The organism is Mesorhizobium sp. B2-4-15 (assembly GCF_006658505.1).
In the GTDB taxonomy this organism is placed as follows: Bacteria; Pseudomonadota; Alphaproteobacteria; order Rhizobiales; family Rhizobiaceae; genus Mesorhizobium.
Genome location: NZ_VFUZ01000028.1, coordinates 1 through 56,702 on the forward strand (window position 1 = coordinate 1; position 56,702 = coordinate 56,702).

The window sequence follows — 56,702 nt, forward strand, 5'->3', positions numbered from 1 at the left end:
CCAGACGTCGAAGCCCGGGTCGCCATGCACCATCCAGTTCGACAGAGCGAGGCCGACGCCGCCACCCTGGCTGAAGCGGTGAGCAGGTACATGTGCTCCATCGCAAGCACCGGGAGTTCGACGCCGACCATGCGGCCGATCTCGCGCGCCCACAGGCCGCCGCAATTGACGACATGCTCGGCATGGACCGTGCCCTGTTCGGTGACGACGTTCCAGGTGCCGTCCGGCTGCTGCGTCAGGTCGACAACGCGGTTGCGCAGCACGATCTCGGCGCCGAGTTTCTTGGCCGCCTTGGAGTAGGCGATGGTGGTGCCCGAGGGATCGAGATGGCCTTCGACCGGATCCCACATGGCGCCGACGAAATTCGTCTCGTCCATCAGCGGGAACATCGCCTTGGCTTCGGAGGGGGTGATCAGTTCGGTGTCCATGCCGAGATAGCGGCCCTTGGCGTGGGCGAGCCGCAGGAAATCCATGCGCTCGGGCGTATCGGCCATCATCACGCCGCCGGTCAGGTGCAGCGAGCAGGACTGGCCGGATATTTCCTCGATCTCCTTGTAGAGCTGGACCGTATAGGCCTGCAGCTTGGCGACGTTGGGATCGCCGTTCAGCGTATGGAAGCCGCCCGCCGCGTGCCAGGACGAGCCGGAGGTCAGCTCCGAACGCTCGATCAGCATGATGTCGGTCCAGCCGGCCTTGGCCAGATGATAGAGAACCGAGCAGCCGACGACGCCGCCGCCAATAACAACCGCTTTTACATGGGATTTCATGAAGATAGGTCCGTTTTCGTGTAAACTGAATCAGATATTTTGCAGGCCCGCGAATCGCATTGCAGCGAAATCGAACAACCCAAGAAGGTGGTCCGTCTAGAAGTCCGTAGGCGCGCCGCCTTCGGCCGTGCGCTTCGCGACAAAGGCGTTGAGCTCCTCGCGGATGGCTGGATCCATGTAGGGCTCGTCGTAAGAGGCCAGACGTTCCTTCCACACCTTGTTGGCTTTTTCCATCGCTGTCGGCGATCCGGCTTCCGCCCAGGTCTCGAAATTGCGCCAGTCCGACAGGATCGGCGAATAGAAGGCGGTCTTATAGCGGTCCTGCGTGTGCTGGGTGCCAAAGAAGTGGCCGCCGGGGCCAACCGACTGGATGGCGTCGAAGCCGAGCGCTTCGTCGGAAAGGTCGAGTGGGGTCAGGAATTCGGCCACCATTTGCAGCAGGTCGATATCCAGAATGGTCTTCTCGTAGGAGCAACGCAGGCCGCCTTCCAGCCAGCCGGCCGCGTGCATCATCAGATTGCCGCCGCCTTGCACCGCGCCCCACAGCGAGAACACGCTCTCATAGGCCGCCTGTGCATCGACCGTGTTGGCGGCGCAGGTGTTGGAGGTGCGGTAGGGGATCTTGTAGCGGCGGGCAAGCTGGCCACCGACGAGCTGCGCCTTCATGTATTCCGGCGTGCCGAAGGCCGGCGCGCCGGATTTCATGTCGACATTGGAGGTGAAGCCGCCATAGCCGACCGGTGCGCCCTTCTTGACCATCTGCGCAAAGGCGATGCCGGACAGCGCCTCCGCATTCTGCTGCACCAGCGCGCCGGCGATGGTGACCGGGGCCATGGCGCCCGACAGGGTGAACGGCGTGACGATGACGACCTGGCCCATGCTCGACATCTGGATGATGCCTTCCATCATCGGCACGTCGAGCTTGAGCGGCGAATTGGTGTTGATGATGGTGAAGACCGAAGGCTCCGCCATCAGCTGCTCCCGGCTGATGCCGCGCGCGATGCGGGTGATCTCGATGCCGTCGACATTGCGCTCCTTGCCCAGCGAATAGATGTGGAACACCTTGTCGGTGAGCGTGGCGAGGTCGCGGACGCATTCCAGATGGCGAACCGATGGATGGATATCGATCGGCTCGACCGGATAGCCACCGGTGCAGTTGAGGATGTTGTGCATCTGCGCCAGACGCAGGAAGTTGCGGTAGTCCGCCTGGTTGCCGGGCCGGCGGCCGCGATCGATGTCGGAGCAGTTGGGCGCCGACGCCATCATCGAGATGATCAGATTGTCGCCGCCGAAGCGCACATTGTGCGCGGGATTGCGGGCATGGATGGTGAATTCGGACGGGCAGTGCGAAACAAGCTCGAGGATCATGTCGCTGTCGAAGCGAACCCGCTCGCTGCCTTCGCGCACGTCGGCGCCATGCGCCTTCATGATGCGGCGGGCTTCGTCGTGCAGCACGTCGACGCCGATTTCCCTGAGCACGCGCAAGGAGGCGAGATGGATCGATTCCAGCTCGTCCTCTGATACCAGCCTGGTCGGCTGCAACGGGTTTTTCAGCTGGCGGAAGGCCGGCTGCTCGAACGCGGCCGAGCCACCGGCGCGCTTTCCGGCGCGGCCGCCCCGACGGGCGCGATCGGTTGCCGGAGCCGGTTCGGCGGGTTGAAGGGCGGCGGTCATGAGGAGCCTCGTAGGATGCGAAAGTGGGCGGCATAATGGACCGGCGGCTGTCCGGCCATTGCGGAGGCGGCGACCACTAGAGCGAGGGAAGCGACATGCCGGAACGGCAGTTGCATGGCGGGGACCTCGCCTTGTCACCGTGACGCGCCAGCAAGTGCTGAGCGCGGCCGGGCGAATGGATACCGACGGGGCGCGCGTTACAGTACCGTCTTTTACTTTTGATATACTTTCTGGCTGAACGTCCTTGGAGGGACAGCCAATGCCTGATGTCGTCAAAGTGCGTGCCGCGACAAACAATGAAGTCGCATTCCTTTCCTGGGACATAGACGGGATGATCCCGGACTGCCTGGGTTTCGAGATCGTGCGCCTCTATCCCGATACAGGCGAAGAGCGTTGCCTGGCGTCCTGGGTGCCCTTCAAGGGCCAGAGCAACAAGGACTGGATTCCCCAGGATACCGGCGTCTGGCCGGTGCAGAAGACGTTCTGGCGCGATCTCACCGTGCGGCGGCGCCGCGACAGCATCGACGTCAGACCGGACGGTGAATTGATTGCCTATCGGGTGCGCCCGGTAGGCGACATGAAGCCCGGTCTCGATCCAGTGCCGGTGCGACCCGAGCAGGTCGTCGACGGCAAGCCCGCTTACACCGGGCCGGCGCGGCCGCTGGGCTATCTCGGCCAGGGCGCAGTCAGCCCACCGATCTTCCTTGGGCAGATGTTCGGAAAGGCGCGTGTGGCCTTCACCAATGGCGTGCTGTCGACGCAATGGATGTCGCATGCGCTGGCGGAAGCCGGCATCAAGGTCGGGCAGCGCGACAAGATCAGGGCGGTGCTGCAGGATCCGACCAGCAAGATACGCGCCTATCTGCATGGCGATGTGCCCGACGTGCTGACCAGTCTGCTGAAACGGGCCAAGACGGACGGCGGCACCGTCCGGCTTGCGCTTTACGAGCTTGGCGACGACGAGCTGTGCGACGCCATCATCGCCGCGAAGGATGTCGTGGAGGTCATTCTCTCCAATTCGGGCAAGGACGATCAGACCAAAGCCTGGGACGCCGGCAACGCGCCCTACAGGAAGCGCCTGCACGACGCGGGCGTCGTGGTGACGGATCGCCTCTTCAACAACAACCATATCGGCCACAACAAGTTTGCCGTCTACCGCGACGCCCAGGGGAAGCAGCAAGCGGTGATGACCGGCAGCACCAACTGGACGTCGACGGGCATTTGCGGGCAGTCCAACAACGCCTTCATCCGCGACGATCCTGCAATGGCCGAAATCTTCGACGCCTACTGGGATCGCATGAAGGCCGACGTCTTTCCGCCGCCGGCCTCGGAAAGCGCTGCCGGCCGCGTGGCGCATACGCAAGGCGTGCCGTTTCGCAAGGAAAACCACGTGCCAAACCCGCTGAACGGCGCCACGGCGGCGCTGGACGGCATGACGATCTGGTTTTCACCGAACGATCCCGACCGCAACAAGAAGGACATCTCGGTGCGGCCGGTGGATCTCGAGGATGTCTTCGCCCGCATCAGGGCGGCGAAGCGGGCGGTGCTGTTTCTTGTGTTCAATCCCTCGCTGCTCGGCGAAAACTCGATCGTCGACCAGGCCGTCGCGGCGGCGAAGGCCGATCCGAAGCTGATCGTGCAGGGCGCGATAAGCGACGAAACCGCCATGCCCAACTATGTCGCGCCGACCAAGGATCCGGTCACCCATAAGTCGAACAAGGACGGCAAGGCGCCCTTCGTCTATCCAGAAAAAGTCTGGGAGGCGCCGAACGTCTCCATCGTGCGGGCGGCGAACCTGACCGGCGCCACCATCGCCCGCGACTTCCAGGCTGAGGTGCTGACCGTCGGCCATGCGATCGTGCACGACAAGATCGTCATCATCGATCCGATGGAGGAGAACGCCACGGTCATCACGGGCAGCCACAATCTCGGTTACAAGGCCTCTTACGAAAATGACGAGAACCTTGTGATCGTCGAAGGCGACAAGACCTTCGCGGCCGCCTACGCGGTGCACATGCTCGACGTGTTCGACCATTACAAGTTCCGCGCCTGGCGCAGGACGATCGGCAAGGGGCCCTCCGACAATGACGGGCTTTCCACCGACGACCAGTGGCTGAAGCCTTACGCCGACGGCAAGAAGGGCGCGATTGCCCGCTATTTTCCGTAGCGCTGGGTACTTGCCATTCATTCCGTTCTGCCATCGCGGCCGAGCGGGCGGATCCATTGGCGTAAGCGGATTTGGCTTGCCGGCCCTTTCTTTCCTCCGATCGAACCAATAGCTAATGACCTTGCCGGCCGGGAGGTCAGCCGGCACTTCACATGGATTGACGGAATGGTCGCAACCGGCTCGAGCGAAGGCGAAGCGGGAACGCAGTGGGCAGCGCTGGCCGGCGTCACCGCGGCACTTGCCATGTTCGGCGCCGCGCAGGGGTTGAGCTCGCCGCTGTTCACGCTCCTGATGCAGAAGCAAGGCATGTCGCCGGGATTGATCGGCCTGTCGGCGGCGATGATGCCGCTCGGTCTGATCCTGTCGGCGTCGTTCGTGCCGGCGGCCGTACGGCTGGTTGGTGCGCGCACGCTGGCGGTCAGTTGCTCGCTGATCGGAGCGCTCTGCTTCCTGGGCATCGGTTATCTGCAGAACTGGGTGGCCTGGTACGTCATCCGCTTTCTGATCGGCGTGGTCATCAATCCGCTCTACATTCTCGGTGAGGTGTGGGCGCTGTCGCTGGCGCCGCCCTCGCGGCGCGGTCGCGTGATGGGCGTGTTCAACACGCTGATGGGCGCCGGCTACGCGGCAGGTCCCTTCACCCTGACCATGGTTGGGACGGAAGGCTGGGCTCCCTTCAGCGTCGGCATTGGCGGCTTCGTGCTTTGCGCTGTCATCCTGCGCCTTGTCTCTTCAAGGCTCACCGGTTTCGAGGACGACGGGCAACCGGCCGGCAGCTTTGTCGGTTTTGCCCGGCTGGCGCCGGCGCTGCTGCTGGCGGTGCTGGTGTCGGCCGCCGTCCAGCAAAGCACTTATGCGCTGGTTCCGGTCTTCGGCGCCGGCTATGGCCTGCCGGAAGCCGTGCTCGCAGCGCTGGTGATGGCGCTGTCCCTGGGCAACATCCTGCTGCAGATCCCGCTTGGCCTGCTCGCCGAACGCTTCGGCGGCCGCCCCATGATCCTGGCCTGTGCCGTGGCGACCGCAATTTGCGCGGCCCTGCTGCCGCTGCTGATCATGACGCCGCTGATCTGGATGGTGCTGCTGGTGATGGGCGCGGTCGGCTACGGCGTCTACACGATGGCGCTGGTCGAGCTCGGCAGCCGCTTCAAGGGCACGCTGCTCGTCACCGGCAATGCGGCTTTCGCCTTGCTGTGGGGCGTTGGCGGCATTGTCGGCCCGCCCGGCGCCGGCCTGCTGATGCAGGGCATCGGCCCGGTGGGCCTGCCCGTGGTGATCGCGGGCCTTGACGCCTTGCTGGTGATCTTCGCGCTCTATCGCTCGTCCGCGCGCCAGAGCGGCAAGGCTTGATGGTGGCGGGTTCGGACAAGGGCGAGGAAGCCCTGCAGTGGGCCGCCATCACCGGCGTGATCGCGACCGTCTCCGTGTTCGCCCTCGCGCAAGGGCTGTCCTACCCGCTGCTGAGCTTCATCCTGCAGCGGCAGGGTGTCTCGCCGGCGATGATCGGCCTGTCGGCTGCCATGACGCCGATTGGCTTCATCCTGTCATCGCCTTTGATACCAGGGCTGGCGCGGCGGTTCGGGGCGGGGCGCACGGCGCTCACTTGTGCTGCACTTTCGGCTGTCATGCTGGCGCTGATCGGCTGGACGCAGAATGTCTATCTCTGGTTTCTGCTGCGCTTCCTGATTGGCGTGGTGACCAACCCGCTCTATGTGCTGAGCGAAATCTGGGTGATCGCATTGGCGCCGCCGGCGCGGCGCGGCCGCATCATGGGCGTCTATTCGACGATCATTTCGGCCGGCTTCGCCGCTGGCCCGCTCTGCCTGCTTGCCGTCGGCACGGAAGGCTGGCCGCCATTCCTCGTCGGCATTTGCGCCTTCATGCTGTGCGGCATCTGCCTGGCTTCGGTGCTGCCGCGCCTGCCGAAGGTGGACGAAGCCGGTCACCAGGTTTCGGTCCTCGGCTTCGTGCCGCTGGCCTGGCTGCTCTTGTTTGCGGTGATCGTCGCGGCAGGCTTCGAGCAGGCGTCCCTGGCGCTGCTGCCGGTCTATGGCACGCATTATGGCATCGCCGAAACCCGCATGTCGGCGCTGCTGTCGGTGATGATTGCCGGCAACATCGCCATGCAGGTGCCACTTGGCCTGCTGGCGGAGAGGCTGACCGCACGGCTCGTGCGGCTCTTCTGCACCGTTGTCACGACGCTCGGATGCATGCTGTTGCCGCTTCTCATCGAGACGCCGCTGATATGGCCGACGATCTTCATCTGGGGCGCTGTTTCCTATGGCATCTACACCATGTCGATCATCGAACTCGGCGAGCGCTTTAGCGGCTCGACACTGGTGGCCGGCAATGCCGCATTCTCGCTGATGTGGGGCGTTGGCGGCATTTCCGTGCCGCCGGTGGCGGGAAGCGCCATGGATGTGCTCGGCGTCACAGGCCTGCCGATCACGCTTGGCTTGCTTTGCCTTGCACTGGCGCTCGCCACTGTCATCGGTCGTGGGAAGGCCTGAATCCTCTTCCGATATGCGGCAGCTATTGAATATCGGACATGGCATGTCGATGTTGCATGCCGAAGCAATCGGAGATTCCATGACCAAGCCCATCGCCAAGCCAGAATTCGCTCATGAAGACCCCTTCCTCTGGCTGGAGGACAGGACGAGCAAGCAGTCGCTTGACTGGGTGCACCGCCAGAACGAGATCACCGTTGGCGAACTGCAGGGCGATCCATCCTATCAGGCGTCGTTCCAGACGGCGCTCGACCTGATGACGGCCGAGGACAACATCGCTGTCGGTGCGGCCATCGCCGGCCATGTCTATAATTTCTGGCAGGACAAGACCAATGCGCTCGGCCTGTGGCGCCGCACGACGGTCGCCTCCTACAAGACCGACAAGCCTGAGTGGGAGACAATCATCGACTTCGACCAGCTCGCGGCGAAGGAAGGGATAAAATGGGTGTTCAGCGGCGCCAGCCGGCTCTATCCGGACTTCAGCCGCTGCCTGCTCTCGATGTCGCCGGATGGCGGCGACGCCAGCGAGATGCGCGAATTCGACATCGACACCAAATCGTTTATCGAAGGTGGGTTTCACGCACCGGCCTCCAAGTCGGGTTTCGGCTGGCTAGACAAGGACACGGTCATCGTCTCGGCGGCCTTCGAGGACGCGGACAAGACCGAATCCGGTTATCCGCGCGTGGTCAAACTCTGGAAGCGCGGCACGAAACTCGAAGACGCGACGCCGATCTTCGAGGGAAAGACCGAGGATCTCGCGGTTGGCGCCGGCGTCGAGTTCGACGGCGACAAGCGTCATCTTTTTTTGGCGCGGACGCTCAATTTCTTCGCATCGCACAGTTTCCTGCATCTCCCATCAGGTGAAAACAGGCGCATCCCGCTGCCGGACGACGTCACTGACACGGCACTTTTCAAGGATCAGCTGGTGTTCGGGGTGCGCACGCCCTGGACGGCGCCGGACGGCACGGCGTGCCAGCCCGACGGGCTCTATTCGCTCGACTTCGCGCGCTGGATCGAAACCGGCGGTTTTGGCGCCATCGAAACCTTGTTGGCGCCGACACATCGCGTGTCGATTGCCGGGCTCGCCAGAACGCAGGACCGGCTGTTCATCAGCCTGATGGACAATGTGCGGGGTAAGGTGCTCGTCTGCCAGCGCAACGACAGCGCTTGGTCGCTGAAGCCCGTCCCACTGCCCGAAAACGGCACCGTCGGCATCAGCCATGCCGAGCATTTCGGCTCCAGCGTGTCCTTCTCCTTCACCGATTTCCTGACGCCGAGTTCGATCATCTGGTCCGATGACGATGGCAAGACGCTTGCGACGGTGAAGTCGCAGCCGGCGCGTTTCGATGCCTCGCCGCTGATCTCGGAGCAGTTCGAGGCGCGCTCGAAGGATGGTACGATGATCCCATACTTCGTCGTCAGGCGTCGCGATCAGAAGGGGCCGGTGCCGACGCTGCTCTATGGCTATGGCGGCTTCGAAGTGCCGCTGCTGCCCGGCTATGCCGGTGTGCGTGGCAGGCTGTGGCTGGAGAAGGGCAATGCCTATGTGCAGGCCTGCATTCGTGGCGGCGGCGAGTTCGGGCCGGCCTGGCATCAGGCGGCGCTGAAAGGCAAGCGCCAGAACGGCTTCGATGACTTTGCCGCGGTGGCTGAGGATGTCGTCAGGCGCGGCATCGCCACGGCTGCCTCGCTCGGCATCCAGGGCGGCTCGAATGGCGGCCTGCTGACCGGCGTTTCCCTGACGCAGCACCCCGAGCTTTTCGGCGCGGTCATCGTCGAGGTGCCGCTACTCGACATGCTGCGCTACACCGAATTGCCGCCGGGTGCTTCGTGGATGGCCGAATATGGCGATCCGTCGAAGCCGGAAGACGCGAAATGGCTTTCCGCCTATTCGCCCTACCAGCATGTCACGGCGGATGCCGCTTATCCGCCGGTGCTCTTGACCACCTCGACCGCCGATGATCGCGTCCATCCCGGCCATGCGCGCAAAATGGCGGCGCGGATGCAAGAAGCCGGTCATGCAAAGGCGCTGTTCTTCGAGGAGACCGAAGGCGGCCATGGCGGGCGCGGTGACCGCCGGCCCCAGGCGGCGCAGGCGGCGATGAAATACGTGTTCCTGCAGAGGGCGCTGAGCGCCAAGGCGTAGACACATTCCCTCATGGGCCAAGCGAAGGGTGGTTCACCTCGACCAGCCTTTGCTCTAAGGTGCCGGCCATGGCTCTCGTCAGGATATTGGTCAGCGCAGTTGGGGCTCGCGCATTCCGGGTCGCGGTGACACCGTCACCGCGCACGCTGCGCGCCGAGCTTTTGCGGCTGTGCGCCCGCATCGGCTATTCGCCGCCTGCCTGCCTCTGATGCATTCGCCCCGGCGCCAGCCGGATTGAATCCAGAGGAAAGATCCAGACATGACCTATCAAAATTATTCGCTGAAGCAGCTTCAGCAGATCGACGCCGCGCATCACCTGCATCCCTTCACCGACCACAAGGAATTGCGCGATGCCGGCTCGCGCGTCATCACCCACGCCAATGGCCCGTTCATCTACGATTCCGAAGGGGCGGAACTGCTCGACGGCATGGCCGGCCTGTGGTGCGTCAACATCGGCTATGGCCGCGACGAACTGGCCGAGGCCGCCTATGCCCAGATGAAGGAATTGCCTTACTACAATTCCTTTTTCAAATGCTCGACGCCGACGCCGGTGCTGTTGTCGAAGAAGCTGGCCGAAATCGCGCCACGCAACGTCAACCAGGTGTTCTATGGGTCATCCGGTTCGGAGGCCAACGACACCGCGTTGCGTCTTGTGCGCCATTACTGGGCGCTGGAGGGCAAGCCGGAGAAGAACCGCGTCATCTCGCGCAAGATGGCCTATCACGGCTCGACCATCGCCGGCACTTCGCTCGGCGGCATGGATGCCATGCACAAGCAGCTCAACGGGGCCGTGCCCAACATCGTCCATGTGATGATGCCCTATGCCTACGAACTGGCGCTGCCGGGCGAGAGCGATCATGATTTCGGCCTGCGCGCGGCCAAATCGGTCGAGGATGCGATCATCGAGGCCGGCGCCGACAAGGTCGCGGCATTCATCGGCGAGCCGGTAATGGGCGCGGGCGGCGTCAAGATCCCGCCGGCCAGTTACTGGCCCGAAGTGCAGCGCATCTGCCGCAAATACGATGTGCTGTTGATGCTGGACGAGGTCATCACCGGCTACGGCCGCACGGGCGAGTGGTTTGCCGCGCAGACCTTCGGCATCGAAGCGGACACCATCACCACGGCCAAGGCGCTGACCTCGGGCTACCAGCCGCTGTCGGCACTGCTGGTGGGCGACCGCATTGCCTCGACGCTGGTCGAGAAGGGCGGCGAGTTCAATCACGGCTACACCTATTCCGGCCATCCCGTGGCTTGCGCGGTGGCGTTGAAGAACCTGGAGATCATCGAACGGGAAGGCCTGGTCGACCGCGTCAGGAACGACACCGGGCCCTATTTCGCCAAGGCTCTGCAAGAGCGTATTGCCGGGCATGATCTGGTTGGCGAAGTGCGCTCGATCGGACTGATGGGCGCGATCGAAATCGTCAAGGATAAGGCAACCAAGGAACGGTTCCTGCCGTCGGGAAGTGCCGCGGTGACGGTGCGCGACCATGCGATCGCCAACGGCATGATGCTGCGCGCTACAGGCGACACCATGATCCTGTCGCCGCCGCTGATCTGGACCCGCGACACCATCGACATGGCCTGCGAGCGTATCGGCAAAGCGCTGGATTTGGCACGGGCGGATCTGCGCAAGCGGTAGACGAAGCTCGACCGGGCGTTTCTCCAAGGAGACGTCCGGTATCGAGAAGATACCATCCTGGCCAGGGAACGATCTCACTTTTGGCGCGTAGTGTGAGCGGCGGTCGATCCGGCCGCGAAGGGGGCTTCCATGAGAAAGACCAGACGTCGACGCGTGCAGGAAGCGAACAGCATCGGCGCGGGCCTGATGCTGGCGCCGATGGTGGCGATGATGCGCTTGCCACTGATGGCCATGGAGGCCCGGAGCGGCGAGCCCTGGAGCGCGGAGACGGCAAGGGCGGTCACCGAGAAGACCGTCGCAATGGCCGAGGGCGCGGTTGCGGCGCAAATGTCTTTTCTGCAGTCGGCGTCCCGTTTCTGGCCGGAGGTTCTTTCCGGCCACACACCGTCGCTGCTCAACGGCGTCGCGGCTGAACGGTCGATCAGCGCCGCGCTGAAGCCGGCCAGCCGGGCGGTGAAGGCGAATTTTCGCCGGCTTTCGTCAAAGGCTTGAAACGGGGCGGCGTACCTTGATTTTTGCGTTGGCACGATTCCGGGCGGAAAACCGTTTCACACTTTTCCTGGAGTTGCTTTAAAACCGGTCGGTATACACACCGACGGGAGACAGCATGGCAGCACAACCGCTCAATCAGCCAGCCGAAATCCCGGCCGAGCTCGATCGCTGGAATTGGGGCGCCTTCTTCCTCAACTGGATCTGGGGCATCGGCAACAACACTTTCATCGCGCTGCTGGCGCTGATCCCGGTCGTCAACCTCATCATGATCTTCGTGCTTGGGGCACGCGGCAGCCGCTGGGCCTGGCGGAACAGGACCTGGCGCGATGCGGAACAATTCCGCAGGACGCAGCGCAACTGGGCAATCGCGGGCCTTGCCGTCTGGGTGGTCAGTATAGGCGGCTGCGCGACGATGGTCGGCAGCGTCCCGTTTATGCTCAAAGGTAATGGTGCCTATCACATGACCATGGATGCCATTCGCGCCGACAGCCGCGTGAAGGCCGCCATTGGTGACGATGTGACCGACAATTTCTGGGTCGGCGGCCATCTCAACGTCAATGCGAATGGGGCGGGCGATGCCCAGTTCAGCATTCCCGTTCACGGCGCCAAGGGCAAGGGGACAGTGTTCTCCCACCTGGTTCGCAATGCAGGCATATGGAGCATGCGCCTGCTCGTGATCAGGGTGGACGGTTTCGATGCGCCGATCGTGTTGACCAATGAAGATCACGTGCCGATCCCGAACGCCGCGATCGGAATATAGGCTCCAGCCCGGATCAGGCGCGGCGGAAAGCAAAAACCGCGCTCCGTCGGGAACGCGGCTTTGCCAGATACGCATGGCGTTTCGCTACTCAACACTTGGCGAAACCTACGGGCTCCGGTACGCGAGACCTGATCCGGAGCGCCGGGCGGATGCGATATGTCCGCCTCGCAATCCGTTTTATAGGGACATCGTTACCGCGGAGTTATCGAGAGCTTAAGCAAATCTAAATTTACGGCCGTCCCGCCGGATGGATCAGGAAAAAGCCCATCAAATCCGTTAGTTACGCAGGGGTGCCGCGCAGAAAATTAATTATACCGGAGAAATCGGCGCCGCCATGCCCCTGGGCGTTGAACAGGGCATAGAGTTGTGCCGCTTCAGCACCAAGTGGCGTCACCGCGCCCGCGCCAAGTGCTGCTTCCTGCGACAGTTTCAGGTCTTTCAGCATAAGGGCGGCGGCAAAGCCCGGTTTGTAATCCTTGTTGGCGGGCGAGGTGGGCACCGGGCCGGGCACCGGGCAATAGGTGGTCAGCGACCAGCACTGGCCTGAAGATGTCGAGGCAACGTCGAACAACGCCTGATGCGACAGGCCCAGTTTCTCCGCCAGCACGAAGGCCTCGGCGACGCCGATCATCGAAATGCCGAGGATCATGTTGTTGCAGATCTTCGCCGCCTGGCCGGCGCCGTCGCCGCCGCAATGGACGATGCGGCCGGCCATTGGCTTGAGGATTGGTTCGGCCGTGGCGAATGCATCGTCGGAGCCCCCGGCCATGAAGGTCAGCGTGCCGGCCGTGGCGCCGCCGGTGCCGCCGGAAACAGGGGCGTCGATCGACAGCAGGCCGTGTTTCGCCGCGATGGCATGCGCCTTGCGTGCCGAATCGACGTCAATCGTCGAGGAGTCGATGAACAGCGCGCCTTTCCTGGCCTTCGGCGCGATGTCTTCATGGACCGACAGCACGTGCTTGCCGGCCGGCAGCATCGTGATGACCACGTCGGCGTCCTTCACTGCGGCCGGCGCGTTGGCCATGACGACGACGCCGTGCTCCCTCGCGACGGTCAGGTTCTCCGGAACCAGGTCGAAGCCATGCACCGTATGTCCGGCCTTGACCAGATTGGCGGCCATTGGATTGCCCATATTGCCGAGGCCGATGAAGGCGATGGTGGTCATATGGGCGCTCCGTGATTTGGGGTGAGGCCTTTAGGCAGTAGGCGACTATTCGGGTGCAAGTTTGATGATAAGTTGGCGAAGCATTTTCCCGATGCCCGCGGTCGCTAACAGCATCTGATTTGTTTGATCATGCGTGGCTAAGCCGACGCGTTCAGTGATCTGGAGGTGTGTTTCGAACTCCTTCAGCGAGCCTTGGGCAATCCTAAGAAATTGCTGATAAGAGCCTCTATTGTCTCGGCCATACCCTTCCGCGATGTTCGCAGGAATGGAGTTTGCTGAACGACGGATCTGGCTGGTCAGCCCATACAGTTCTTCTTTTGGCCACGTCCTGGTCAACGAGTAGGTAGCGACGGCCAGATCCATCGCCTGCTGCCACACGAAAAGATCCCTGTACGAATTGATCTTGCCGGTCATCTTTTGCCTACTGCCTACTGCCTACTGCCTACTTATTTTACCGGCCAATCAGGGCGCGCGCGATGATGACGCGCATGATCTCGTTGGTGCCTTCGAGGATCTGGTGGACGCGCAGGTCACGCACCAGCTTCTCGATGCCGTAGTCATGCAGGTAGCCGTAGCCGCCAAGCAGCTGCAGCGCGCTGTCGGCGACGTTGAAGCCGGTGTCGGTGACGAAGCGCTTGGCCATCGCGGACCATTTGCCGGCATCCGGCGCCTTGCGGTCGAGTTTGGAGGCGGCGGCATAGAGGAAGATGCGCGCGGCCTGCAGTTCTGTCTCCATGTCGGCCAGCTTGAACTGCAAAGCCTGGAACTGGTTGATTTTCGAGCCGAAGGCCTTGCGCTCGGCCGTGTAGGACAGCGCCTTGTCGAGCGCCGACTGCGCGCCGCCCAGCGAACAGGCGGCGATGTTCAGCCGGCCGCCGTCGAGGCCGGCCATGGCGATGCCGAAGCCGGCGCCTTCACCCGACAGAAGGTTTTCGGCCGGCACCTTGCAATCCTCGAAGATGACCTGGCGCGTCGACTGCATGTGCCAGCCCATCTTGTGCTCGTTGGCGCCGAAGGAGAGGCCGGGCGCGTCTTTCGGCACGATGACGGTGGAAATGCCTTTCGGCCCGTCGGCACCGGTGCGCACCATGACGGCATAGAGGTCGCTGTCGCCGGCGCCGGAGATGAATTGCTTGGCGCCGTTGAGGATGTAGTCGCCGCCGCTCTTCACCGCGCGTGTCTTCAGGGCAGCCGCATCCGATCCCGAGCCCGGCTCGGTCAGGCAGTAGCTCGCCAGCCATTCCATCGAGGTCAGCTTGGGCAGGAAGCGCTGGCGCTGCTCCTCATTGCCGAAGCGGTCGATCATCGAGGCCACCATGTTGTGGATCGAGATGAAGGACGAAAAGGCCGGGTCGGCGTGCGACAGCGCCTCGAAGATCAGCACGGCATCGAGTCGGCCGAGCGCGGAGCCGCCGACATCATCCCTTATATAGATGCCGCCGAGGCCGAGCGGCCCGGTTTCGCGGATTACGTCGGCGGGGAAATGTTTCCTGCGGTCCCAGTCGAGCGCGTTCGGCGCGACGCGGTCGGCCGCGAAGGCCTGGGCCATCTCCTGGATGGCGCGCTGTTCCTCGTTGAGTTCGAACTGGCTGGTGCTCGCATCGACCGCGGCGTCCATGGCGTGCTCCCTATATGCTGGCCAGCTAGCCCGCTGGCCTGTCGTTTTTGGCTTTGCGCGCGCACCAATCTAGACCAATGATGCCGCCGCGCAACCCAACCGATCGCGGAGCGGCTGTGCATCAATGCATGTTCGGAGCCAGATGTGACGACAAAATTCGACGAACTGCTCGAACAGTTCCGCGCCTATCTCGCTTCGGTGGACGATGCCCTGGTGCGAGACGCCGTGGCCCGCATTGGCTGGGACATGCCGGCCCGCGCACCAGAGCCACATACGCTCGGCTGCCTGCGCCATCTCGATCGCGCCGCCGAACTGACGCCGCCGGATGCGAAGCCATTGGTGCAATTGCTGGCGCGGCAGCGTAACGATTTGCATTGGGGGCAGACCTACACGGAGGCTGATTTCGGCAAGGCCTTCATCGACAATTATGGCTGGCTGGAAATGTTCGGTACGCGTGGCTATTTCGCCAATGACGAAGTGGCCGCCGGCCTGCTGATCCTCGGACCCGATATCGTCTACCCCGACCACCATCATGTCGCCGAGGAGATTTATATTCCGCTGACCGGTGGCACAGAGTGGCGCATGGGCGAGGGCGGCTTTCGCAAGCGGGAGGCCGGCGAGGTCGTCCACCACGCTTCCAACGTCAACCACGCCATGCGGACGGGCAAGGAGCCGCTGCTGGCGCTCTACATCTGGCGCGGCGGGCCGCTGGCGCAGAAATCCACGATCACCGGAACCGCGACGCAGGGCCGGAACTGATGGCCAGGGCGATCATGCTGCAGGGCACGGGTTCGGATGTCGGTAAGACGGTGCTGGTTGCCGGCCTCTGTCGCGCCGCAAAAAAACGCGGCCTGAAGGTGCGGCCGTTCAAACCGCAGAACATGTCGAACAACGCCGCGGTCGCCGACATTCCCGGCGACAACAGGCATGGCGGCGGCGAGATCGGCCGTGCGCAATGGCTGCAAGCAATCGCTTGCGGCGTCGCGCCGTCCGTCCATATGAACCCGGTGCTGCTCAAGCCTCAGACCGATGTCGGCGCGCAAATCATCGTGCAGGGCAAGGTGTTCGGCGAGGCGAAGGCGCGCGACTACCAGGCGCTGAAGGGCCGACTGATGGACGCGGTGCTCGATTCCTGGGCGAAGGTCGGCGAGGACGCGGACCTTGTCATCGTCGAGGGTGCCGGCTCGCCGGCCGAAATCAATCTGAGGAGCCGCGACATCGCCAATATGGGCTTTGCCACGCGTGCCAATGTGCCGGTTGTGCTGGTCGGCGATATCGATCGCGGCGGTGTCATCGCCTCGGTCGCCGGTACCCATCTGATCCTGCCGGAAGAGGACCGACGCATGATCGTGGGTTACCTCATCAACAAATTCCGAGGCGATGTATCGCTGTTCGATGATGGCCTGAAGGCGATCGAGAAATTCACCGGATGGCGCTGTTTTGGAGTGGTGCCGTGGCTGAAGGCGGCGGCAAGGCTGCCCTCTGAGGATTCAGTGGTGCTGGAGCGGCTGGCGTCCGGCGAGGCGCGCGCGCTGAAGGTGGCGGTGCCGATGCTTGGCCGCATCGCCAATTTCGACGATCTTGATCCGCTCAAGGTCGAACCGCAGGTCGAAGTGGTGTTCGTGCCGCCTGGGAAGCCGCTGCCACAGGACGCGGGACTGGTGGTCATTCCCGGTTCCAAGTCGACGATCGGCGATCTTCTGAAATTCCGCGAGAATGGCTGGGATCGCGATTTGTTGGCGCACCGCAAGCGGGGCGGCCATATCATAGGCATTTGCGGCGGCTTTCAGATGCTTGGCCGTATGGTGCGCGATCCCGATGGTATCGAAGGCAGCATCACCGAGACCGAAGGGCTCGGCCTGCTCGATATCGAAACGGTGATGGAGCCGGAGAAGACCGTGCGCAATGTCAGCGCGCGATCCGTCCCGTTCGACCTGCCGCTCGAAGGTTATGAAATCCATCTCGGCCGCACCACCGGCCCTGACACCGCGCGGCCGTCGGCGATCATCAATGGCGTCGAGGACGGTGCGATCTCGGCCGACGGCAAAGTGATCGGCACCTATATGCACGGCCTGTTCGGCGCCGACGGCTTTCGAGGAAAATTTCTCGAAAGCCTGGGCATCAAGGGTGGCGGCATCGACTACCGGGCCGAGGTCGAGCGGGCGCTGGACGAGGTCGCGGCCGAGCTGGAAGCCCATCTCGACTGCGATGCGATTTTCGCCCTGGCGCGCTGAGGCGCGCCGATATTCAGGTGATGCCGGCCTGCAAACGCCGGTTTCCTGCGCTTCCGGTGCTCACGTACTTCAAGTACGCTCCGGTCCGGTTCTCGCAAGCCGTCATTTTCGGCTCGGCCTGACCTGAATCTCAGCACGCCTTAGGTTTGCTCAGGCCTTTTTCTCGCCGGCCTTCGGCCAATAGGTACCGAAGGACCAGACATTGCCTTCGAGGTCGCGGCAGATGAATTCGCGACTGCCATAGTCGCGGTCGGTCAGTTCCTGGATGATCGTGGCGCCGGCTCTCTTTGCCCTGGCGTAGGCGGCATCGGCATCGTCGACGGCGACATAGATCGACTTGCCGCCGCCGGAACCTGGTTCGCCGACCATCTTGCCGTAATCGTCGTCGCGCACGGTGCCCAGCATGATCATGGACGAGCCGAACACCAGTTCCGCATGGTGAACGACATCGCCTTCGCCATAGCGGGCTCGGACGCTGAAACCGAAGGCCTCGCACAGCCAGTCGATCATTTTCGCCGCATTTCTGTAGCGCAGGGCGGGGTAGAGGCGGGGTGGTTCGTTGCTGTCGGTCATATCGATCTCCTCGGTTGGATTGGTCGATGCCACTGTGGGCGAAGGCCGTTCCAGCGTCTTGAAGAAATGTTACCTGACCGAAAGCGCCGCCGGCGTCTCGCCTGCCAGGTCACGGAATTCGCGCACCAGATGCGCCTGGTCGGCATAGCCGCAATCGGCGGCAATGTCGGCCCAGTCAGCGGTTTGCTGCCGCGACAGGCCGAGCGCGCGGTTGAAGCGCACGATGCGCGACAGCGTCTTGGGGCCGATGCCGATGGCGTTGGAAAAGCTGCCAGCCAGATGTTTGCGGCTCCAGCCGAGTCCTTCGGCGAGCGACGCAATCCGTGTCCGGCCGCCCGATGTGACGATGCGGTCATAGGCCCACGCGATCTCCGGCGGCGTTTCGGCGGCGCTCGCAAGGCGGGCGGTGACGAAGGCTTCCGCGATATCGAAACGCGCCGTCCAGTCCGGCGCGTTGCCCAGGCGCTCGCGCAGCGCAAGGCCCTCGGTGCCCAGCACGTCGTCGAGCACGACCATGCTGTCGGTCAGTTCGCTCATCGGCAGGCGAAAGAAGCGGCGCGCGCCAAGCGGCGTGAAATTGATCTGGACGCAGCAGGCGGCGCCGAAGGATTCGATCATCACGGGTCCGGCGAAGAGGCCGGCGGCGAAGCTGGCGAAGCGATCATTGTCGTCAGGCGCCTTGCCAAGGCCGATGGCGAAGGGCTCTGCGAAGCTGATGACCAGCGGCACGGTCAGCGAGGCGTATTCGACATTGCAAAAATGGCCGGCAGCGGTTTCGCGGTAGCCGCAAATGTCGGTGACAACGCCCTCAAGCGCGGGATCGGGAAGACGCCGGCGCATCTCGAAGCGCCCAGATATGGAGCGGTCCTGTTCTGTTCGGCGCTGCATCTCGATCGGCATTGGCCATCCTTCCGCCCGGCCAATCCAACATCATTCGAACAGTGGCTGTCTATCAAACGCCGATCATGACACGCAGCGGGTTGGCCGGGTCGGCCAGCAGTTTCGCCGCCAGTGCCACACACACGATCACCAGCAGCGGCTTGATCAATCTGGCGCCGATGCGCATGGCGAGGCTGGCGCCGAGGCGGGCGCCCAGGAACTGGGCAACGCCCATCATCAGGCCGATCTTCCAGGAGATGACGCCGACGGCGGCGAAGACGATGAAGCCGCCGATGTTGGAGGCGAAGTTGAGCAGCTTGGTATGCGCCGTCGCCTTGAGCACGCCGTAGCCGGCAAGGGCGACGAAGGCCAGCATATAGAAGGAACCGGCGCCCGGCCCGAACAGGCCATCATAAAAGCCGATAGCCGGCACAAGGGTCAGTCCGAACAGGAAGGGCGACAGGCGCTCGGCCCGGTCGACGTCGTTCATGTTGGGTTTGAGCGCGAAGTAGAGCGCAATGGCGATCAGCACCAGGGGCAGCAGGGCGCGCAACAGGTCGCCGGGTACGATCGTGGCCAGCAAGGCGCCGACGGCACTCCCGGCAAGCGCCAGCAGGGCCGATGGCAATTGCCGGCGCAGGTCGACATGGCCCTTGGAGGCATAGTGGATCGTCGCCGACCCCGAGCCGAACATGCCTTGCAGCTTGTTGGTTCCAAGCGCCTCGACTGGTGAAAAACCGGCAAGCAGCAGTGCCGGGATGGTAATCAGCCCGCCACCGCCGGCAATCGAATCGACAAAGCCCGCGGCAAAAGCGGCGAAAGCGAGCATGGCGACGGTCTGCAGGCCGAGGTCGATCATTGAGATGAGGAAGCATCACTTCGCTGAGATATCAGGCCTTCGACCACGACCACCCCGTTTGCGCAAGGCCGATTCCGCGCTAACTCTAGTGGAGAGAATCGGAAAGGGGCGGCCCATGGCCTTCGCATTGCTGAACCAGATACGTTCGATCTTCGACGGCGATCCTGGCGTGCGCAAGGTCGCGGACGATCCGGTGCTGTCGGCGGAACTGCTGATGTTGTTTCGCATGATCCTGGCCGACGGCACGGTCAGCGAGAGCGAGATGGTTGCTTTCCGGCGCATCTGCAAGGAAGCCTTCGGCATTCCTGAGACCAGCATCGACGCCGTCATCGAATATCTCAATGAGTTCGGCTACGAGACCAACGGCTCGCAGGCGATCGCGCTGTTTCGCGATCTCGACATCGAACGCCGCAAGCAATTGGCCCGCCACATGGCCGAGATCGCCAAGGCGGATTCGCAACTGGCCGAGACCGAGGTGCGCCTGCTGCGCCGCACGCTCGACCTGCTCGACATCAGCCCGGTCGATGTGGTGAAGCCGGAAGAGTAAGGCCAGAGCCAAGCTTGAACGCTGTTCGGCTGGGTCCCCGCTGCTTCGCCGCGGTCCGCTCACCCCTGTTCCTGCATTCTCCTGGCGATTGCCCGATGCAAATCCGGAGCCGCCGCAACCAGTGACTTGGCGGCCTCGGACTGCGGACGATCCAGAACCTCGCTCGTCTTGCCGCGCTCGATGATCTTGCCCTCATGCATGACCAGCACCTCGTCGGTGATGGCGCGAGCGACGGTCAGATCATGGGTGATGAAGAGGTAGGCGATGCCAAGCTTCTGGTTGAGCTCGGCGAACAGATCCAGGATCTGTGCACGGATCGACACATCGAGCGCGGAGACCGGTTCGTCGGCGACGACCAGCTTGGGGCGAGTGATGATGGCGCGGGCGATCGACAGGCGCTGGCGCTGGCCGCCGGAAAGCTCGTGCGGATACTTGTCAATGTCCTGCTGGCCAAGGCCGACCTCGTGCAGCGCATGGGCCACCATTTCACGGCGCTCGGCGCGCGTCGGTTTCCTGTCCAGCACATGCAAGGGTTCGGCGACGAGTCTTTCGACCTTCTGGCGCGGGTCGAAGGAACCATAGGGATCCTGGAAGACAACCTGCATGTCGCGCCTTGCCGGTTTCAGCTCGGCTTCGCTCTTGCCGGTGATGGTGTCGCCGCGAAACCGGATCGTGCCCGAACTCGGCCGGTCCAGCGCCAGGATCATGCGCGCGAGTGTCGACTTGCCGCAGCCGGAGCGGCCGACCAGCGCCACCGACTGGCCGGGCGCCATCGACAGGGAGACATCGTCGACGGCACGGATATCAGGCGCGCGCCGGAACAGCGAAGTGCGCCGGCCGGGATAGTCGCGGGTCACGCCTTCAACCTGAAGCAAGGGTTGGCCCGGCCCGGCGCCGCGTGGCCTGGCGCGTGCCGGTACATGCATCGAGGCTTGCGCCAACTGGCGCGTATAGGAATGAAGCTGTTCCGACAGCGTGCGCGCGGTGTCGCCGGCCTCCATCACCTCGCCGCGGCGAAGGATGGTGATGCGATCCGCCATCTCGGTCACCACGGCGAGGTCGTGCGAGATCAGCAGCAGACCCATGCGGCTCTCCGCGACGAGGTCGCGCAGGAGATCGAGGATCTGCGCCTGCAGCACGACATCGAGCGCCGTCGTCGGCTCGTCGGCGATCAGCAGCTTCGGTTTCAGCGCGCAGGCGATGGCGATGACAACGCGCTGGCGCTGGCCGCCGGAGAGTTCGTGCGGATAGCGCGACAGCGGGAATTTCGCCGAGGGAAGGCCGACACGGTCCAGCATCTTTCGCGCCCGCTCCTCGGCCTCGGCGCGCGTCGCTTTGGTGTGCCAGCGTATGCCTTCGGCCACCTGTTCGCCGATGGTCTTGACCGGATTGAGGGCAGTCATCGGCTCCTGAAAGACCATGCCGATGTCGTCACCGCGCAGCGCGCACATCTGGTCCTCGGTCGCCGCAAGGACATCGATGCCGTCGAATGTGACGCGCCCGCCGGCGCGTGCGGCGTGCGGCAGAAGCCGCATCACGGTCAGCGCTGTCATCGATTTGCCGGAGCCGGATTCGCCGACCAGTCCCATGACCTCGCCAGGCGAGACGGAAAGCTCCATGTCCTTCAGGATTTGCGTATCGCCGATGGTCAGCGACAGATTGTCGATCTCAAGCAGGCTCATCGCTGCCGCCGCGATTTGGGGTCGAGGATGTCGGCGATGCCGTCGCCCAGAAGATTCAGGCCAAGCACGGTGATGACGATCGCCATGCCGGGAAAGATCGCCATCCATGGCGCCACCACCATGCGCGTCTGCGCATCGAACAGCATGCGGCCCCAACTCGGCATTGGCGGCTGCGCGCCGAGGCCGAGATAGGAAAGCCCAGCTTCGGCCAGGATGCCCAGCGCGAACTGGATGGTGCCTTGCACCAGGAGCAGCGTGGCGATGTTTGGCAGGACATGTTCGACAGTGATCTGCGTGCTGCTCTTGCCGGCGGCGCGCGCGGCAAGGATGAATTCGCGCGGCCAGATCGCCAGTGCGCCAGCGCGGGCGACGCGGGCAAAGACCGGAATGTTGAAGATGCCGATGGCAATGATGGCGTTGATGGCGCCCGGCCCGAAGGTGGCGGTGATCATGATGGCCGAGAGCAGCGCGGGGAAGGCGAAGACGAGATCGTTGACGCGCATCAGCGCTTCGTCGACGAGGCCGCCGCGGGCCGCGGCAAAGGCGCCGAGCGGCACGCCGACACCCATGCCGATGCCGACCGCGACCAGCGCCACGGCAATCGAATTGCGCGCCCCGACCATGATCATCGACAGGATGTCGCGGCCGAAATGGTCGGTGCCGAACCAGTGCGCCAGCGAGGAGCCTTGGGTCTTGTCCGCTATGACCAGCTTCGTCACATCGTACGGCGTCCAGACATAGGAGACGATGGCCATCGCCAGGATCAGCGCGGTGATGATGAAACCGGTAATGAAAGCGGTGTTCCTGAATGCCTTGGCCAGGATGCCGCTGAAAGTATCCTCGGGGATTTCGATGTGCAGCGTCATTGCCGGGTCCTCAGGCGGGGATCGACCACCGCATAGGAAAGGTCGACGACGAGGTTGACCGCAATGACGGCGGCGACCAGCAACATGACCACGCTTTCGACGACGATCAGGTCGCGCTGGGTGATCGCCTGGAACACCAGCCGGCCGAGGCCGGGCAGGTAGAAAACATTCTCGATGATGATGGTGCCGGCGAGCAGGAAGGCGAATTGCAGGCCAAGGATGGTCAGCACCGGGATCATGGCGTTACGCAGCGCGTGCCGCCACAACACGGCGCGGTAGGGCAGGCCCTTGGCGCGGGCGGTGCGGATATAGTCCTCGTTCAGCACCTCGATCAGCGCCGAGCGGGTGACACGCGCCAGGATGGCGGCCTGCGGCAAAGCAAGCGCCACCGCCGGTAACAGCAGCGATTTCAGCGCCGGCCAGGCGCCGGCGGCCCAGCCTGGAAAACCGCCGGCCGGGACCAGGTGCAGCCAGACGGCGAAGACATAGATCAGCATCAGTGCGAACCAGAAATTGGGCACGGCCACGCCAAGCTGCGCCGCGCCCATCGCCACCATGTCGCCGACCCGTCCACGCCGGCTGGCGGAAAACAGCCCGATCGGAATGGCGATGATGGTGGAGAGCGCCAGCGCGATCAGCGCCAGCGGCAGTGATACGGCAAGCCGTTCACGCACGAGATCGATAACCGGCACCGAATAGGTGTAGGAGCGGCCGAAATCGAGGCTGAGCAGACCGCTGGCCCAGTGCAGGTAACGCCAGGCAAGCGGTGCGTCGAGACCCATCTGGTTGCGCAACAGCTCCACCTGGTCGGCGCTGGCGTTCATGCCCAGCATCAGCCGCGCCGGATCGCCGGGGAGGACTTCCAGCACGGCGAACACCACGATGGAAGCCAGCACCAGCGTGGCGATGGCTATTGCGAGGCGCTTGAGAAGGTAGGCGGTCATGGGAGGTGGGGAACCGCAACTTCGTCATCCTGGGGCGAAGCAGGAGCGAAGCGACGTCGCGAAGACCCCAGGATCCATGCCGTGACAGAAGTCGAAGAGCGCGGCGGTCCAAAACCAGCGTTGCCTCTTTCTGTCTCCAACTCACGTTCCCCCAGGTTCTGCGTCGCAGCATCGCTCATAAGTCACGGAATGGATCCTAGGGTCTACGCAGTTCGCTGCGCTATCTGCTCCGCCTTAGGATGACGAACCGTTGTGAGAGCCTCACTCGCTCCACTTCACCTTTGTCAGGTCGTTCGCAGGGATCGGCGCGTTTTCCCACCACCCTTGCAGCTTGGCGTCCCAGACCCCGACCTTGGGCAGTTCGTAGAGGAAGCCGACTACGGCATCGTCGGCAAGGATCTTTTGCGCTTCGGCATACAGTTCCTTGCGCTTGGCCTCGTCCGAGGTCAGATCCAGATCGGCGATGATCTTGTTGAAGGTCGGGTTGTCGTAATTGAAGTAGTAGTCCTTGCGCGAATAGATACCGATGTCGTTCGGCTCGGTATGGGAGACGATGGTCAGGTCGTAGTCTTTCTTGGTGAATACCTGATCCAGCCACTGCGCCCATTCGACCGGAATGATCTCGAGATTGATACCGACCTCGCGAAGTTCCGAAGCGATGATCTCGCCGCCGAGCCGCGCATAGGAGGGTGGCGGCAGTTTCAATGTGGCCTTGAAGCCGTTCTCCAGCCCGGCCTCCTTCAAGAGTTCCTTGGCCTTGTTGACATTGTGCGGATAGAGACCGGTGAGGTCGACATAATATTTGTTGGCCGGCGACATATGCGAGCCGATCGGCAGGCCGAGCCCGGCCGAGGCGCCGTCGATGATCGCCTTGCGGTCAAGCGCGTAGGAGATCGCCTGCCTCACCTGCAGCTTGTCGAAGGGTGGCTTCTTGTTGTTGATCGACAGGATGGTCTCGCCTTCGGTCGCGCCGACCACGATTTTGAAGCGCGGATCATCCTTGACCTGAGAAACGCTGTCGGGATCGAAGAAGGGGAAAGCCTGTATGTCGCCGGAAAGCAACGCCGGCACCGCGGCGGCGGCATCGGGAACGATGCGGAATTCGGCCTTTTCGAGGAAAACAGGGGCGCCCCAGTAATGGTCCGATTTCACCAGGGTGATCGATGAACCCTTGGCCCAGCTCTCGAACTTGAAGGGGCCGGTGCCGATCGGCTTTTCCTTGTTGGTGTCGGCGGATTTCGGCGAAACGATCACCGCGTCGCCCCAGCCCATATTGTAGAGGAACGAGCCCTGCGGGTGGGCGAGCGTGACCTTCACGGTGGCGGGATCGACCACTTCGACCTTGTCGATGGCTGCAAAGAGCTGCTTCTGCGCGTTGATGGAGTTTTCCGCGCGGGCACGGTCGAGCGAAAACTTCACGTCATCGGCACTGAAATCGGTGCCGTCGTGGAATTTCACGCCGGTATGCAGCTTGAAAATATAGACCTTGCCGTCGTCTGAAACGGTCCAGCTCTCGGCCAGATCCGGCAGAACTTCGCTGTTCGGGCCGATGCGGGTAAGGCCCTCGAAGACGTTGGCGTATGTGACCTCCCTGATGGCCGCGGCCGCTCCTGCCGTGGGATCGAGATGCGGGGGCTCAAGCGGAATGCCGATGACCAGATCGGTCCGGGCGGCAAACGCCGACGTGGCGGTTGCGAACGCCAGCACGGCAGTGGCCAGAAGGGTCTTCCACAGTTTCATCGCTGAACTCCCCATGTGCTCAGATGCTCAAGCCGGCGGATAGAAGCGTGATTTCGCGCGGGAGTAAATTGCGTTTCGTGCTGTCGCGTCACGCGAAGTGAAATGTTTTTGCGCCGCGGGCTGGTCATGCAGCCGTGCCGCGCAGCAGCACGTTGAGGCCGATCGCCATTACCTTGGCCGATTCCACCATGTCCGATATGCCGACCCACTCGTCCGGCCGGTGTGCCAGGTCGAGAATGCCCGGCCCATAGGCGATGCAGTCGTGGATGTGGCCGATCCGCGCAACGTGCTTCTGGTCGTAGGTGCCGGGCGAGATGACGTAATCGGGCTCGCGGTCGAAGATCGCATGAATGCCTTGCGCCACCGCCTTGACCACCGGCGCGTCGCGCTCGGTCATCAGCGGCAACACTTCCATCAGGTCGCGGATCTCGTAATCGAACTTTTTGCGTTCGCGCTTCAGCCGGTCGAGAATATCTGTCACTTCGCCCTTGACCGTGGCGAGATCCTCCTCGAGCAGGAAGCGGCGGTCGATGGTCAGCCGGCAAGAATCGGGCACGTTGGGCGAGGGCAGGCCGGGCCGGAAGTCCTCGGTCTGGCCGCCATGGATGGAATTGATGTTCATGGTCGAGCGCCTGGCGCCTTCGGGCACCACGGGCATGCGCGTCATCTTGCGGTCGAGTGCCGGGAACAGTTCGTCCTCGAAGGCCCGCAGCACGGCGCCCATATGGCGTACCGCATTGTCGCCGAGGAAGGGCATCGAGCCGTGGGCGATCTCACCCTTGGTCTCGATCTCCGCCCACCAGACGCCGCGATGGCCAAGGCAGATGCGATCCTTGTTCAACGGCTCGGGGATGATGACGTGGTCGACCCTGGGTTTCGAGAAATAACCGAGCCTGGCCAGATGGGCGACGCCGCCGAAACCGCCGGACTCCTCGTCGACCGTGCCCGATATTTCGATGGCGCCGGGAAAATCGGGGAAGACTTCCATGAAGGCTTCGACGGCGATGATGGAGGCGGCCAGGCCGCCCTTCATGTCGCAGGCGCCGCGGCCGTAGACCTTGCCGTCCCTGACGATGCCGGCAAAGGGATCGACGGTCCAGCCATCGCCGGCCTCGACCACGTCGATATGCGAATTGAAGTGGACGCAGGCGCCGGGTGATCTTCCGTCGAAACGGGCCACGACATTGACGCGCGGGTAGCGATCGGTGTCGCCAGGCGTGCCTTCGGCGCGGATGAACTCGGTTTCGAAGCCGCGCTTCTTCAGCCGCGCGCCGATATATTCGGCGCAAGGCCGGTAGGCTTCGCCCGGTGGATTGATGGTCGGAAAACGGATCAGGTCGCCGGTCAGCGCCACCATCTCGTCGCGCCTGATGTCGATTGCCTTGAGGAGTCGCTCGTTCATGCCGTGAGTTGAGCAGCGATCCCCGTGGTTTTGCAAGCCCCTCGATCAAGCCGTGCGGCGTGGCGTTGCGGCAACTATTGCGGGAAATCGTTCAAATTCGCTGCTTTGGATTGGCGAATTGGTCAAGGAGTACGTGCTATCTGTTCACCGCCATTAAAAAAGTGAAAACAACGTGATGGCGGGCAGGCAAGGGGCAATCAAAGGGGTTTGATCGCATGAAAAAGTTCTTTCTTGTGGCAGCGATGCTGGCAACCGCGCTGTTTGGTACATCGATCGCAAGTCAGGCGGCCATGCTGGTGGCGAATATCAACGTGTCGTCGCAGACAATGACCGTCCGGTATGGCTCGGCGGTTTACCGGTGGGCCGTATCCACCGCCCGTCCGGGCTATTTCACGCCGCGCGGCACTTACCGGCCGCAGCGGACCGCGCGGATGTGGTATTCGCGAAAATACGACATGTCGCCGATGCCTTATTCCGTGTTCTTCCGCGGTGGCTACGCCATCCATGGAACGGGCGCCGTCAGGCAACTCGGCCGTCCGGCTTCGCATGGCTGCGTGCGGCTGCACACGGCCAATGCCGCGACCTTCTATGCGATGGTGCGGGAAGTGGGCCTCGGCAACACACGCATTGTCGTCAGCAACTAATGTCGTCCAGATCGGCTTCGTCGGCCGGCGTAGAACTTGCATTCTCGCCGGCGGCAGGCTCAAGCGGTTGAGACGGGAGCCGGCTTGGGCCGCCGTTTGCGCCGCCAGTTGCTGATCTCCCACCGCTTGTGGAACCACATCCACTGGCCGGGGTCCTCGCGCACCCAGCGCTCGACCACGTCGTTCAGCATCTGGGTGGTGGCGTGGACGTCGACGCTGCCGTCGGCCGTGCGCGGCAAGACCAGCTTGTCCTCGATCTCGAGGCGGAAGCGATTGCCGGGCAGCCTGACACAGCGCGCCGGATAGACATCGCAATCGTAGTGGCGGGCAAGGGTGCCGAGCACGCGATTGCTCTGACAGGGACGGCCGAAGAAGGTCGTCTCCAGGCCGTTGGAGAATTTCTGGTCGACGAGAACGCCAATGTTGCCGCCGTTTTCCAGCACCCCGGCCAAGGCAAACGAGGCGCCGGCCATCGACGGCAGCAGCGATCCCATGGTCGAGCGGCGCGTCGAAAGGATATAGTCGGCGAGGTAGGGGTTGTTGGGCGGGCGAAACAGCGCCGTGATGTTCATGCCGAAGGTGGCCGCGGCCACCGGCAGCAGCTCGAAATTGCCGAGATGGCCGGTGAAGACGATATGCGGCTGCTTTTCGGCCGCGATCTCGATGAAGTGCTCAATGCCCCTGACCTCGATGCGGCCGGGCTTGCTGGCGGCCGGGTCATAGTCGAACAGGGCGTCAAGGAAAATGTATTCGGCGGCAAGCCGGGCCATGTTGCCCCACATGTCGGAAGCGATGGCCTGGATTTCGCCCTCGCTCTTTTCCGGATAGGCCTTGCGCAAATTGTCGATGGCGACCTGGTGACGCCCAACCCTTGGACCAATGAGGCGTGCGACGCGGTCGGCGAAATTCAGCGCACTGTCGACCGGCAGCAGGCGCAGCATCGACATGATGATCATCGCGGCGCGTGCAACCAGCCAGTAATTCACCTGGCGCAGCTGCCGGCCATAGCGGAACTTCAGGTCGCGGCGAAGCTTCTTGAGCACGGAGATCAGGACCTAGGCGACGCGCAGGATGATCTTGCCGAAGACGTCGCGGCCTTCCATGCGCTTCAGCGCCGCATCGATATCGTCGAAGCCGACCTCGGTATCGATGACCGGCGCGACCTGTCCGGCCGCCATCTTCTGCATGGCGTTGGCCATGTTCTCCATGCGGCAGCCGAACGATCCCAGAAGTTTCAGCTGCTGCTGGAACAGCTGCATCAGGTTGATCTGCGTCGACACGCCTGATGTCGAGCCGCAGGTCACCAGGCGGCCACCCCGTTTCAGGCACAGCATCGAGCCGGCAAAGGTATCGGCGCCGACATGTTCGAACACCACGTCGACGCCCTTCTTCTTCGTCAGCTTGCGCACGACGCCTTCGAAACGGTCGTCGCGGTAGTTGATGACATGGTCGGCGCCAAGCGCCTTGGCCTTTTCGATCTTGTCGTTCGACCCGACCGTGGTGATGATCGTGCAGCCCATGCGTTTGGCCAGCTGGATCGCGGCCGAGCCGATGCCGGAGCCGCCGGCATGGATGAGGATGGTCTCGCCGGGCTGAAGTTTCGCATTGTCGAACAGCATGTGCTCGACCGTGCCAAAGGTGACGGGAGCCACCGCGGCGCCGACGTCGCTCACGCCAGGCGGCGCTGGGACCAACAGGCGTGCCGGCAGGTTGATCTTCTCCTGCGCGAAGCCGTCGAGGTGGAAGCCGTGGACACCGGAAACATGTTCGCACAGATTGTCGCGGCCCTCGCGGCACGCACGGCAAAGGCCGCAGGTGCGGGCGCCGTAGATCGACACCAATTGTCCGGGCAGCAGGCTGGAGACGCCGGGGCCGACCGCCTCGACCTCGCCCGAGGCTTCCGCGCCGACGACCAGCGGCAATTTGCGCTTGGCGAAGGCCATGCCGCGCCAGCCCCAGACGTCGATATGGTTCAGCGCCACCGCCCTGATGCGCAGCGTGACTTCTCCGAGTGCGGGGGGCGGGGGAGGCGGCAGGTCCACCGTTTCAAGACGGCGGTCCTCGATAAGTTGCAATGCGCGCATTGGGCCTGTCGGTTCAGTGGGACTGAAAAAGGTCGCTTAGACCGGTTCCCGCGCCATGACAAGGCAAGTGTTCTGGCCGCCGAAGCCGAAGGAGTTCGACAGAACGCTGCGAACCTCGGCATTGCGCTTCTTGTTCGGTACCACGTCGAGCACGATCGCGGGGTCAGGATTGTCGTAATTGATGGTCGGCGGAATGACACCTTCGCGCATGGTCATCAGCGAGAACGCGGCCTCGACGGCGCCCGCCGCCGAAAGCGTGTGGCCGATCATCGACTTGTTGGACGAGATCGGCATCGAGCCGATCCGCTCGCCGAAAACGGTCGACAGCGACAGATGCTCCATCTTGTCGTTTTCCGGTGTCGAGGTGCCGTGGGCGTTGACGTAGTCGATCTCGTCTTCGCCCAAGCCGGCATCGGCAAGGGCGGCGCGAACGGCCGCGATCGCCGGCGAGCCGTCCGGCTTGGAGCGGGTGCGGTGGAAATCGTCCGCCTTTTCGCCGCAGCCGCGCAGGATGCCGAGAACGGCGGCTCCGCGGGCGAGCGCTGCTTCAAGCGATTCCAGCACGAGCGCTCCGGAGCCCTCGGCCAGCACGAAGCCGTCGCGGTCCTTGGAAAATGGCTTGGAGGCTTTTTCCGGAATGTCGTTGTGGGTCGACAGCGCCGACAGTAGCGAAAAGCGGATCAACGCCTCGGCGGTTGCCGAACCGTCGGCGCCGATGGACAGGGCCCGGTCGCATTCGCCGCGGCGGATCGCCTCGACCCCGAGCTGGATGGCGGTCGCGCCGGAGGCGCAAGCGGTCGACAGCGTGATCGGCAGCCCGCGCGTGCCGAACCGGTCGGCGAGCCGGTCGGCGATCGAGCCGAACTGGGTGGTCTCGAAAATGTCGAGTTCCTTCAGGCCGCGCGCCACCCGCAGCAGCCTTTCGGCGCCGGCGTCGTCCTTGTCGGAATTGTAGAGCGAGAAGCGTTCGTGCCAGTCGAGCTCGACCGGCGGCGAGGCGAGGAACAGCGGCCCGCCGAAATCGCCGGAATTCAGCCCAGCTTCGCCCACGGCTTCCTGCGCGGCGGTCTCGGCCAATTCATAGGTGAGGGGGCTGGCGCCCTTCGAACTCGACGGCAGGAAATCGACCATGCCGGAGATTCGAGTGTTGAGGTGGTCGATCGGAAAGCGGGTGATCGGGTGGATACCCGACTTGCCCGACGTCAGCGCCGCCCAATTATCGGTCTTGCCGACGCCAAGCGAGGTCACCACGCCGATGCCGGTGACGGCGACGATCGGCCTGCCCATGTGATCTCTGAGATTGGCCATGCGGAAGCCCTCAACCTTTTATCATTACAGCATCGCCGAAAGAATGCCGCCTTACGCAGCGTTGACCAGCGCCATGCCCTCGAATTGGTGATAGCCGATCGCCGTTGCAAGGACGGTTCCGGGAACGCCTTGAAACGGCTTCTCGGTGGCGGCATCAAAGACGGGGTAGGCGGCCTTGCGGTCGACGGCCAATGCGGCCAGCGCGACGGCGAACGGAAACTGCGCTTCCTTCATGTGCCCGGTCAGCGTTGAGAAACCGCGCGCGGCGATTGCAGGATTGGCATCGAGCGCGGCTTTCTCGGCGGTGGTTGCCGCATGCGCGCCGGACGCCCCCGACATGGCGAGCAACTCGCCGTTCGGCAGCGCCGCCTGGGCGAGCAGTGCGTTGATCTCGGCGCCGAGCTCTCCGCGCGACCGCCTGGCGCGGCCGGAAACGACCGGTCCGAGCTCGGCATAGATCTTGCGCCCCCGGCTCATCGCGTGTTCGCGCTGCTCCAGCACCAGGAAGGCACCGCCGGAGCCAGACACCACGCCGCCGCCATCGGCCCCTTGCCTTTGCCAGACAGGCTTCCACGGGCCGCGATGCAGGTAGCCGGCCAATTCGTAGCCGAGCAACATGTCGGAATGCTCGGTCTGGAAAGCGCCGCCGACCAGGATGTGTGTCGACTGGCCGGAGCGGATGCGCGCGGCGGCCGTCTCGACGGCAGCGACGCCGGCGCCTTCCTCGCCCATGAAGGTTCTGGACGAGCCGGTCACCTTGTGGACGATGGAGATGTTGCCTGCGAGCAGGTTGGAAAGCTGGGCCAGGAACAGGGTAGGCCGCAATTCCGTGGTCAGCTTCTCATTGAGCAGGACGTCGCGGTCATTGCGGCTTTCCGAGGCGGCAAGAATGGCGGCATCGACCGCCTCGTCGCGCTCGCCGCCGCCAGCGGCGACAACCATGTCCATGGTGGCGCAGAGGTCATCATTGCCCTTGATGCCGGCATCGTCGAGCGCAAGCCCGGCGGCATAGGTGCCGAGCCGCTGCCAGGTTTCCATCTGCCGCTGGTCGCCGCGCTTGGCGATCTGGAGGTTCCAGTCGATCTCCGGCAGCGGATGGATGGTGTAGGGCGCAAAGCGCGCCGCTTCGAGCATCGGCTGCAGGCCTGGTTGCGCGAGCTTCTGCCAATGGGCTTCCGGGCCTTCTCCCAATGAGGAGACAAGGCCGATTCCAGTGATGACGACGTCGCGGGGGCTGCTCATGAGCGGCTTTGTGGGTCAGGCGGCGGAGCGCGTCAAGGTCGCGCGCTCAACTGACGTCAGGCGGTCTTGGCGGCAACCAGTGCGTCGATCTTGGCGCACAGGTTCTTCATGACGAAGTAATCGTCGGTGGAAGCCTTGCCGTCATTGACTTCCTGGGTCCACTTTTCCAGCGGCACCTTGATGCCGAATTCCTTGTCGATGGCGAAGACGATGTCGAGGAAGTCGAGGCTGTCGATACCGAGATCGTCGATCGTGTGGCTTTCGGGCGTGATGGTGTCGATATCGATCTCGCTGGTGTCGGCAATGATCTTGGCGACTTTGTCGAACGTGGTGGACAAGGGCTTTTCCTTCTTTGCGGGCGGAATCTGTCCGCAGCTTGTTTGGGCGCTGTCTAATCGGTTTTTCCCGGCAGGAAAAGGCCTGATGAGCCGGGCACGGATGGGAAGCATGCCCAAGAAACGCAAGAAGGCCCGCCGGTCAAGCGGCAGTTCCGCCGGTTGACGTCCCGGCAGCTGCCGGCGATGGCAAACGGCCGCCGTCTTGCCGGTCCTCGGGCCGGTCCTCAGAAAGTGACGCGGCCGAGCACGCGCAGGCCGTCGCCCTGCGGCTCGACGACCACGGCCTCGCCCTCGCGCGGCGAGACACCAGTCAGCGCGATGATGTTTTCCAGGTGGGTAACCATGACCAGATTGTCGGAACCGGAATAGGCGCGGATTTCCTTCAGGATGCCGGCGATCTGCGCTGCGTTCTGCGCATCGTCGCCCTTCAAGAGGTCGAGCGGCGCGAACAGCTTCGGCTCGGCCTCGAAGGCGATGCGCGCTGTGTCGAGGCAGCGGCAGTAGCGGCTGGAGAGCACACGCTCGACGGGCGCCGCGCGGGCGGCGAACAGGGCGCCTATCCTGCTCGCCTGCTGCTTGCCGCGCGCCGACAGGTTGACCTGGGTGCCGCAGTTGTCGATGTCGAAATTGGCGGGGTCACTGGTGCCGGTGACCATGGCGTGGCGAAGCAGAACCACATGGCCGCCGTCACGCAGCAGCGCCCACCCGGCATCCGTTGCGTGGGCCGCCACAGGCACAACAAGCAGGAACAACGCCAAGGCCAATCGGATCATCGTCACCTTCCAGGAGCCCGGCATCGGCCTCCGACGATTCGCATATAGGCATTGGAAGGCAGACACAAAGACAAGCCAAGAACCGGCCGCGTTCCGAGCCTCACTTTTTAGCGAGTTGCTTCTTCACCAGATCGATCTTCTGGTCGGCAGGATGACAAACCATACGTTGCGTTTCCAGAAGAGTTCGCCGGCTTTCAGATATTCCGGTGTCATCGCTGGGGCGGCTACGGTGGATATTGCCACGATTGCGCCGTGGGCGTGGCTCGCCTATCCCTGAAAAAGATGTCTCCGCTCACAGAAACCGTCCTCTTCGTCTTCAGCCTTGTCGCGCTCGGCTATCTCGCCGGGTTCACAGGCTATCTCAGACCGTCAAGTGGCGAAGGCATATCCGATTTCGCGGTTTCGGTGGCGATGCCGATGCTTCTCTTCCAGACCATGGTGAAGGCGGATTTCCACGGCGTGGCGCCCTGGCCGCTGTGGGGTGCCTACTTCACGGCGGCGGCGATCACCTGGACCGCCGGCCATGTCGTCATCACGCGGATATTCGGACGGGATGCCCGCGCCGGCGTCGTCGGAGGCGTCTCGTCCGCCTTTTCCAACATCGTGCTGCTCGGCGCTCCCTTCATCCTCGGCATATTCGGCCCGAACGGCTTCGAAGTGCTGTCGTTGCTGGTTTCCGTGCACCTGCCGATCATGATGATGGCGTCGATCGTGCTGTTCGAGATATTCGGCCGCGGCAGTGGCGAACATGTGCATCCGCTGCGGATACTGCACAGTTTCCTGAAACGGCTGTTCATCAACCCGCTGATCATCGGCATTCTCCTGGGGCTGGCATGGCGGCTCGGCGGCGTGCCGCTGCCAGCCCTCGTGATGCGGCTGGTCGAGGCCTTGGCAAACACCGCCGGGCCGGTGGCGCTGTTTGCCATGGGGCTCAGCCTGCGCCGCTTCGGCATATCGGGCAATGTGCGGCCGGCACTGGCGCTTTCGGCGCTGAAACTGTTCCTGATGCCGGCGCTGGTTCTGGGCTTCGTCTGGCTGCTCGGCCTGCCGCCCTTGACGGCCAAGGTGGCCGTCGTGGTGGCGGCACTGCCGTCCGGCATCAATTCCTACCTTATCGCCGTGCAGTTCAACACCGGCCAGGCGCTGGCATCGAACCAGATGACAATCGCCACCGCTTTTGCCGCCGTTACCACGGCCTTCTGGCTGACGATTGTTTTGCGTGTCTTTGGGTAGGTGTGTCGATGTGCCCTTGAGCGGAGCAGGATTGCTCTCGTTATGGGCTGGCCCAACCCCTATATGCCATCTTGCGATTGCTTGCGGGGCTTGCCCTAGGTAAAGAGCAGTGGCTCCGGCGTGCCGGCTCTTTCGGATCATGGCGCACGCTTCACGCAGAATTCACAGACCGGCCCCTCAGCGCGCCGAACGGAGGATAGACCATGCTTCAGAAAACCAGCCATTTCATGCGGCAGGCCAATCTCATCAACGGCGAATGGGTGGCGGCCGACAGCGGCCAGACGATCGACGTCACCAACCCCGCCACCGGCCTCAAGATCGGCACGGTGCCGAAGTCGGGCAAGGCCGAGACCCGCCGCGCCATCGAAGCCGCCGACGAGGCTTTCAAGACCTGGCGCAAGACGACCGCGCTCGAGCGTTCCAAGCTGCTGCGCAAGCTGCATGACGCGATGATGGACAATCAGGACGTGCTGGCCGAGCTCTTGACCATCGAGCAGGGCAAGTCGCTGTTCGAATCGAAGGGCGAGATCGGTTCGGCCGCTGCCTACATCCTGTGGTTTGCCGAAGAAGGCCGCCGGGCCTATGGCGACATCGTGCCGTCGCCATGGGCGGACCGCCGCATCCTGGTGACGAAGGAACCGGTCGGCGTCATCGCCGCCATCACGCCGTGGAATTTCCCGTCCTCGATGCTGGCCCGCAAGCTCGGTCCGGTCCTGGCCGCCGGCTGCACCGCCGTCGTCAAGCCAGCCTCGCAGACGCCGTATTCGGGTCTCGCCTGGGGCGCGCTCGTCGAGGAAGTCGGCTTTCCCAAGGGCGTCGTCAACATCCTGACCGGCTCCGCCGGCGAGATCGGCGATGAGATCTGCGCCAATCCGCTGGTCAAGAAGATCACCTTCACCGGATCGACAGAGGTCGGCAAGATCCTCATCCAGAAGTCGTCGACCACTGTCAAGAAGGTGTCGATGGAGCTTGGCGGCAACGCGCCGTTCATCGTCTTCGACGATGCCGACATCGACCGTGCCGTCACGGGTGCCATTACTGCCAAGTACCGCAACTCCGGCCAGACCTGCGTCTGCACCAACCGCTTCCTAGTCCAGGCGGGTATTTACAACAAGTTCGTCGAGAAGCTGGCCACGGCCAGCAACGAATTGAAGGTCGGTTCCGGCCTCGAAGAGGGCGTGCAGCAGGGACCGCTGATCGACGAGAAGGCGGTCGAGAAGGTCGAGGAATTCATCGCCGACGCCACCGCCAAGGGCGGCAAGGTCGTTGCCGGCGGCAAGCGCCATGCGCTTGGCGGTTCGTTCTTCCAGCCGACGGTGATCGCCGACGCCACGCCCAAGATGCGCTTCATGAAAGAAGAGATTTTTGGCCCGATCGCACCGGTGTTCAAATTCGAGACCGAGGAAGAGGCGGTCGCGCTCGCCAACGACACCGAGTTTGGCCTTGCCTGCTATTTCTACACCGGCGATCTCGGCCGCGCTTTCCGGGTCATGGAAGGCCTGAAATACGGCATGGTCGGCGTCAACGAAGGTCTCATCACCACGCCGGAGGCGCCGTTCGGCGGCGTCAAGGAATCGGGCCTCGGCAAGGAAGGCGGACACCAGGGTATCGAGGATTACCTCGATACCAAATATGTCTGCATCGGCGGCCTTGGACTCTGATAGACCACTTCCGGGATGGGAAGGCCAACAGCCTTCCCATCCCTCATGGAAGACCAGCCGAACTCCTCTGGATCAACTGGTGTTTTGCGGGCATGGCGATGAAGGACGGCGAGGTTTTCGGCACGACGCAGGCAGGCGAGCCGGTGCGCCGCTTCACGATCAGGGGCGGCGGCCTCACCGCCAATATCATCGGATTTGGCGCCATCGTCCAGGATTTGCGCCTGACCGGACACGATGCACCGCTGGTGCTCGGCTACGGCAATCTGGAAGCCTATGAGACCGATGCCGCCTTCTTCGGCGCGGTGGTCGGCCGCTATGCCAATCGCCTCGGCGATGGCCGCTTCACAATTGGCGGCAACCGCTACCAGACGGAACGCAACTTCCTCGGCAAGCATACGCTGCATGGTGGCTCGCAGGGCTATTCGCATCGGCCATGGGCGGTTGCGCTGCATGGCAGGGACTTCGTAACGCTGACGCTGCATGATCCGGATGGTGCAATGGGTTTTCCCGGTGCGCTCGACGTCACCTGCACCTACCGGCTGAAGATTCCCGGCACGCTCAGCGTCGAACTGACGGCGACCTGCGAGGAGCCGACGCTGTGCAATCTCACCCAGCACTCCTATTTCAACCTGGATGATGGTGGTGCCAGCGACATTCTCGACCACCGAATGATGCTCAATGCCGGCGCCTATCTGCCTGTCGACGGCGACATGATCCCGACCGGCGTGGTCAAGCCGGTTGACGGCACGCCCTATGATTTCCGTCAGGCACGGCCGCTGCGCATGGAAACCGAGGGCGAGCAGCTTCCCTACGACCGGAATTTCTGCCTCGCCTCGACGCGCGGGCCGCTGAAGCAGGCGTCATGGACGCAAGGGGCGAGTTCAGGTGTCGAGATGGAGGTCTGGACCACGGAGCCCGGTATTCAGCTCTACACTGGTCAGTACGTGACGCCGCGCACCGGGCTGGAGGGGCGCGGCTACAAGCCTTTCTGCGGCTTCTGCCTGGAGCCGCAGATATGGCCTGATGCACCGAACCGACCGTATTTCCCGCAGGCGACGCTGTGGCCCGGGGCGATCTACCATCATGTGACGGAATACCGTTTCCGCCTGCCTTAAGCCTCTGAGAATCAGGCCGGACCTCAGCCGGCGAACGCCGCCCGCAGCGTCTCGAACGGTGCCAGCGCGCCGCGGACCTGCACCACGGCGGCGGCGACGCGATGGGCCCGGCGAGCGGCTTCTTGCGGTTCATAGCCGGCAAGGCGAGCCGCGAGATAGCCGCCATTGAAAGAATCGCCGGCGCCGGTCGTGTCCGTGGGGGCTGCGACATGGATCGCGGGCACGTCCTGCAACATTGTGTTTTCGGCAACCAACGCCGGCTGCTCGCCATTCTTGACGACGACCTCGCCGACCTGTCGCCCGAGCCGTTCGGCGGTTGCCCGTGGCGTCGCATCATCAAACAGCATCTGCTCGTCGGGGAAGGTCGGCAGCGCGATGTCGGTGACATCAAGCGCTTCGACGATCGCCGCCTGCGCGTCCTGGCGGTTGCCCCAGAGGCGTGGCCGGTAATTTGGATCGAAGGCGATCAGCGAGCCAGCCGCCCGCGCCTTGGCTACGGCCGACAGCAGCGTTTTGCGCGCGGCCCCGTCCAGAATTGCCAGAGTGATTCCGCTGAAGTAGACAAGCGCCTGATTTTTCAGATTTTTCGACAGTGCCTCGGGGTCCGAGGCGAGCTCCCGGGCGGCGGCGTCGCCGCGCCAGTAGGTGAAGGAGCGCTCCGCGCCGGTCAGCGTGATCGCATAGAGGCCGGGGCGCGCGCCCGGTATCACCGGGCTGGTGCCGATGCCGATGCCGTTTTCGGCGAAGAAGCCGATCTGGCCCTGCGAGAAGGGATCGTCGCCGAAGGCCGAGACATAGGTTGCCGGCCGGTCTTCACTCAACGCATGCAGCGCCCATAGCGTGTTGAACGTGTCGCCGGCGAAGCCCATGCGCCAGTTGGGGCCGGTCTGCCCCGACAGTTCGAGCATGCATTCGCCGATCGAGGCGACGCCGTTTCCCGCCATCTGCAATCCTCCAGTGATCTTGGGTGCTGTAGCTTTTTGCCGGCGACAGCGCCATGCTTGGCAAGCAGGCTTTTTTCCGCCACAGCGTTTTCCCACAGGCTGGCGGGATGCGATCCGTCCGGCAGAACGTTGTCCGCAGAAGAGGAACCGGTTTGGCATCGTTATGGCGTTATCTCCTGGCAGGTCTTGGTCTGGCTGCCCTGCTGGTCGGCGTTCTCGCGGTCGTCTATCTGACCGCACCGCAATCGGCGCAGCCCATCGCCCCGGACGTCTCGCGGACGAAGAACACCGACAACGGGCTGTTCGTGGCCAGCTTCGCGCCGGAGCGGGGTGTCGTGCGACAGGGCGAACTGCAATCCTGGCTGCTGACCTTGAAGACAAAGGCCGGTGCGCCGGTGGAGGGGGCCGCGATCACGATCTCCGGGGGAATGCCGCAGCACAATCACGGTCTTCCGACCAGCCCGCAGGCGACCGACTATCTCGGCGACGGGCGCTATCGCATCGAGGGTGTGAAATTCACGATGAGCGGCTGGTGGCAGCTGCACTTCGCCATCTCGGCCACCGCCGGATCCGACACGGTGCTGTTCAACGTGGTGCTGTGAGCGACCGATGAAGCGCCTTCTCTGCTTCTTGGCGTTGACGTTGGCGGCCATCCTCGCCGGTTGCGGCAAACCGGATTTCTCCGACGCCGAGAAGAAGACCATCGCCTCTCTGGCGTTGAACACGCTGCCGCTTCTGAAGCCCGACACCACCAACCGTTTTGCCGACGTGCCGGCCGCCGCAGCACTTGGCTCGACGCTGTTCTTCGATGTCGGGATGAGCCGCGACGGCGCGGTGTCCTGCTCGACCTGCCACAAGATCGACCGGCAGTTCCAGGACGACCTGCCGCAGGCGGTGGGCGTCGGCCGCACCAACCGCCGCACAATGCCGCTGGCCGGCGTGGCGCGCGACCCTTGGTTCTTCTGGGACGGCCGTCGCGACAGCCTGTGGGCGCAAGCGTTGACGCCGCTGGAAAATCCGTTGGAGCAGGCGGGAAACCGCGCCGCCTATGCGCACTACATCAAGGCGCGCTTCGGCGAACGTTTTGAGCGCATCTTCGGGCCGCTGCCCGATTTCTCCGGCATTCCGCTCAATGCCAGCCCGCTTGGAACTGATGCCGAGAAGGCTGCCTGGAACGCGATGAGCGACGCGCAGCGCGACGCCGTCAATCGCGTCTATGCCAACATAGGCAAGGCGATCGCGGCCTTCGAACGCTCGATCGAACCGGCACAGACGCGCTTCGACCGCTTCGCGCTGGACCTCTTCACCGGCGCCGAGCCGAAAGACGGCGCGGCCTTTTCCAGGGAGGAGATCCTTGGGCTGAAACTATTCATCGGCAAGGCCAATTGCGTGACCTGTCACAACGGCCCGCGCTTCACCGATAACGGCTTTCACAACACGGGCGTGCCGCCCGTTGCTGGCCTGCCGCCGGACCGCGGGCGCATCGACGCGGTGGCGCAGGCGGAGGCTGACCCGTTCAACTGCTTCGGCGCGTATCGGGATGGCGACGTCAGCGCCTGCGGCGAGTTGCGCTTCATGGTCAAGGACGCGCCGGAACTGATTCGCGCCTACAAGACACCGTCGCTGCGCGGCGCGGCAACACGCCCGCCCTATATGCACGCCGGTCAGTTTTCGTCACTCGATGAGGTGGTTGCGCACTACGCCAAGGCTGCACCGAGCGTCGAAGGCGTATCCGAAATCCATCCGCTGCAGCTTTCTGATCGCGAGCGCGCGGCGCTGGTGGCATTCCTGAAGACGCTTTCGGAATAGGCTCTGTTTTCTTGTTTGACCATGATCTCGTCCGAAAACCGGCGTCCACTTTTCGGGATCATGGTCATCGGTCCTTCACGGTCTCCATTGCCACGAAGGTCGAGGTCTGGGCGACATGGGGCAGGGCCGAGATGCGTTCACCGAGCACGCGGCGATAGGCGGCAATGTCCCTGGTGCGGACCTTCAGCAGATAGTCGAAGCTCGACGCCATCATGTGGCACTGCTCGATCTCCGGCACGCCCTGGACGGCGCGGTTGAAAGCGTCCAGCGCGGCGGAGCGGGTGTCCGACAATTTCACCTGGACGAAGGCGACATGGCCTTCGCCCATGCGCTCCCGGTCGATGATCGCCTGGTAGCCCCTGATGTAGCCGTCCTTTTCCAGCCGCTTCACCCGCGCCTGCACGGGTGTCTTGGAAAGACCGACCTTTGCCGCCAGTTCGGACATGGAAAGCCGGCCGTTGCTCGCCAGCGCCGACAGGATGTTCCTGTCGATCCGGTCCAATTGGTCTTCTGTCATGAAAAGCATAGTCCGTTTGATGAATTCATGGCACCATGATAGACCAAATGGGCTATAATGTCGATTTCTTCGGACCGACGAAAATTCACGCCTGTGCTAGCTTGCGCCATTCGGTCCGGTGATCGCCGGGCCGCTCCCTTATGCTTGCTCATAGGACCGCCATGCCGCTCGACGCTATCCGCCAGCAGATCCGCGCCAACTACCTGCCCGACGAAGACGAGGCGCTGAAGCGTCTGGCGGAGGCGACGGGGCTCTCGGCCGAGGACCGCCGGGCGATTTCGGCCCGCGCCGCCGACCTGGTGCGGGCGGTGCGCGGCTCGTCGGATCCACGGCTCATGGAGGTCTTCCTCTCCGCCTATGGCCTCTCCACCAAGGAAGGCGTGGCGCTGATGTGCCTGGCCGAGGCGCTGCTGCGCGTACCCGATGCCGAGACGATGGACGATCTCATCGCCGACAAGATTGCGCCGCACGATTGGTCGGCGCATTCCGGCGGTTCGAGCTCGATCTTCGTCAATGCTTCGACCTGGGCGCTGATGCTGACTGGCCGTGTCCTCGACGAGGGCGAGGGCGGCATCGAAGGCACGTTGCGTTCGATGGTGCGGCGATTGGGCGAGCCGGTCATCCGCAAGGCGGTCGCCGCCGCCATGCGCGAGATGGGCGAGCAGTTCGTGCTCGGCCGCACCATCGCGGAAGCCGTCAAGCGCGGCAGGCCGATGATCCAGAAGGGCTATCTCTATTCCTTCGACATGCTGGGCGAGGCTGCCCGCACCGAAGCCGACGCCTTGCGCTACCACAAGGCCTATGCCGACGCCATTTCCTCGCTCGATTCCGGCTCCAACGGACCTGATATCCGGCAGAACCACGGCATCTCGGTCAAGCTTTCTGCGCTGCATCCACGCTATGAGGTGGCGCAGGAGGAAGAGATGCTGCCGGTCATGGCCGAGCGCCTGCTGTCGCTTGCACTGGCCGCGCGGCATTCGCGCATGGGCCTCAATATCGACGCCGAGGAGGCCGACCGTCTCGATCTGTCGCTCGACGTGATCGAGCGGGTGCTGGCCGAGCCGGAACTCGCCGGCTGGAACGGTTTCGGTGTCGTCGTTCAGGCCTATGGGCCGCGCGCCGCCTTTGCCATCGACTGGCTTTACGCGCTGGCGAAGAAATACGACCGCACCATCATGGTGCGGCTGGTCAAGGGCGCCTACTGGGACACCGAGATCAAGCGGGCGCAGACGCTCGGGCTTTCCGGCTATCCCGTCTTCACCCGCAAAGCCAACACCGACGTCTCCTACATCGCCTGCGCGAAGAAACTGCTTGGCATGACCGACCGCATCTATCCGCAGTTCGCCACGCACAACGCCCACACCGTCGCCGCCATCCTGTCCATGGCGGGAGATCGCGATTCCTTCGAGTTCCAGCGCCTGCATGGCATGGGCGAGGCGCTGCACGAGACGGTGCGCAAGGCCGAAGGCACGCGCTGCCGCATCTATGCGCCGGTCGGCGCGCATTCCGACCTGCTGGCCTATCTGGTTCGCCGGCTGCTGGAGAACGGCGCCAATTCCTCCTTCGTGCACCAGCTGACCGACGAGGACGTCGAGCCGGAGGACATTGCCCGCGATCCGCTCGAGACGATCGAGCACCAGGGGCCGGCCGCCAATCCGGCGATTGTCCGGCCTTCCCAGATATTCGGTGCCGGCCGCCGCAATTCGAAGGGATTCGACGTCACCGACACGGTGACGCTGGCGGCAATCGACAAGGCCAGGGCGGCCTTTGCCGGGCCGGACCGCTGGCACGCCAAGCCGATCACGCGCGCCGCCGGTTACGGCAAGCAGCGCCCGATCGTCAATCCGGCGAAGCCTGACGAGGTGGTCGGCACGGTTCATGAGGCCACCGCCAAGCAGGTCTCGACCGCCGTGCGCATTGCGGTGGAAGCGCAGCCGGCCTGGGCCAAGCGTCCCGTCGCTGAGCGTGCCGCCATTCTCAGTCGCGCCGCCGATCTCTATGAGGCCAATGCGGTCGAATTCTTCGCGCTGGCCACCCGCGAGGCCGGCAAGTCGCTGGCGGACGGCGTGGCGGAGGTGCGCGAGGCGGTCGACTTCTTGCGCTATTACGCCGCCGAGGCGGCAAATGCCGAAGCGGGCACCGAGGCGCGGGGCGCCATCGTCTGCATTTCACCGTGGAATTTCCCGCTCGCCATCTTCACCGGCCAGATCGCGGCGGCACTCGTCACCGGCAATTCGGTGATCGCGAAGCCCGCCGAGCAGACGCCGCTGATCGCCTTCCGCGCCGTCGAATTGCTGCGCGAGGCCGGCGTGCCGGAAGACGTCATCCAGCTTCTGCCAGGCGACGGCCCGTCGGTCGGCGGGCCGCTGACCGCCGACCCGCGCATTGCCGGTGTCTGCTTCACCGGGTCGACCGAAGTCGCCAAGCTGATCGAAAAGCAGCTGGCCGAGACCGCGGCGCCGGACGCCATGCTGATCGCCGAGACCGGCGGCCTCAATGCCATGATCGTCGATTCAACCGCGCTGCCCGAACAGGCGGTGCGCGATATCCTGGCCTCGGCCTTCCAGAGCGCGGGCCAGCGCTGTTCGGCGCTGCGCGTGCTCTATGTCCAGAAGGACGTCGAGAAGAAGATGCTGGAGATGCTGAAGGGCGCCATGGAAGCGCTCAATGTCGGTGATCCCTGGCTGATCTCGACCGACGTAGGTCCGGTCATCGATGACGAGGCGCAGGCCTCGATCCGCGACTATTGCATCAAGAAGGGCCTCGAGGGCCGGCTGATCGCCAAGCTCGAAGCTCCGAAGGACGGCCGCTTCGTCGCGCCGCATGTCTTCCGGGTCAAGGGCATCGAGGAGATGGAGCGCGAGGTGTTCGGGCCGGTGCTGCACGTCGCCACTTTCGACGCCGACGGGATCGACGACGTGATCGCCGCCATCAACCGCAAGGGCTATGGCCTGACCTTCGGCCTCCACACCCGCATCGAGGGCCGCGCGCAGCATTTCGTCGACGGCATCCATGCCGGCAACATCTATGTCAACCGCAACCAGATCGGCGCCGTGGTTGGATCACAGCCTTTTGGCGGCGAGGGGCTGTCCGGCACGGGACCGAAAGCTGGCGGGCCGCACTATCTCAGGCGCTTCCGCAAGGCGGCAGAGGCCGGTACCCATGTGCAGGACGGTCACAAGGTGACGGCGACCGAGCTCGCCGACAATCTGCCGGATCCGACGCTTGGCGGCTGGTCGACCCGGCCGGACCGGATCGCCATTTTGCGCAAGCATCTGCGCGGCAAGGGCGCTGCAGCCATCGGGGCTGCCGCTGCTATCGATTTCGGCCAGGTCGATCTGCCCGGGCCGACCGGCGAGGCCAACACGCTGTCGCTGTCGCCGCGCGGGCGGGTGCTGTGTCTCGGTCCAGATGGCGATACGCTGCTCGCCCAGACGATCCAGGCGCTCGCCGCCGGCAATGCGGTGCTGGCCGTGGCGCCGGGAGCTCCCGCCGCACTTTCCGCGCTTACCGGGAAGGGCCTGCCTTTGGCGGCGATCGATGGCCGGCCCGATCCGGTCGAGGCACGTTCGCTGCGCGTAGATGTCGTCGCGTTCTCCGGTACACCGGAAGCGGCGCGCATCGTGCGCAAGGTGATTGCCGAGCGCAGCGGGCCGATCGTGCAGCTGGTCAGCGAGGTGCTCAATCCGGCGGCGTATGCGCATGAGCGGGCCGTCTGCGTGGACACGACGGCGGCGGGCGGCAATGCAAGCCTGCTCGCGGCGGCCTGAGCCGGCGCTGCCTCCCGGGCATTGGCGTCGTCAGGCGCCTTCGACGACGGAAAAGCCCTCGAATTGCGGGTGACCGAGATAGCGGACTTTGGTCGTGCCGACATTCCTGTGGGCGGCACGAAAATTCTCCGATTTGGTCCAGGCGACAAAATCGTCCTGGCTGGCCCACACCGTGTGCGACGCAAAAAGCGTGTAGCCCTCGGTCTCGTTGAGCGCGCCGCGCAGCAGACGGAATTCCCGGAATCCCTTGATTTCGGCGAGACTGGAATCGCGGTTCTTCCACACGGCCTCGAAATCGGCCTCCGATCCGTTCCGCACCTTGAAGCGGTTCATGGCGATGTACATGGGGTTCCTTTCATGCGGATGGCGATGGTTGTCGTCGCGGTTCCGTGCCATTCAAAATGGGCCGATTCCAACCTCGAACTCCAAATTTGGGCTTTCGGTTCGTGCCGGAATTGGGGGGAAGGGAGCAGCCTTGCGCACGATGCCGAGCGCGGCTTGATCGAAAGCCGCCGACCCTGAGCTCTCCAGGATGCGCAACTCATCTATGTTGCCCTTCCTGCCTATGACGAATGCGACAACCGCATTGTTACGTGCGGTCAGTTGCAGCGAAGGCGGGAGCGTACGATTGACGCTGCCGAGCTTTCTGAAGACGTCGCCCCGGTAGCTGTCTTCCGTGGCGCTGCCTGCCTCTTTCTGTCTCTTGCCCTTGCTGGCGGTCTGCGCCAGCCGGTCCAGGCCATCGGCCGTGCCGCTTCTCTCATCTGTCGCTGTCGCAGAGGCGGCTGCCGCAGTTGGCCGGGCGCTCGGGATCGGTGGCTGGTCTGGAACGGCGACAGGCATTTGGGTGCTTTCGGCCTGGACGCTTGGCTGTGCCGGCGTTTCGACCCTGGCAGCCACGCTGTTTTCCGGGCGAGGGGTCGCCGTTGCCAGTATGTCCGGCGTTGCCACCCGCTGCCTGACAGGTTCCGGCAAAGGCTGCGGCTTGGCTGCATCCTGGGTGGGTTCCGGAGCCTGGTGTAAAGCTTCTTTGGCCGGCTGCGGAGGTTCTGAGGGCGACACCGGTTTGACCGGTTCTGCCGGTTCCGGCTTGGCCGGCTGCGGGTTGGGCACCAGGGTCACGTTCATAGCTGGGGATTCGCGGTCCAGCGCGCTGCCGGCCACCTTGTCGCCGGAATGATCGCTGCCTTCCGATTGCTCCGCATCCGTCGAATTGAAGATGCCGGAAGGCGACATCAGAAAAAATGCCGCCGCTGCGCCATGAAGCAGGCAGGACGCGATAATGGCTGCCGGCCATTTGCCGTTACGGGCTGGCCATGCGGATGCAAGCCGCTCGGCCGGCGCTATCGCCAGTTCGCTGCCAGCGTCGGGGAGAGGACTGATTTCCTGCATGTCGCGGGCCGGAAATTGCAGCGACCAACGGGCAAAAGTCAAATCAAGATCGCTTGCCCCAAAAGGCAGGATGCCGGTGCTGGCCAGCGGCCGGACCACGGTGTCTTGCCCGAATAAGGGGTGCAGTCCCAATGCCTCAGACGCCGAAAGCGATACTGGTTTTGGTATCGGTCTTCAGCTTGCGCATACAGGCGGCGGGTTCGACACCGGCGCCCTCGCATTCGGTCGTGCTGTTGATCAGCACACGGCTGACCCTGGCGCAATCCGCGCCGGCCAGATCAAAGCGCGTCACCTTGGTCTTGCCGGACGGCAGGTCCTTGAAGTCGAGCACGGTCAGCCGGTCGACGACGCCGGCTTCGTTGAACAGGGCGATCTCGAACGCCGCCTTGGAGAGGTCGGCGCCGAGATTGTTGTTGATCAGGAAGGTCAGCCGGCAGCCCTTGTCGGAAGGTTGAGCGGCGTTGAGCTCCAAGGTGAGGACAGGCCCCGGCGCGGACCCTTCGGCCCACGCCGGAACCGTCGCAAGCGACATCGCCAGCGTCGAGGTCAGCAGACGAAGGGATGTCGTCAAGCTCGTCATGGTCGTCAGCCTCCGAACCGCATCGTCGCGGCCAGCTTCAGTGTGATGCCCGGCTCGTAGACCGCGACCGTGGTGCTGCCGTTCAGCGGGTTGGCGTATTTGACATCGAACAGATTGTCGGCACGGAAATCGACCTTCAAAGCGTCGGTCGCCTGATAGCTGGCGAAGGCGTTGACCAGCGTGTAATCCTTGGCCACCAAATTGCCCTTCGGCTTGCCGTTGTACTGCACTTCGCCGCCGACGGTGAGCTTGTCCTCAAGGAAGCGCAGCCCAAGCTGGGCTGTCGCCTGCGAGGACGGGATCGTGGCAAGATCGGCCTCGGCACCCTTGTAGGATATGGTGCGACCATCGATGAACGATGCGGAGAGGCCGGCATAGCCCCAGGCCGTGTCATAGACACTTTCCAGTTCGAATCCGTCGATCTTGGCCTTGGCGAAGTTCTGATACTGGAAGCAGATCGGGATGCCGGGGCCGAACGGGCAGCCGCTGCCAGGCGCGAACGGCGACAGCGTCACGCCATCGATGAAGTCTTCGACATTGTTGTTGAAGTAGGCCGCCTTGAATCGAAGCGCGTCGCCGGCCTCAACAATGTCGTTCTGCTTGTAATTGACGCCGAACTCGATCGTCTTGCCGGTTTCAGGCCGCAGATTGGGGTTGGGCAGGAACGGAAAGCTCACTCCCGCGGGATGGTTGCCGCTGATTAATGTCTCCGTGATCGACGGTGGGCGGTAGCCTTCCGCATAGGTGCCGTAGAGCTGGAGACCCGCGAGGCCGGCGGTTTCGAAGGGTGAGACGCCGACGGTCACGCGCGGAGAAACCCGGTCGCCCGACGCTTCGTGGGTATCGTCCTTCAGGCTGTAGCTGTCGTAGCGCAGACCGGCGATGACTTCGAGCCAGTCCCAGGCGAGCTTGTCCTGGACGTAAGCGCCAGAGACGTTGCGCTTGCCCGACGGCGTGTAGAAGCTGTCGCCGCCAGCCGCGCCACCGGTCTTGACGTTGTCGCCGACCCAGTCGCCGCCATAGGTCAGTTCGTGCGCGATCCCGCCGGTTTCGAAGCGCGATGTGTTCCAGATATCGATGCCCGTTGTGCCGACATCGAAAGTCGATTGCGACCCTGCCGGCACGACAATGGGGAGACCGGTCACCGGGTCGAAGCGGTTCTGCGGGACAAGGCTGGTCAGATCGAGATTGGTTTTGTTGTACGACGTGTTGATATGGAGGTCGAGCCAGCTCTTGTCTTCATCCGTGATGTTGTAGCGGGCCGTGAAGGTGTTCGACTTCAGGTCGACATCGTTGACCGGGACGCCGCCAGCGGTTTCTTTCCAGCCATCGCTTGAGCCCACCCAGCCGAGCTTCAGCTCGCTGTTGTCGGTCGGCCGGAGGGTGGTCTTGAGCAGGCCGCTCAGCACGTCGAAGCCGGTGCCTTTGACCGTGTCGCCGCCGCCATGCCTGTAGTCATCATAGTTGCGGTAAACGATGTTGGCCAATGCGTCCCAGTTCTCATTGAAGCGATAAGCGCCGGTGGCGCTGGTGGTCCAGCCCTTGCCATTGCTCTCATAGCGTCCGGTGACGGAGCCTGCCCATATCTCCTCGGGTCTGAGAAAATCCTCGGCATCCTTGGTATCGAAGAAAACGACGCCACCGATGGCGCCCGAGCCATAGGTGTTGGCGACGGGACCGCGGATCACATCGACGGATTTGACCAGCTCGGGATCGATATAGAAGGTCGATTGTGTGCCATGGTCGGAACGCTGGAAATCCTGACGTGCCCCGTCGACGATCACCGCGACACGGCCAAAATCCTGCAGGCCGCGAATGTTGATGCTGGTGCTGACGCGCCTGGCGTCGGCCTGAGCGGCGACACCCGGAATGCCGAGCAGCATCTCGTTCGGCGTCGTCGCCATGCGGCGATCAAGCTGCTCCTGGCCGACATGGCTGGCCGAGGCCAGCGATTCGATCGCGGTCTCACCGGTGCGGCTGATGACCAGGACTTTGTCGAGCAACGTTGCGCCTGCCTGTGCGGCCTTTTCTTCGTCAATCTTTTTCGACTGATCAGCCTGCTGTCCCGCCGCCGGCTGCGCCGCCTGTTGCCCGTGCGCTGATGGCGCGGACAGGGCGATCGCCGCCACGCTCGCCAACAAAGCCGCTCCGCCGTTGGTCGCGGCCCGGCCGCGCCATTCCCAATTCATCAATCCCATGCCCCAACTCCAAATTCCAGGTTGCGCGCTGGCTGGCCTGGGGCTGGCTCGCATTTTTGATCATGGCCGGGGTTTAAATGTTGACTCGATTACTCCGGTATTGCACTGACTAGTAAACATGATTATCCGAGTCAAGAAATGAATCGGCAATAGCGTAACGCTTAGCCAGATGCCCGGCACAGGAAAGGGATCGATCCCAGATGAACACGCACAATCCGAACGATTTTCGTTATCGCACCCGCCGCTCCGATGATGCCTCCACCCGGTTTGATCGGATCCCAATGGCGGTGCGAACGCTCTCCAGCAACACGCTGTTCCAGGGTGAGCACGAGATCGGCATCGAACATCATGGCGCGCTCTATCGGCTGAAGATCACCCGGCAGGGCAAGCTCATTCTCAACAAGTAAGACAAGGCATCAGGGGTAAGAGATGGATCAGCGCGTAAAACCCGCCGCACATGAAATCCGGCGGGCACGGACGGAGAATCCGAAAGCGCGCGAGCGTGACCTCGCCGTCCAGATCGGCATTTCCGAAGCCGAACTCGTCGCCGCGCATTGCGGCGACGGCGTCATTCGCATCGAGCCGCGCGTCAATGATCTTCTGACCGGGCTCGAGGCCGTCGGCGAGGTGATGGCACTGACCCGAAATGAAAGTGCCGTGCACGAGAAGATAGGCGTCTACGACAAGGTTCTCACCGGCAATCACAATGCCATGGTGCTCGGCGAGAACATCGACCTGCGCATCTTTCCGAAAGTCTGGGCGCATGGCTTTGCCGTGGAAAAGCGCGACGGCGACGACATCCGCCGCAGCCTGCAGTTCTTCGATGTGGCGGGCGAGGCGGTGCACAAGGTGCATCTGCGGCCGGCTTCCAGCCTCTACGCCTACCAGAAGCTGATCGCTTCGCTGGAATCGTCGAACCAGGAGCCGGCGATCGACATTTCAGTGCCAATCCCGGACGAGAGCGAGGCTGCGGCAACCACCGCCAGTCTCGACGACCTGCGCGACCGCTGGAGCCGGCTGACCGATGTGCACCAGTTCTTCGGCATGCTGAAGACACTGAAGCTCAGCCGCCGCCAGGCGGTGCGCATGGTCGGCCAGGACTATGCCTGGCTGCTCGACAAGGACGCGGTCCGCGCCATGTTCGATCATGCCGCCGAAGGCGGGATGCCGATCATGTGCTTTGTGGGAAACCGCGGCTGCATCCAGATCCATTCGGGGCCTGTCAAGTCGATCAAGCCGATGGGGCCGTGGATCAACGTGCTGGACGAGACCTTCCACCTGCATTTGCGAACCGACCACATCCATGAAATCTGGGCGGTGCGCAAGCCGACCAAGGACGGCCATGTCACCTCGCTGGAGGTCTATGCCGCCAATGGCGACATGATCATTCAGTTCTTCGGCAAGCGGCATGAAGACGAAGGCGAGCGCGACGACTGGCGATTCCTGGCCGAGACCTTGCCGCGCATTCCCAGCCCGACGGCAGCCTGAGGAACAGTGTGATGCGGTTTTTCCCGAACCTGCCAGTCATGCGCGGCTCGATGCTTGGGCCGATGGTCGGCCTTTCGCTTGCTTTTGCCGCGCTACAACCGGCTGGCGCCGCTGAGGACGTCGCTGTCTTCCCGGATCCTTCCAAGATCGCGGCCATCGGTGGCTCGATCACCGAAATCGTCTACGCGCTTGGCGAGGAGAAGCATCTGGTGGCCCGCGATTCCACCAGCCGCTATCCCAGAGCCGCGCTCGGCCTGCCCGATGTCGGCTATATGCGCCAGCTGTCACCGGAGGGTGTGCTGTCGGTCAATCCGACCGGCATATTGGCGCTGCAGGGCAGCGGGCCCAGGGAAGCGGTCGACGTGCTGAAGAAGACCAGCATCCCGTTCGTCGAAGTGCCCGAACATTATAGCCGCGAAGGCATTCTCGAGAAGGTCCGCATTGTCGGCAAGGCGCTCGGCATCGACGCCAAGGCTGACGCACTGGCCGACGAGCTTGATGCCAAGCTCACGGCCGCCGAAAAGCAGACAGCCTCGATCAAGCAGCGCAAACGCGTCCTGTTCGTGCTGTCGATACAAGGCGGCAAGATCCTGGCGGCCGGCGGCGAGACCGCGGCCGATGGCATCATCAAGCTCGCCGGCGCGGTCAACGCGATCGAAGGCTTTTCCGGCTACAAGCAGATGTCCGACGAGGCCATCGTCACCGCCAGCCCGGATGTGGTCCTGATGATGAGCAATGCCGGGCCGCCGGTGTCGGACGAGGAATTGTTCGGCAATCCGGCGATCGCATCGACGCCGGCTGGAACCGCGCGCAAGATAATCCGCATAGACGGTGCCTACCTGCTCGGCTTCGGGCCGCGCACCGCCGACGCCATCCACGACCTCGCCGTCTCGCTCTATGGCGGGCAGGTCACGGACTAGCGGGGCATATCATGGTCGATCAATCGATCGCCGGTCCGGTGAAGGTGATGGATGCATCCGAAGGCGACCGTTCCGGGCGCGCCCGCGCCGTCATTCTTCTGCTGTGCCTGGGGCTTGCCGTTGCCGTCTTGCTGTCGCTCACGTTGGGAGCATCGGACGCGTCGGCTGTCAACGTTCTCAGGGATCGGCTGTTTGGGGCTGTTCCAAGCGACACCGCCTTGAGCGCCCGCGACAGCCTGATCGTCTACGATATTCGCCTGCCGCGCGTCATTCTCGGCATGCTGGTGGGCGCAGCGCTCGCGGTCTGCGGCGCCGTCATGCAGGGGCTGTTCCGCAATCCGCTGGCCGACCCCGGCCTGATCGGCGTTTCCGCTGGCTCCAGCCTCGGCGCGGTTGCCATCATCGTGCTCGGCGGCACCATACTGGCACCGATGACGGCCTTGCTAGGCACGTTTGGGCTGCCTCTGGCCGCCTTCAGCGGTGGGCTTGTCGCGACATTGGTGCTCTGCCAGGTCGCCACACGGCAGGGCCGCACATCGGTCGCCACCATGCTGCTCGCCGGCATCGCGCTTGGCGCGCTTGCGATGGCGCTGACCGGCATCCTCATCTTCATGGCGGATGATCGCCAGTTGCGCGACCTGACCTTCTGGTCGCTCGGATCGCTGGGCGGCGCGACCTGGGCGAAGATCGGGTCTGTGGGGCCGATCATCATATTGGCGCTGGCTGCGATGCCGTTCCTGGCGCGTGGCCTCAACGCGCTGGCGCTCGGCGAGGCGACCGCCGGCCATCTCGGCATACCGGTGCAGCGGCTGAAATACACGGCCATTGTCGGCGTCTCGGCGGCAGTCGGGGCTTCTGTTGCCGTCAGCGGCGGGATCGGCTTCGTCGGCATCGTCGTGCCGCACCTGCTGCGCCTGCTGATCGGCCCGGACAATCGCTACCTCCTGCCGGCCTCGGCGCTGCTCGGTGCTTCGCTGCTGCTGCTCGCCGACGCCGTTGCCCGCACCATCGTGGCGCCGGCCGAATTGCCGATCGGCATCGTCACCGCAATATCAGGCGCGCCATTCTTCCTGTGGATCCTGCTGCGCAAGCGCGGCGTCGTCGATCTCTGAAATTGGGACTGTGAAGCTGGGATGATCGAGGCACGGAATGTTTCGGTGGCGATTGGGGGCAAACGCATCGTCGGCGGCGTCGATCTCGACGCGCGGCCGGGCGAAGTGGTGGCAATCGTCGGCCCCAACGGCTCCCGGCAAGACCACCTTCTTGAGGGCGTTGTCCGGCGAGCTTGCCTATACCGGATGCATCGCCCTCAACGGCCGCGACCTTTCAGAAATGAAGCCGGTCGAAATTGCCGTCCAGCGCGCGGTGTTGCCGCAGGCAACGACCCTGTCCTTTCCATTCACGGTGCGAGAAGTGGTCAAGCTCGGACTTGTCGGCGGCCGCTCGGGTGTCTTGCCGGGCGAGGATGCGCGGTTGCCGGAGCGGGCGCTGGCCCGCGTCGATCTCGACGGCTTTGCCGGGCGTTTCTACCAGGAGCTTTCGGGCGGCGAACAGCAACGCGTCCAGCTTGCGCGCGTGCTGTGCCAGGTCTGGGCGCCGGTGCTCGACGGCAAGCCGCGCTATCTCTTCCTTGACGAGCCGGTTTCCAGCCTCGACATCAAGCACCAGCTGATCATCATGAACATCGCCCGCGACTTCGCCAGAAGGGGCGGGGGCGTGATCGCCATTTTGCATGACCTCAACCTGACAGCCATGTATGCCGATAGGATCTTCGTCATGCATCGCGGCGGATTGGCCGCGAATGGTTCGCCAAAGGATGTGCTGAGCGATGATCTGATCGAGAAAGTGTTCGATTGCCGGCTAAGGGTCGGCGCTCTGCCGGCCGGCAACATGCCGTTCGTGCTGCCGCAATCGTCGGCTTAGGCTTGGCACGAGGAAAGATTTGCCAAACCCTTCCCACTGGCGGCATCGCGCACCAATGCGTCAATAGATTTGAGCCGCCAAAGCCGCGTTGTGGACTACGCGGCCGGCGCGCGGCGCTCCAGCATGTCGATGCCGAGCAGGTTGCGCACATTCGGCCGTGCCGCCACGAGATCGGCGATCGTGTAGCGGGCAAGCACGGCGAAGAAGGCGTTGAGCGCCTCGCGCAGTGCCGAATTCAGCGCGCAGCTGTCGACCAGCGGGCATTCGGCGGCGTCGTTCTCGAAGCATTCTGCCATGGCGAAGCTTTCCTCGGTGACGCGCACGACGTCGAACAGGCTGATCGCCTCGGCTGCGCGGCCAAGCCGGACGCCGCCATTCCTGCCGCGCACGGTCTCGACAAGGCCGTTCTCGACCAGCGGCTGCAGGATCTTGAACAGGAAAAGCTCCGACACGGAATAGGCGGCCGCGATCTCTGGAATGCGGCTCAACCGGTCATTGTTGGCGGCACAATACATCAGGATGCGCATGGCATAGTTGGTTTGGCGCGTTAGCCGCATCTTGTCCTCGCTAGGCGCTGGCGCAACCCACGCCAGTTTCCAAAAACTTCGCCGCGCGGCTTCCATCCGGAATTCGGATTCGCCACGCTGGCCTCGACCCGAATATGGCTTATACCTTGGAATAATTCCAGACTGGCATCGTTTGATAGATGAATATTCTCGTCAACTTTATGTGCGCGGTGGAGCGAAAAGCTTGGGAAATCGGTCGTCGCGGGCATTTTGGCGGCCGAAGCACTAGATAGGCTGGGATCGACGAGGAGCGGCTCATCATGTCTCAATCGGCCCAGTCCCTGGCGTCTGTCCGTTTCGACACCGACGCGGCCGCCAAACTCTCCGCGCTGCGGCGAACCAAATTCATCGCCACGGCCGCGCTGGCGCTTTGCGTGCTGGTGTTTGTGCTGGCCAAATCGTTCCAGGGCACCTATCCATGGCTGGGGTTCGTCGCTGCATTCGCCGAGGCGGCGACCATCGGCGGCCTCGCCGACTGGTACGCGGTGGTGGCGCTGTTCAGGCGGCCGCTCGGGCTGCCGATCCCGCACACCGCCATCATTCCGGAAAACCAGAACCGCATCGCCGACAATCTCGGCCGTTTCATCGAGGTCAACTTCCTGGCGCCGGAGCCGGTGCGGGAAAAGCTGGCCGAGGTCGACTTTTCGGCGCTGGTCGCCGACTGGCTGGCCGATGCCGAGCGCGCCGCCGGCCTGTCGCGCTTCGTCGTGCGCCTGGTGCCGCAGACGCTTGCCGCCGTCGAGCAATCCGGGCTGCGCGGCTTCGTCACCAGCCGCATGCTCGAGCAGATCGAAAAGGTGCCGTTGGCGCCACTGGCAGCCGAGCTGTTGTCCGCACTCACCGATGACCGCCGCCATCAGAAGCTGTTCGACGAATTCATCAAGGTGATCGGCCGCTTTCTCAACGACGAACAGGCGCTGGCGACGATGCGCGAGAAGATCCGCGAGGAACTGCCGTCGCTGTTCAACCTGTTCAGGGCCGACGCCTATCTGCTGAAGAAGATCGTCGCCTCGGCGGGCTCCTTGCTCGACGAGGTGCGGGCCGACCCGAACCATCCGATGCGCGCCGAGTTCGACCGTTTCGCGCAAGGCTTCGTCGAGCGGCTGCGGACGTCGAAGCAGTATGCCAGGCGTGCCGAGAAGATGAAGCACGATTTCCTCGCCAGACCGGAAGTCAGGGCGCTGGCCGGCGATATGTGGGAGAGCCTCAGCCTGTTCATCGAACAGGACGCCAAGGCGCCGAATTCGGTGATCCGCGCGCATCTCGCCAACATGTTCGTCGAGGTCGGGCGGCACCTTGCCGGCGATGCGCAGATCCGGGCCGACATGAACCAGGGGTTCGTCGTGGCGCTGGCCTCCTTCGTCGAGAGCCAGAAGAGCGGCGTTTCGAAATTCATCGCCGACCAGGTCAAGCGCTGGGACCTGGCGCAACTGACGCGGCTGATCGAGATGAACATCGGCAGGGACCTGCAATATATCAGGTTCAACGGCATGATCATCGGAGGGCTGGCGGGTATCGTGCTCTACACGATCGAGCTGCTGCTCCCGGTCAATTGATGCGTCTCGCTCGCCAGGCCTGTGTTCGAAATGGACATACGGCAGCCCAGTGCTATTCTCCCGATGAGGGCACCGCATCCGCGGCAACAGGGGAGAAGACACTCATGGCAAAGCAACCGGAATCTGATTCCTTCATGGACATGTTCGGCAGGTTTGGCCGCGACCTGAAGGTGCCCAATGTCGATGTCGAGGCGATTCTCGCCCATCACCGCAAGAACCTCGAAGCCTTGGAGAAATCGGCGCGCGCCAGTGCCGCCGGAGCGTCCTCGCTGCTGTCGAGGCAACGCGAAATGCTGCAGGACACGCTGCGCGAGGTTGCCGACATGGCACAGAGCTACCGGGCGCCGGGGAACCCCCAGGAACTCATGGCCAGGCAGACGGAGTTCGCCAGGAAATCCTTTGAGGCCGCGCTCAAAAATGCCGGTGAAGTGGCCGAACTGGCCAGGAAATCCGGCACCGAATCGATCGACATCCTGCGCGCGCGCATCAAGGAGGCGATGGAGGAGATCCGCGCCGGCTACGGGCAGAAGTAGGCTTCCCTGTCGTTCCGCCTTCGGCCAAGCATGCCGGTTGGCAATTCCGCAACCTTGCGCATAGTTGCATTGGCGCCACGCCATAGGCTCCCGGCAGCTTTGGACGGTCCGAAAATCCGAATTCGACCTGCCATTGCATGTCAAGGCATGGCACGATTCAGCCGGAAATCGGCGGAACGGATTCACGCAGGGCGAATTGACAGAGGCGGTCAGTTCGTGGTCCGGAGGCGCTGCAAGCTATCGGGAAAGCAGGAATGACTGAAGTACGGCCTAAAACGCCGCCAACCTACGAGCAGTTGAGGACGATGTCCGGGCAGGAGCTCGGCGTCTCGGAATGGACCACGGTCGACCAGAACCGTATCAACCAGTTCGCCGAATGCTCCGGCGACCATCAATGGATCCATGTCGATCCCGAACGGGCGCGGCGGCAGAGCCCGTTTCGCACGACGATCGCGCATGGCTACCTGACGCTGTCGATCATCGGCGCGCTGGCGCTCGGCATGGGCATCGTGCCGGAGAACACCCAGGCCGCCTTCAACTATGGCTTCGACAAGGTGCGATTCCTGGCGCCGGTCAAGGTCGGTGCGCGCATCAGGCTGCGCACCACGCTGCTTTCCATGGAAGACAGGGGCCCTGGCCAATACCTGATGAAGGCCGCCAACACGGTCGAGATTGAGGGTGAGGAGAAGCCTGCATTGACGGCGGAGACGCTGGTCATGCTCTATGAGCGCCGCAAGCGGGCAGGGGCCTGAGCAGCGTTCGCCCAAAGCCCCCGCAGGTCACGCAATCCCGGGCTGTGGACGGCCGGAAATGCGCAACGATAAGAGCGCGAGCACCAGCGCAACCAGCGCCATGGCCGTTGCCGTCGCAAAGGTGACCTGCATGCCCCGGGCGGCCGAAGCGGAACTCAGCATGTCCTGACCTGTTCCTTGCCGAGCACCGGCCGATGCGACCGCGAATATTGCGCCCATCAAGGATGCGCCGGTGATGAGGCCGAGATTGCGCGACAGGTTGAGCAACCCCGATATGACACCACGCTCGCCGGCACCGACACCGCTCATGACAGCCGCGTTGTTGGATGTCTGGAACAGGGCGTAGCCGAAGCAGGTGACGGTGATCGGAACGACATAGCTGGCAATGCCGAGTTTCGTCATGGCGAGGGATAGAAGGGCTGTACCCGTGGCGAGGCTGATCAGGCCGGCGACCATCATCCTGTAGGCACCAAACCGATCCGAAAGCCGCCCGGCAAGTAGCGCCGACAGGGTCGAGACGAGCGGCCCGGTCGAAAGCACCACGCCGACCATCGCGGCATCGAGCCCCAGCCCCCGCGACAGATAGAACGGGGCGACGACCAGGGTCGCCATCATCACCGTGGCGACGATGAGGCTCATGGCCAGGCTGGCACTGAGCCGCAGATCCCGGAAGCTGGCAAGCTGGACCAGAGGGTTCT

General features: G+C 63.6%; 52 protein-coding genes and 1 pseudogene (1 of these 53 running past the window's edge). 26 read left to right on the plus strand and 27 right to left on the minus strand.

The window, feature by feature from the left end; genetic code table 11:
* Together FJ930_RS25230 and FJ930_RS25235 are read right to left on the minus strand one after the other, a co-directional pair.
* The coding region (locus tag FJ930_RS25230) for an FAD-binding oxidoreductase (protein ID WP_246677022.1) at nt 1-767 on the minus strand (767 nt) is incomplete at its 3' end.
* Nucleotides 768-863: 96 nt separating this feature from the next.
* The gene (locus FJ930_RS25235; protein WP_140740914.1) at nt 864-2,441 is read right to left on the minus strand and encodes a trimethylamine methyltransferase family protein; all 1,578 of its coding nucleotides are present in this window, start codon (nt 2,439-2,441) and stop codon (nt 864-866) included.
* A gap of 259 nt (nt 2,442-2,700) precedes the next feature.
* Here FJ930_RS25235 and FJ930_RS25240 point away from each other — a divergent pair, with 259 nt between their 5' ends.
* The 8 genes from FJ930_RS25240 (at nt 2,701) to FJ930_RS25275 (ending at nt 12,149) form a co-directional block, all read left to right on the plus strand.
* Complete coding sequence (locus FJ930_RS25240) at nt 2,701-4,608, plus strand: phospholipase D-like domain-containing protein (RefSeq protein ID WP_141840550.1); 1,908 nt, start codon at nt 2,701-2,703, stop codon at nt 4,606-4,608.
* Between the two features lie 165 nt (nt 4,609-4,773).
* Nucleotides 4,774-5,955, plus strand: coding sequence for an MFS transporter (locus tag FJ930_RS25245; protein ID WP_141840551.1), 1,182 nt, complete (start codon nt 4,774-4,776; stop codon nt 5,953-5,955).
* Nucleotides 5,955-7,115 carry an MFS transporter gene (locus FJ930_RS25250; protein WP_181763462.1) on the plus strand — a complete coding sequence of 387 codons (1,161 nt, stop codon included), beginning with the start codon at nt 5,955-5,957 and terminating at the stop codon, nt 7,113-7,115. Before FJ930_RS25245 ends, FJ930_RS25250 begins: the two co-directional genes overlap by 1 nt.
* A gap of 79 nt (nt 7,116-7,194) precedes the next feature.
* Nucleotides 7,195-9,258, plus strand: a complete 2,064-nt coding sequence (locus tag FJ930_RS25255) for a prolyl oligopeptidase family protein (protein WP_141840553.1) — start codon at nt 7,195-7,197, stop codon at nt 9,256-9,258.
* A gap of 68 nt (nt 9,259-9,326) precedes the next feature.
* A complete protein-coding gene (locus FJ930_RS25260) occupies nt 9,327-9,467 on the plus strand; it encodes a capsid protein (protein WP_140607626.1) in 141 nt (46 codons plus the stop codon).
* Between the two features lie 50 nt (nt 9,468-9,517).
* Nucleotides 9,518-10,897, plus strand: a complete 1,380-nt coding sequence (locus FJ930_RS25265) for an aspartate aminotransferase family protein (protein WP_141840554.1) — start codon at nt 9,518-9,520, stop codon at nt 10,895-10,897.
* A gap of 129 nt (nt 10,898-11,026) precedes the next feature.
* Nucleotides 11,027-11,389 carry a hypothetical protein gene (locus FJ930_RS25270; protein WP_140740927.1) on the plus strand — a complete coding sequence of 121 codons (363 nt, stop codon included), beginning with the start codon at nt 11,027-11,029 and terminating at the stop codon, nt 11,387-11,389.
* Between the two features lie 115 nt (nt 11,390-11,504).
* Nucleotides 11,505-12,149 carry a cytochrome c oxidase assembly factor Coa1 family protein gene (locus tag FJ930_RS25275; RefSeq protein WP_141840555.1) on the plus strand — a complete coding sequence of 215 codons (645 nt, stop codon included), beginning with the start codon at nt 11,505-11,507 and terminating at the stop codon, nt 12,147-12,149.
* A gap of 280 nt (nt 12,150-12,429) precedes the next feature.
* Here the strand turns inward: FJ930_RS25275 and mmsB are convergent, their stop codons facing one another.
* Genes mmsB through FJ930_RS25290 form a run of 3 tightly spaced genes read right to left on the minus strand, consistent with a single transcriptional unit; the run spans nt 12,430 to nt 14,932 of the window.
* Entirely contained in the window at nt 12,430-13,314 is an 885-nt protein-coding gene (gene mmsB, locus FJ930_RS25280) for a 3-hydroxyisobutyrate dehydrogenase (protein ID WP_140740930.1), read from the minus strand.
* Nucleotides 13,315-13,359: 45 nt separating this feature from the next.
* On the minus strand, nt 13,360-13,728 hold the full coding sequence (locus FJ930_RS25285) for a four helix bundle protein (protein ID WP_141840556.1): 369 nt from the start codon (nt 13,726-13,728) through the stop codon (nt 13,360-13,362).
* A 37-nt stretch (nt 13,729-13,765) separates the two neighbouring features.
* A complete protein-coding gene (locus FJ930_RS25290) occupies nt 13,766-14,932 on the minus strand; it encodes an isobutyryl-CoA dehydrogenase (RefSeq protein WP_141840557.1) in 1,167 nt (388 codons plus the stop codon).
* A gap of 144 nt (nt 14,933-15,076) precedes the next feature.
* On the opposite strand from FJ930_RS25290, the gene FJ930_RS25295 reads away from it, so the two are divergent.
* Together FJ930_RS25295 and FJ930_RS25300 are read left to right on the plus strand one after the other, a co-directional pair.
* Nucleotides 15,077-15,691, plus strand: coding sequence for a dimethylsulfonioproprionate lyase family protein (locus FJ930_RS25295; protein WP_141840558.1), 615 nt, complete (start codon nt 15,077-15,079; stop codon nt 15,689-15,691).
* Nucleotides 15,691-17,166 carry a cobyric acid synthase gene (locus FJ930_RS25300; RefSeq protein WP_141840559.1) on the plus strand — a complete coding sequence of 492 codons (1,476 nt, stop codon included), beginning with the start codon at nt 15,691-15,693 and terminating at the stop codon, nt 17,164-17,166. The genes FJ930_RS25295 and FJ930_RS25300 overlap by 1 nt, the downstream gene beginning before the upstream one ends.
* 150 nt (nt 17,167-17,316) lie before the next feature.
* Here FJ930_RS25300 and FJ930_RS25305 read toward each other — a convergent pair whose 3' ends face one another.
* The 3 genes from FJ930_RS25305 to FJ930_RS25315 form a co-directional block, all read right to left on the minus strand.
* Nucleotides 17,317-17,739: a VOC family protein gene (locus tag FJ930_RS25305; RefSeq protein ID WP_141840560.1), complete on the minus strand. Its 423-nt coding sequence runs from the start codon at nt 17,737-17,739 to the stop codon at nt 17,317-17,319.
* A 69-nt stretch (nt 17,740-17,808) separates the two neighbouring features.
* The gene (locus tag FJ930_RS25310) at nt 17,809-18,639 is read right to left on the minus strand and encodes an AraC family transcriptional regulator (RefSeq protein ID WP_141840561.1); all 831 of its coding nucleotides are present in this window, start codon (nt 18,637-18,639) and stop codon (nt 17,809-17,811) included.
* 52 nt (nt 18,640-18,691) lie between these two features.
* Entirely contained in the window at nt 18,692-19,477 is a 786-nt protein-coding gene (locus FJ930_RS25315; protein ID WP_141840562.1) for a TSUP family transporter, read from the minus strand.
* Nucleotides 19,478-19,592: 115 nt separating this feature from the next.
* On the opposite strand from FJ930_RS25315, the gene FJ930_RS25320 reads away from it, so the two are divergent.
* A complete protein-coding gene (locus FJ930_RS25320; protein WP_140740943.1) occupies nt 19,593-20,024 on the plus strand; it encodes a TerB family tellurite resistance protein in 432 nt (143 codons plus the stop codon).
* A 59-nt stretch (nt 20,025-20,083) separates the two neighbouring features.
* Here FJ930_RS25320 and FJ930_RS25325 read toward each other — a convergent pair whose 3' ends face one another.
* The 5 genes from FJ930_RS25325 to FJ930_RS25345 all read right to left on the minus strand — a co-directional run bounded on the left by FJ930_RS25325 (nt 20,084) and on the right by FJ930_RS25345 (nt 26,658).
* Nucleotides 20,084-21,706 (minus strand): dipeptide ABC transporter ATP-binding protein, encoded by a 1,623-nt coding sequence (locus tag FJ930_RS25325; protein ID WP_141840563.1) that lies wholly within the window; start codon nt 21,704-21,706, stop codon nt 20,084-20,086.
* The gene (locus FJ930_RS25330; RefSeq protein ID WP_141840564.1) at nt 21,703-22,572 is read right to left on the minus strand and encodes an ABC transporter permease; all 870 of its coding nucleotides are present in this window, start codon (nt 22,570-22,572) and stop codon (nt 21,703-21,705) included. Before FJ930_RS25330 ends, FJ930_RS25325 begins: the two co-directional genes overlap by 4 nt.
* A complete protein-coding gene (locus tag FJ930_RS25335; RefSeq protein ID WP_140740949.1) occupies nt 22,569-23,516 on the minus strand; it encodes an ABC transporter permease in 948 nt (315 codons plus the stop codon). Before FJ930_RS25335 ends, FJ930_RS25330 begins: the two co-directional genes overlap by 4 nt.
* Nucleotides 23,517-23,777: 261 nt before the next feature.
* Nucleotides 23,778-25,256, minus strand: a complete 1,479-nt coding sequence (locus tag FJ930_RS25340) for an ABC transporter substrate-binding protein (protein ID WP_140740951.1) — start codon at nt 25,254-25,256, stop codon at nt 23,778-23,780.
* 124 nt (nt 25,257-25,380) lie between these two features.
* Nucleotides 25,381-26,658 carry an acetylornithine deacetylase/succinyl-diaminopimelate desuccinylase family protein gene (locus tag FJ930_RS25345; protein WP_141840565.1) on the minus strand — a complete coding sequence of 426 codons (1,278 nt, stop codon included), beginning with the start codon at nt 26,656-26,658 and terminating at the stop codon, nt 25,381-25,383.
* Between the two features lie 215 nt (nt 26,659-26,873).
* On the opposite strand from FJ930_RS25345, the gene FJ930_RS25350 reads away from it, so the two are divergent.
* Nucleotides 26,874-27,302, plus strand: a complete 429-nt coding sequence (locus tag FJ930_RS25350; RefSeq protein ID WP_141840566.1) for a L,D-transpeptidase — start codon at nt 26,874-26,876, stop codon at nt 27,300-27,302.
* 59 nt (nt 27,303-27,361) lie between these two features.
* On the opposite strand, the gene FJ930_RS25355 is transcribed toward FJ930_RS25350, so the two are convergent.
* From FJ930_RS25355 to FJ930_RS25380, 6 genes are all read right to left on the minus strand, one after another.
* Nucleotides 27,362-28,345 carry a lipid A biosynthesis lauroyl acyltransferase gene (locus FJ930_RS25355; RefSeq protein ID WP_181176311.1) on the minus strand — a complete coding sequence of 328 codons (984 nt, stop codon included), beginning with the start codon at nt 28,343-28,345 and terminating at the stop codon, nt 27,362-27,364.
* Nucleotides 28,346-28,357: 12 nt separating this feature from the next.
* Nucleotides 28,358-29,386 (minus strand): zinc-binding dehydrogenase, encoded by a 1,029-nt coding sequence (locus tag FJ930_RS25360; protein ID WP_141840567.1) that lies wholly within the window; start codon nt 29,384-29,386, stop codon nt 28,358-28,360.
* 36 nt (nt 29,387-29,422) lie between these two features.
* Nucleotides 29,423-30,694, minus strand: a complete 1,272-nt coding sequence (locus FJ930_RS25365; protein ID WP_141840568.1) for a beta-ketoacyl-ACP synthase — start codon at nt 30,692-30,694, stop codon at nt 29,423-29,425.
* Nucleotides 30,695-30,745: 51 nt separating this feature from the next.
* A complete protein-coding gene (locus FJ930_RS25370; RefSeq protein WP_141840569.1) occupies nt 30,746-31,936 on the minus strand; it encodes a beta-ketoacyl-ACP synthase in 1,191 nt (396 codons plus the stop codon).
* A 56-nt stretch (nt 31,937-31,992) separates the two neighbouring features.
* Complete coding sequence (locus FJ930_RS25375) at nt 31,993-32,274, minus strand: acyl carrier protein (RefSeq protein WP_010909964.1); 282 nt, start codon at nt 32,272-32,274, stop codon at nt 31,993-31,995.
* A 224-nt stretch (nt 32,275-32,498) separates the two neighbouring features.
* A complete protein-coding gene (locus tag FJ930_RS25380) occupies nt 32,499-33,047 on the minus strand; it encodes a histidine phosphatase family protein (RefSeq protein ID WP_141840570.1) in 549 nt (182 codons plus the stop codon).
* A gap of 282 nt (nt 33,048-33,329) precedes the next feature.
* Here FJ930_RS25380 and FJ930_RS25385 point away from each other — a divergent pair, with 282 nt between their 5' ends.
* From FJ930_RS25385 to FJ930_RS25395, 3 genes are all read left to right on the plus strand, one after another.
* Nucleotides 33,330-34,280: an AEC family transporter gene (locus tag FJ930_RS25385; RefSeq protein WP_141840571.1), complete on the plus strand. Its 951-nt coding sequence runs from the start codon at nt 33,330-33,332 to the stop codon at nt 34,278-34,280.
* Nucleotides 34,281-34,483: 203 nt separating this feature from the next.
* Complete coding sequence (locus FJ930_RS25390; RefSeq protein ID WP_141840572.1) at nt 34,484-35,941, plus strand: NAD-dependent succinate-semialdehyde dehydrogenase; 1,458 nt, start codon at nt 34,484-34,486, stop codon at nt 35,939-35,941.
* Nucleotides 35,942-36,033: 92 nt separating this feature from the next.
* On the plus strand, nt 36,034-37,056 hold the full coding sequence (locus tag FJ930_RS25395; protein ID WP_141840573.1) for an aldose epimerase family protein: 1,023 nt from the start codon (nt 36,034-36,036) through the stop codon (nt 37,054-37,056).
* 23 nt (nt 37,057-37,079) lie between these two features.
* Here FJ930_RS25395 and FJ930_RS25400 read toward each other — a convergent pair whose 3' ends face one another.
* Entirely contained in the window at nt 37,080-38,000 is a 921-nt protein-coding gene (locus FJ930_RS25400; RefSeq protein WP_141840574.1) for a sugar kinase, read from the minus strand.
* A gap of 152 nt (nt 38,001-38,152) precedes the next feature.
* Here FJ930_RS25400 and FJ930_RS25405 point away from each other — a divergent pair, with 152 nt between their 5' ends.
* Nucleotides 38,153-38,602, plus strand: a complete 450-nt coding sequence (locus FJ930_RS25405) for a FixH family protein (RefSeq protein WP_141840592.1) — start codon at nt 38,153-38,155, stop codon at nt 38,600-38,602.
* A 7-nt stretch (nt 38,603-38,609) separates the two neighbouring features.
* A complete protein-coding gene (locus tag FJ930_RS25410; protein WP_141840575.1) occupies nt 38,610-39,809 on the plus strand; it encodes a cytochrome c peroxidase in 1,200 nt (399 codons plus the stop codon).
* A gap of 64 nt (nt 39,810-39,873) precedes the next feature.
* Here FJ930_RS25410 and FJ930_RS25415 read toward each other — a convergent pair whose 3' ends face one another.
* Nucleotides 39,874-40,326: an Lrp/AsnC ligand binding domain-containing protein gene (locus FJ930_RS25415; protein ID WP_140694245.1), complete on the minus strand. Its 453-nt coding sequence runs from the start codon at nt 40,324-40,326 to the stop codon at nt 39,874-39,876.
* A gap of 161 nt (nt 40,327-40,487) precedes the next feature.
* Between FJ930_RS25415 and putA the strand changes: the two genes are divergently transcribed.
* A complete protein-coding gene (gene putA / locus FJ930_RS25420) occupies nt 40,488-44,096 on the plus strand; it encodes a bifunctional proline dehydrogenase/L-glutamate gamma-semialdehyde dehydrogenase PutA (protein WP_141840593.1) in 3,609 nt (1,202 codons plus the stop codon).
* Nucleotides 44,097-44,126: 30 nt separating this feature from the next.
* Here putA and FJ930_RS25425 read toward each other — a convergent pair whose 3' ends face one another.
* The 4 genes from FJ930_RS25425 to FJ930_RS25440 are packed head-to-tail and all read right to left on the minus strand — an operon-like array spanning nt 44,127 to nt 48,266.
* Complete coding sequence (locus FJ930_RS25425; RefSeq protein WP_141840594.1) at nt 44,127-44,441, minus strand: antibiotic biosynthesis monooxygenase; 315 nt, start codon at nt 44,439-44,441, stop codon at nt 44,127-44,129.
* 51 nt (nt 44,442-44,492) lie between these two features.
* Entirely contained in the window at nt 44,493-45,620 is a 1,128-nt protein-coding gene (locus FJ930_RS25430) for an energy transducer TonB (protein ID WP_348642750.1), read from the minus strand.
* Nucleotides 45,621-45,624: 4 nt separating this feature from the next.
* Nucleotides 45,625-46,068: a hypothetical protein gene (locus FJ930_RS25435; protein WP_141840576.1), complete on the minus strand. Its 444-nt coding sequence runs from the start codon at nt 46,066-46,068 to the stop codon at nt 45,625-45,627.
* 5 nt (nt 46,069-46,073) lie between these two features.
* Nucleotides 46,074-48,266 (minus strand): TonB-dependent hemoglobin/transferrin/lactoferrin family receptor, encoded by a 2,193-nt coding sequence (locus FJ930_RS25440; protein ID WP_141840577.1) that lies wholly within the window; start codon nt 48,264-48,266, stop codon nt 46,074-46,076.
* A gap of 200 nt (nt 48,267-48,466) precedes the next feature.
* Here FJ930_RS25440 and hemP point away from each other — a divergent pair, with 200 nt between their 5' ends.
* The 5 genes and pseudogenes from hemP (at nt 48,467) to FJ930_RS25465 (ending at nt 52,597) form a co-directional block, all read left to right on the plus strand.
* Entirely contained in the window at nt 48,467-48,673 is a 207-nt protein-coding gene (gene hemP, locus FJ930_RS25445; RefSeq protein WP_140740983.1) for a hemin uptake protein HemP, read from the plus strand.
* Between the two features lie 22 nt (nt 48,674-48,695).
* Complete coding sequence (locus tag FJ930_RS25450) at nt 48,696-49,754, plus strand: hemin-degrading factor (protein WP_141840578.1); 1,059 nt, start codon at nt 48,696-48,698, stop codon at nt 49,752-49,754.
* A gap of 11 nt (nt 49,755-49,765) precedes the next feature.
* Complete coding sequence (locus FJ930_RS25455; RefSeq protein WP_141840579.1) at nt 49,766-50,674, plus strand: hemin ABC transporter substrate-binding protein; 909 nt, start codon at nt 49,766-49,768, stop codon at nt 50,672-50,674.
* Between the two features lie 11 nt (nt 50,675-50,685).
* Nucleotides 50,686-51,786 carry an iron ABC transporter permease gene (locus FJ930_RS25460; protein ID WP_141840580.1) on the plus strand — a complete coding sequence of 367 codons (1,101 nt, stop codon included), beginning with the start codon at nt 50,686-50,688 and terminating at the stop codon, nt 51,784-51,786.
* Nucleotides 51,787-51,807: 21 nt separating this feature from the next.
* Nucleotides 51,808-52,597 (plus strand): annotated as a pseudogene (locus FJ930_RS25465) (heme ABC transporter ATP-binding protein).
* 95 nt (nt 52,598-52,692) lie between these two features.
* On the opposite strand, the gene rirA reads toward FJ930_RS25465, so the two are convergent.
* Entirely contained in the window at nt 52,693-53,154 is a 462-nt protein-coding gene (rirA, locus tag FJ930_RS25470) for an iron-responsive transcriptional regulator RirA (protein ID WP_137934645.1), read from the minus strand.
* Nucleotides 53,155-53,423: 269 nt separating this feature from the next.
* Here rirA and FJ930_RS25475 point away from each other — a divergent pair, with 269 nt between their 5' ends.
* The 3 genes from FJ930_RS25475 (at nt 53,424) to FJ930_RS25485 (ending at nt 56,004) form a co-directional block, all read left to right on the plus strand.
* Nucleotides 53,424-54,719 (plus strand): DUF445 domain-containing protein, encoded by a 1,296-nt coding sequence (locus FJ930_RS25475; RefSeq protein WP_141840581.1) that lies wholly within the window; start codon nt 53,424-53,426, stop codon nt 54,717-54,719.
* Between the two features lie 104 nt (nt 54,720-54,823).
* Nucleotides 54,824-55,252, plus strand: a complete 429-nt coding sequence (locus FJ930_RS25480) for a phasin family protein (protein ID WP_141840582.1) — start codon at nt 54,824-54,826, stop codon at nt 55,250-55,252.
* A 254-nt stretch (nt 55,253-55,506) separates the two neighbouring features.
* Nucleotides 55,507-56,004, plus strand: coding sequence for a MaoC family dehydratase (locus FJ930_RS25485; protein WP_141840583.1), 498 nt, complete (start codon nt 55,507-55,509; stop codon nt 56,002-56,004).
* 27 nt (nt 56,005-56,031) lie between these two features.
* Here FJ930_RS25485 and FJ930_RS25490 read toward each other — a convergent pair whose 3' ends face one another.
* On the minus strand, nt 56,032-56,702 hold the 3' end of the coding sequence (locus FJ930_RS25490) for an MFS transporter (RefSeq protein ID WP_141840584.1). Its footprint extends 790 nt past the window's final position; the window shows 671 of its 1,461 coding nt (coding positions 791-1,461); the start codon falls outside the window, past its right edge; the stop codon is at nt 56,032-56,034.

Bases quoted from the DNA above. Each gene is read 5' to 3' on its own strand.
- FJ930_RS25340 (WP_140740951.1), bottom strand. From the start codon at position 25,256: ATGAAACTGTGGAAGACCCTTCTGGCCACTGCCGTGCTGGCGTTCGCA.
- FJ930_RS25320 (WP_140740943.1), top strand. From the start codon at position 19,593: ATGGCCTTCGCATTGCTGAACCAGATACGTTCGATCTTCGACGGCGAT.
- rirA (WP_137934645.1), bottom strand. From the start codon at position 53,154: ATGCGGCTAACGCGCCAAACCAACTATGCCATGCGCATCCTGATGTAT.
- FJ930_RS25400 (WP_141840574.1), bottom strand. From the start codon at position 38,000: ATGGCGGGAAACGGCGTCGCCTCGATCGGCGAATGCATGCTCGAACTG.
- FJ930_RS25385 (WP_141840571.1), top strand. From the start codon at position 33,330: ATGTCTCCGCTCACAGAAACCGTCCTCTTCGTCTTCAGCCTTGTCGCG.
- FJ930_RS25305 (WP_141840560.1), bottom strand. From the start codon at position 17,739: ATGACCGACAGCAACGAACCACCCCGCCTCTACCCCGCCCTGCGCTAC.
- FJ930_RS25310 (WP_141840561.1), bottom strand. From the start codon at position 18,639: ATGCCGATCGAGATGCAGCGCCGAACAGAACAGGACCGCTCCATATCT.
- FJ930_RS25440 (WP_141840577.1), bottom strand. From the start codon at position 48,266: ATGGGATTGATGAATTGGGAATGGCGCGGCCGGGCCGCGACCAACGGC.
- FJ930_RS25370 (WP_141840569.1), bottom strand. From the start codon at position 31,936: ATGAGCAGCCCCCGCGACGTCGTCATCACTGGAATCGGCCTTGTCTCC.
- FJ930_RS25460 (WP_141840580.1), top strand. From the start codon at position 50,686: ATGGTCGATCAATCGATCGCCGGTCCGGTGAAGGTGATGGATGCATCC.
- FJ930_RS25345 (WP_141840565.1), bottom strand. From the start codon at position 26,658: ATGAACGAGCGACTCCTCAAGGCAATCGACATCAGGCGCGACGAGATG.
- FJ930_RS25240 (WP_141840550.1), top strand. From the start codon at position 2,701: ATGCCTGATGTCGTCAAAGTGCGTGCCGCGACAAACAATGAAGTCGCA.
- FJ930_RS25265 (WP_141840554.1), top strand. From the start codon at position 9,518: ATGACCTATCAAAATTATTCGCTGAAGCAGCTTCAGCAGATCGACGCC.
- FJ930_RS25290 (WP_141840557.1), bottom strand. From the start codon at position 14,932: ATGGACGCCGCGGTCGATGCGAGCACCAGCCAGTTCGAACTCAACGAG.
- FJ930_RS25425 (WP_141840594.1), bottom strand. From the start codon at position 44,441: ATGTACATCGCCATGAACCGCTTCAAGGTGCGGAACGGATCGGAGGCC.
- putA (WP_141840593.1), top strand. From the start codon at position 40,488: ATGCCGCTCGACGCTATCCGCCAGCAGATCCGCGCCAACTACCTGCCC.
- FJ930_RS25245 (WP_141840551.1), top strand. From the start codon at position 4,774: ATGGTCGCAACCGGCTCGAGCGAAGGCGAAGCGGGAACGCAGTGGGCA.
- FJ930_RS25325 (WP_141840563.1), bottom strand. From the start codon at position 21,706: ATGAGCCTGCTTGAGATCGACAATCTGTCGCTGACCATCGGCGATACG.
- FJ930_RS25365 (WP_141840568.1), bottom strand. From the start codon at position 30,694: ATGGCCAATCTCAGAGATCACATGGGCAGGCCGATCGTCGCCGTCACC.
- FJ930_RS25360 (WP_141840567.1), bottom strand. From the start codon at position 29,386: ATGCGCGCATTGCAACTTATCGAGGACCGCCGTCTTGAAACGGTGGAC.
- FJ930_RS25285 (WP_141840556.1), bottom strand. From the start codon at position 13,728: ATGACCGGCAAGATCAATTCGTACAGGGATCTTTTCGTGTGGCAGCAG.
- hemP (WP_140740983.1), top strand. From the start codon at position 48,467: ATGAACACGCACAATCCGAACGATTTTCGTTATCGCACCCGCCGCTCC.
- mmsB (WP_140740930.1), bottom strand. From the start codon at position 13,314: ATGACCACCATCGCCTTCATCGGCCTCGGCAATATGGGCAATCCAATG.
- FJ930_RS25410 (WP_141840575.1), top strand. From the start codon at position 38,610: ATGAAGCGCCTTCTCTGCTTCTTGGCGTTGACGTTGGCGGCCATCCTC.
- FJ930_RS25390 (WP_141840572.1), top strand. From the start codon at position 34,484: ATGCTTCAGAAAACCAGCCATTTCATGCGGCAGGCCAATCTCATCAAC.
- FJ930_RS25485 (WP_141840583.1), top strand. From the start codon at position 55,507: ATGACTGAAGTACGGCCTAAAACGCCGCCAACCTACGAGCAGTTGAGG.
- FJ930_RS25455 (WP_141840579.1), top strand. From the start codon at position 49,766: ATGCGGTTTTTCCCGAACCTGCCAGTCATGCGCGGCTCGATGCTTGGG.
- FJ930_RS25395 (WP_141840573.1), top strand. From the start codon at position 36,034: ATGGCGATGAAGGACGGCGAGGTTTTCGGCACGACGCAGGCAGGCGAG.
- FJ930_RS25350 (WP_141840566.1), top strand. From the start codon at position 26,874: ATGAAAAAGTTCTTTCTTGTGGCAGCGATGCTGGCAACCGCGCTGTTT.
- FJ930_RS25270 (WP_140740927.1), top strand. From the start codon at position 11,027: ATGAGAAAGACCAGACGTCGACGCGTGCAGGAAGCGAACAGCATCGGC.
- FJ930_RS25300 (WP_141840559.1), top strand. From the start codon at position 15,691: ATGGCCAGGGCGATCATGCTGCAGGGCACGGGTTCGGATGTCGGTAAG.
- FJ930_RS25315 (WP_141840562.1), bottom strand. From the start codon at position 19,477: ATGATCGACCTCGGCCTGCAGACCGTCGCCATGCTCGCTTTCGCCGCT.
- FJ930_RS25480 (WP_141840582.1), top strand. From the start codon at position 54,824: ATGGCAAAGCAACCGGAATCTGATTCCTTCATGGACATGTTCGGCAGG.
- FJ930_RS25380 (WP_141840570.1), bottom strand. From the start codon at position 33,047: ATGATCCGATTGGCCTTGGCGTTGTTCCTGCTTGTTGTGCCTGTGGCG.
- FJ930_RS25250 (WP_181763462.1), top strand. From the start codon at position 5,955: ATGGTGGCGGGTTCGGACAAGGGCGAGGAAGCCCTGCAGTGGGCCGCC.
- FJ930_RS25475 (WP_141840581.1), top strand. From the start codon at position 53,424: ATGTCTCAATCGGCCCAGTCCCTGGCGTCTGTCCGTTTCGACACCGAC.
- FJ930_RS25235 (WP_140740914.1), bottom strand. From the start codon at position 2,441: ATGACCGCCGCCCTTCAACCCGCCGAACCGGCTCCGGCAACCGATCGC.
- FJ930_RS25260 (WP_140607626.1), top strand. From the start codon at position 9,327: ATGGCTCTCGTCAGGATATTGGTCAGCGCAGTTGGGGCTCGCGCATTC.
- FJ930_RS25255 (WP_141840553.1), top strand. From the start codon at position 7,195: ATGACCAAGCCCATCGCCAAGCCAGAATTCGCTCATGAAGACCCCTTC.
- FJ930_RS25330 (WP_141840564.1), bottom strand. From the start codon at position 22,572: ATGACGCTGCACATCGAAATCCCCGAGGATACTTTCAGCGGCATCCTG.
- FJ930_RS25275 (WP_141840555.1), top strand. From the start codon at position 11,505: ATGGCAGCACAACCGCTCAATCAGCCAGCCGAAATCCCGGCCGAGCTC.
- FJ930_RS25435 (WP_141840576.1), bottom strand. From the start codon at position 46,068: ATGACGAGCTTGACGACATCCCTTCGTCTGCTGACCTCGACGCTGGCG.
- FJ930_RS25415 (WP_140694245.1), bottom strand. From the start codon at position 40,326: ATGACAGAAGACCAATTGGACCGGATCGACAGGAACATCCTGTCGGCG.
- FJ930_RS25450 (WP_141840578.1), top strand. From the start codon at position 48,696: ATGGATCAGCGCGTAAAACCCGCCGCACATGAAATCCGGCGGGCACGG.
- FJ930_RS25335 (WP_140740949.1), bottom strand. From the start codon at position 23,516: ATGACCGCCTACCTTCTCAAGCGCCTCGCAATAGCCATCGCCACGCTG.